The organism is Rapidithrix thailandica (assembly GCF_039710355.1).
GTDB classification, from domain to species: Bacteria; Bacteroidota; Bacteroidia; order Cytophagales; family Flammeovirgaceae; genus Rapidithrix; species Rapidithrix thailandica.
In genome coordinates this window covers 346,027-403,697 of record NZ_JBDKWZ010000002.1, presented here as the reverse complement: position 1 = coordinate 403,697, position 57,671 = coordinate 346,027, and the positions used below count along the sequence as shown (strand labels likewise).

The window sequence follows — 57,671 nt, the reverse complement described above, 5'->3', positions numbered from 1 at the left end:
TCACAGCAACCTTTGAAGACGGTACGGGAGCATTTACCGGATACATTACTGAAGGAAGCAACGAAATTATCATTCCCATTCCATATTACTACCCTGTAAGCAGTAATAACCAGGTCACGGAAGTACAATTGAAGACAATGAGGGTTTCGGCCAATTTGGATGATAATGTGATCGCGAGTCCTGCACTTTTGTACATGGATTTATCTCAAGAAAATAGCATCACAGTTACGGATCAAGTTAAGGAAAAAAAGCAATATGTGGTAAGAGGAGAAATCCGGAAAAGCAATGCGTGTCAGATAGAAGCGTTTTCGATTCCTTCACAAGGTTTATCCGGAGTCATCAATGAAGCAACTAAAACCATCTCTCTGGTAGCGGTGGGAGATATCGATCCTGCCTTGGCTGAGGTTACCTTATCGTATCATGCGAGTATTTCACCGGACCCTGCAAGTACCATTCTGAACTACAATACGGAACAACAACTGACGGTAACTGCCCACGATGGCCAGACAAAAAGTGTGTATACGGTGAAAAAACAAATCCCTGAAAAACTGCCTTATGGCATTCGCATGGGTAGTGCAAAGCTCATGTTTGCCAAACAGTTAAAAGCCGACTTGGGCATCACTACGGATAATATGACCGGAGGAATGGCGGTGGCCGGGGAGTATGTTGTCTTGAACACCCGGAATGAAAACAGTATTTACATCAATGCTAAAACGGGAGAAAAGATCGGAGAAATTGACTTGGGTGCGATCAAAGGTTCTCTTTCCAATTTTTATAATACGGCGGACGATGAAGGAAATGTATTGATCTGTAATTTATCACCCAATGACGGTGCATTCAAGGTCTGGAAACTGGCTTCCGTTGACGGAACTCCGGAACTGATGATCGAGTGGAACGGGGGAGAGGCCATTGGTCGAAAGTTGTCTGTCAACGGAAGTATTACCGGAGATGCAATCATCACGGCTCCGTTGTTAGGGACTGCCAATCAACGTATTGCCCGCTGGACAGTTGTAGGTGGGACTCTGACATCTCAGACGCCTGAAATTATTACTATGAGTGGCCTGACCAAAGGGTGGACCATCAATGCAGATGTCGTGTCTACTTCTGCCTCCGATGTCTCCAGCGATTATTTTGTGGCCTCTTATTCGGACAACACCTTTGCCTGGGTCAATGGAACAACCAACACTGTGAGCAATAAGTTGGAAGCAATCAGTGCTAACTATATCCCAAATGCAGTGGACTATGCAGAATTTAACAATGCAAAATACACCACCCTGAATTGGGTGAACAGTTTCACTTGGGGAGCGGCAGATGCCGTCTGGTTATTGGATGTAAGTAGCAATGTGGGTTTTGAAGGGAACCTGGAAACAAAAACCTGTAATGCCGTAGTCTGGGAAAGTGCCAGGGATACCTATGGAGCCAAAGCCATTACACCGGTAGTGGCGAATGCAAACGGTACGGGCGATGTGGCGCTGAAGGTTTCCGAAGACGGCTATTTTATGTACCTCTATTTTATGTTTACTAATGGTTATGTGGTTGGATATCAATTCGATTGTATTGATATGTAAATAAATTTAAAAAACAACTGGCTTCTTTTTTCCGGAAGAGAGGCCGGTATTTATCACCATGATAATGATGAATTTCAGAACTAAATATACGATTGCCCTTTGGGCCTTATGCACTGCGCTTATCTTCAGTGTAAGTGCTTGTAACGACCGTGAAGAGGAACTGGAATGGGATTGGGACAAAGGAAAAGACAATGCGGAAAAGCCGAGGTTTATTTGGATCGATGCGGCTGCCAATTTTCCGGATTTTGCCAATAACAAAGAAAATATCCTGCGGGATTTACAATTGGCAAAAGATGCCGGGTTTACGGATGTGGTAGTGGATGTGCGCCCTACTACCGGGGATGTGTTGTTTACAACGGATGTAGTGAATCAGGTACAATGGCTGGGTGCTTGGCTACCAAGCGGTTATGCAAAAATTGAGCGTACCGCCACCTGGGATTATCTTCAGGCGTTTATTGATGCCGGGCATAGCTTGGGGTTAAAAATACATGCGGGGGTGAATACTTTTGTCGGGGGAAACACCACTAGCTTGGGGTCGGAGGGTATGCTTTTCCGGGAAGCGGATAAACGGCATTGGGCCACCCAATTACTGACCGAATCGGGCTTGGTAAACACGTTGGATAAAAATGCTAAAGAAGCTAAATTTTTCAATCCGGTAAATGAGAATGTCCAAAACTATTTGTGTGATATGTTGGACGATTTGGCAGCTTATGAGGGCTTGGACGGTGTTTTTTTAGACCGGGGCCGTTTTGACGATCTGGACAGTGACTTTTCGAATGAATCCAAAAAGAAGTTCGAAGCGTATTTGGGGTATTCTTTGCAAAATTTTCCGGCCGATGTGATGACTCCGGGTATGAAAGCGGGAGACCTGCCTGCGGAATTACCCGTCCATTTTAAAAAGTGGCTGGAGTTTCGTGCCAAAACCATCCATGACTTTATGGAAAAAGCCCGAAACCGGGTGAAAGCCAAGAATCCGGATCTCCAATTCGGTGTGTATGTAGGTGGCTGGTATTCCATCTATTATGGAGTGGGAGTGAATTGGGCAAGTCCACAGTACAATACGGCATCGACTTATCCTGCCTGGGCGACACCGGATTATAAAAATTATGGGTATGCCGATTTGATGGATATTATGCTCATTGGGGCGTATGCGCCTCCTACACGGGTGTACGGAACAAACGAATGGACGATACAAGGCTTTTGTTCAAAAGCAATGGAAAAAATCAAAGGGGATGCTTTGGTAGCCGGAGGACCTGATATTGGTAACGGAAAGTGGGCGACCACCAGCGATGAAGTGATTAACGAAGCAATTACGCTTTCAGTAGATGCCGCAATCAATGCCAGTGACGGCTATTTCCTTTTTGATATGATTCATTTAAAGAAAAAAAATCAATGGCAATATGTCAAGAAGGGCATTGAACAAGCAATTTCCTCAGATAATTAACAACGGAAATAAACAACAGCATACAAGTAGAACAATTTGAAAATGAACATTTTTTACAACATGAAGTATTTAAAACAGATTTTAATGATGCTATTGGCCGGTGGGCTATTAGTGGCATGCAAAGGCAACGAGAATACAAAAACAGAAGAAGGCACAAAGGCCAAGGATTTGGCTTCGCAAGAAAATACGCTTGACCAAAAGCACTTCCTGTATTTTGATGCAACAGCCAATTTTCATCGTTTTTCCTTTCGCGATTCGATTACTTATTACTTACAAAAAGCCAAAGATGCGGGGGTGACTGATGTTGTAGTGGATGTAAAGCCCATCACAGGGGAAGTATTATACCCAAGTAAAATAGCTCCGGTAATGACTGAATGGAAAGGCGAATACGAAAGCGGAAAAAAAGACACCTCTTGGGACATGCTTTCTGCTTTTATTAAAGAAGGGCATCAATTGGGATTGACCATTCATGCTTCTACCAATGTGTTTGTTGCCGGGCATAATTATTTTGACAGGGGAGTGGTGTATGAGGATGCATCCAAAGCTCATTGGCAAACACTGAGTTATTTACCCGAAGGGATGACTTTGATTACCGATCAAAAACAGAAGTATTCGGCAATGCTCAACCCGGCTTTACCGGAAGTGCAGGAGTACCAGTTGTCCATATTGAAAGAACTGGTGGAAATGTATCCTGACTTGGATGGTTTGGTCTTGGACAGAGTGCGGTACGATGGAATTCAAGCGGATTTTTCCCAGGCTTCCAAGGAGTTATTTGAGGAATATATCGAGCAAAAAGTGGAAAACTTTCCTGCGGATATTTTTTCTTATTCTTCCGGTGAGAAACCCAAACGAATTGAAGGGCCTTTGTTTAAAAAATGGTTGGAGTGGCGTGCTAAAGTAATTCATGACTTTATGTACAAAGCTAAAGAGGTGGTTACATCCGTAAACCCGGACTTGATCTATGGCGATTATACCGGTTCTTGGTATCCGACTTACTACGAGGTAGGGGTAAACTGGGCCAGCCGGGAGTACGACCCCTCCGGAGATTTTGAATGGGCAACGTCTGAATATAAAAACTATGGTTATTCTGAAGTTTTGGATGTATTTCTGACCGGAAATTACTTTTTTGAAGTAAACCGTAGCGAAGCTGAAAATATCAATACCCAAACCGTAGTACGCAACGAAGCCGGGCAGGGGTTAGGTAAAGAATACTGGTATACGGTAGAAGGTTCTGCCGAATTGGTCAATAAGATTGTCAGTGACAAAACCGATGTGTTTGCCGGAGTGTATGTTGAGCAATATAAAAAAGACCCGGAGCAGTTTGTAAAAGCCTTAAAAATGTGCCGGGCCAAGTCCAAAGGGGCAATGGTATTTGACATTGTGCATGTCATAAATTACGGTTGGTGGGATTACCTGAAAAGAGGCTTGAAAGAGTAGTTGCTTCGCTTGCTTTTCCGCGTTATCAAAATTCCCCGCATAAAGTAACAGTATGCATAAGGGTGGATGATACATTCAGCCCTGATAAAGAGGGAAAAAGGAGGAGTTTGATTGCATTCCTCCTCCCTCTTACAGGTGGAAGCAAATGGTAATTTTTTCCTATAGTAAAGTGAAAATGAAAACAGAAAAGAAAACAAAGACCCGCGCAAATGCCTTGGATGCTTTAAGAGGTATAGCCATTATCGGTATGGTATTTTCCGGGGTGTTTCCGCATGAAAATCTATGGCCGGCCTGGATGTTTCATGCCCAGGTAGGCCCTCCGGATTTTTCTTATCATCCTGAGATTCCCGGAATCACCTGGGTAGATTTGGTCTTTCCTTTCTTCCTTTTTTCAATGGGAGCAGCTTTCCCCCTTGCCTTGAGGAACAAACTGGGGCAAGCTGACAATAAGGAACTTTGGGGCAATATTTTGAAGCGGGGGGCTTTATTAGTGTTTTTTGCGATAGCATTGCGGCATACCAATCCGGGTTTTCTAAAAGCACCTCTCTGGATCAATTACTTAAGTGGGCTTGTGGCTTTCGGAAGCTTCTTTTTGATTTTTATGCGATGGCAAACGCTCAGTCGCTTACAAGGGTACCTATTGAAAGGGCTTGGTTTCTCCTTGATTTTCGCGGTTACTTTATTACACCACTATTATACGGGATTTGAAATTGGCTTGAACCGGCAGGACATCATTATTTTGGTATTGGCAAATATGGCGGTGTTTGGGGCTTTCATTTGGATCGTTACAGTGAAAAAACCGCTCCTCCGTTTAGGGGTACTTGCCTGCTTTGCCGCAATATGGCTGACCCGCGAGTTTTCGGGCAGTTTATCAGCCATGATTTATAATTTTCACCCTGCTGTGTCCTGGTTTTACCAGTTTGCTTTTCTAAAATATCTGAACATCGTCATTCCGGGAATGCTATTGGGCGATTTGATTGTTGCCTACCGGGAAAAAAGTTACACCTCAAGCAGTTCCTTGCAAAAACCTTATCTTTTATGGATATGTACAAGCCTGCTTTTGGTCAATCTTTTAGGACTTTTTACCAGGGAGATATTTTTAACGGTGATGGCGAATGTTGTTTTATGTTTTGCCGGAGGATGGATACTTACCAATGCCGGCTCCGGTAAAGAAGAGATGTTAAAGAAACTGTTTTATTGGGGGACCTTTTGGTTGTTCCTGGGTTTGTTGTTTGAGCCTATGGATGGCGGCATCAAAAAAGACCCTTCATCTTTTAGTTATTGGTTTATTACCAGCGGCTTGGCCTTTTTTACCTACTTGTTTTGCGAACTTATTTCTACCTATCGCTCTGAGAATGTTATTTGGAAAAGCATCGTAGGAGCCGGGCAAAACCCGATGGTGGCGTATGTAGCCGGTTCTTTTTGTATACTTCCCCTATTTTACTTTACCGGAATAAGCAAAGCCTTTGGTTCTCTGAAGGAAATAAGTATTTACTTCGGGCCTGTAAAATCGATTCTGGTCACGGCTTGTGTGGTAGCGTTGGCTTCTTTTACTGCCCGGAAAAAATGGTTTTGGAGAACTTGAAAACGGTCTGTTGGAGATCTTTGATTATGAATGCTGTCATGTGTGCGAAAAAGCACAGATGCTTAAACTTTAAAAGTAGATTATATGACCTTACACGAACTGGACATACTCATCATCTTGCTCTATCTGGCAAGTATAGTGTTTTTGGGTTTTTACATATCGAAAAAGGCTTCGCAAGATATGGAGTCTTATTTCTTGGGAGGAAACAAACTCAAGTGGTATTACTTGGGTTTGAGTAATGCTTCCGGAATGTTCGACATTTCAGGAGCCATGTGGACGGTCAGTATTTTGTTTGTCTATGGGTTAAAAAGTGCCTGGATTCCGTGGCTGTGGCCTGTTTGGAATCAAGTGTTTGTGTTTGTTTTCCTGGCCATATGGATGAGGCGTTCCAATGTGATGACCGGAGCCCAATGGATTACCTTCCGCTTTGGCGAAGGAAAAGGAGCCCGGCTCTCCCATATCATTATAGTCGTATTTGCCGTCATTAGTGTAATAGGTTTTATCGCTTATTTCTTTGAGGGGATCGGAAAGTTCTGTACATCGGTTTTACCTTGGGATCTTTCCTTGCAACTCGGGCCCTGGTTATTGTCTTCCGAACGGGTATATGCCTTATTGATCTGTTTTGCCACGGCTATTTATACGGTAAAAGGGGGGATGTACAGTGTGGTAGCTACGGAAGTGATGCAATTCGTGATCATGACGGTGTCTTGTATGGTGATCGGTTATATTGGTTATACCTCCGTTACCGGAGATCAAATTAGCGCTGTGGTTCCCGAAGGCTGGAAAGACCTGTTTTTTGGTTGGAACCTGAATTTGGATTGGAGTCAAACACCGATTCCCAATGTCAATCAGAAAATTGCAACGGACGGTTTTGAGTTATTTGGGTTGCTGTTTATGATGATGTTGTTCAAAGGCATCTTTGCTTCCTTGGCAGGGCCGGTTCCCAGCTATGATATGCAACGGGTATTATCTACCCGCACACCTTCCGAAGCTGCAAAAATGAGCGTCATCAGTATTTTAGTACTGTACATGCCCCGTTATTTGATGGTGGCGGCTTTTGCCGTTCTTGCCTTGGTGTATATGGGACCTGAGCTAGGACAAATGGGTGGGGAAATTGATTTTGAAATGGTTTTGCCCAAAGCCATCAGCAAATTTGTACCCATTGGCTTTCAAGGCTTATTGCTCGCAGGACTTTTGTCTGCTTTCATGGGCACCTTTTCCGCATTTATCAATGCCGCTCCTGCTTATATCGTCAATGATATTTATAAAAAATATGTCAACCCGGATGCTTCCGACAAAAAGTATATCCGCTTGAGTATCCTTTCTTCTATTTTATTAGTAGTGATAGGCATTACCTTCGGGTTTTATGCCGCTTCGTTAAATGAACTAACCCTTTGGATTACTTCGGCACTGTATGGAGGCTATGCGGCTGCGAATATGTTGAAGTGGATTTGGTGGCGTTTTTCAGGGTTTGGTTATTTTTATGGAATGTTGTTTGGGTTGATCGCCTCTTCCGCAAAACTGTTCTTTTTCCCTGAATTTGTGGATATTTATGTTTTTCCCGTAATTTTAGTTTTTTCATTGGCCGGATGCATTTTAGGTACTTTCCTCTCTCCGCTGGAAAACCGGGAGGCGGTCAAGCAATTTTATAAACAAACCAAACCTTGGGGTTTTTGGGGACCGATCAAAAGAGAAGTTATGCGGGAGAATCCCGGTTTTGTACCTAACCATGATTTCAAACGGGATAGCTTTAACATCGTCATTGGTGTTCTCTGGCAAATGTCTCAAGTTGTCATTCCCATCTATTTTATGATTCATGAAAACGGCAAACTATTGCTCTGGGGAGCGGTGTTTCTGGTGACCAGCGGTTTGTTGAAAAAATACTGGTGGGATCAGCTGAACAAAGAAAAGGACATAATTTCCGATTCCTCTATTTCCAATGAAAAATCCTTGTTAGCCAATCCGGAATTAGACCGGTAAATCAGGTATCTGCATCGGGGAATGCGTCAATCCAGGAGTGTGGTCTTACAAGCTTCCCCTTTGCAGTATCTTTAGTTTTCGTATGTAGACAAACAAATTTCAAATAAAATGATAAAGAAAATTTTTATGTCCGTGGCCGTGCTTGCTTGTACGTTGGGTAGCATAGAGATGAAGGCACAAACAGCAGTGGACAGCGCTTACAACAATGGGTATTATCAATTGCGGATGGAATATTTTGATGAGGTCCCTTCCCGGAAAAAAGAAATTGTATTTCTTGGAAACAGCATCACGGAAGCGGGAGATTGGCTGGATATCCTTCCTAAAAAAAGAGTGGCCAACCGCGGGATTTCCGGAGATATCAGCTTTGGCGTGTTGGCCCGCTTGGACAAAATATTGGAGAACAAACCTGCTAAGATTTTTCTGTTGATAGGCGTGAACGATTTAAAAAGAGAAATTCCCAAAGAACTCATTATTCAAAACTATCGAAAGATCGTAAACCGCGTCAGGACATATTCCCCAAAAACCCGGCTTTTTCTTCAAAGTGTACTTCCGGTCAATGAGGAAAAGCTCATAGAGCCTTTCAAAAAAGTGAAGATGGAAGATATTGTTTACCTGAATGAAGCCCTACAGGAAATTGCCAAGGAAAACCAAATCGAATATATCAATTTATGGGAAGTGCTTGGCAACAAAGAAGGGCAATTGATAGAGAGGTTCACTCCTGACGGTATCCACTTAAAACCGATTGCCTATATCAAATGGGTGGACTATTTGAAAAAGAAAAAATACTTATAACGACTAACTGTGTATGAGGATGATACGAATACAATACGGATTACTGTTAAGCTTGCTTTTTGCCGCTAATATTTTGCAAGCCCAGTCGAATGCACAAGTGGATAGTAGTTATGTCAACTGGTACTATAACCAGCGGATGGAGCTGTACAATCAATTGCCGGTACAGAAATACGATATGGTTTTTTTAGGTAACAGTATTACCGAAAGAGGAGAGTGGCAAGAGTTGATTTCCGGCAAAGTGATCGCTAACCGGGGCATTGGAGGGGATAATACGTTTGGTGTATTGGCCCGCTTGGATAATGTGATAGCTCTTCAACCGAAAAAAATCTTTTTACTGATAGGGATCAATGACCTGGGGCGAGGTTTGCCCATGGAGGTGATTTTTGAAAATTATACCCAAATCATTCACCGTCTGAAAAAAGCTTTGCCCAAAACAAGGATATACGTGCAAAGTATTTTGCCTTTGAACGATACTCTTCTGAAGTATGATTATTTGAAAAATAAAAATGCATTGGTAAATCAATTGAATGAAAAACTACAACAATTGGCGGTGGAAGAGCAATTGGTCTATATCAATTTACACGAAGAATTTGCCGATGAGAACGGGGCCTTAAAACAGGCCTGGACCCTGGATGGCATTCACTTGAAACCTGTAGTATACACCTACTGGGTGAGTTACTTACAACGGAAAAAGTATTTGTGAAACGGAAAACAGAGGAACGATTATGAAAATTACCGGAACATTTCTCGATGAAATCAGTCACGATATTCCCCATCAGAATTGGGGTAGAAAAGAATGGGATAAGGATTTTGCCCATATGAAAGCCATAGGCATCGATACGGTTATTTTAATTCGCAGTGGCTATCGAAGGTTTATTACATACCCTTCCGACTACCTGATGAACAAATTTGGCTGTTATACTCCTCCGGTAGATTGGGTAGAGCTGTTTTTACAACTTGCCGATAAATATGGCTTTAGCTTTTATTTTGGCTTATACGACAGCGGTATCTATTGGGATACCGGGGATATGAGTCATGAAATTGACGCCAACCGCTATGTAATTGATGAAGTGTGGGAGAAGTACGGGTACTACAAAAGTTTTAAAGGTTGGTACCTGAGCATGGAAATCAGCCGGGGAACGAAAGGTGCAGTAGAAGCTTTCAGGACTTTGGGAATGCAGTGCAAAGAGAAAGGCACAAACTTGCCTACCTTAATTTCTCCTTGGATTGACGGAAAGAAAGCAGTATTGGCTGCTTCTTCCCAATTAAAAAAGGAAGAGGTTGTTTCCTTGACAGAACATGAAAAAGAGTGGGACGAAATTTTTGACGGGGTCAAAGGAGCCGTGGATGCCGTTGCCTTTCAGGACGGCCATATCGATTACCATGAACTGGAAAGTTTTTTTACGGTCAATAAACAATTGGCGGATAAATACGGCATGGAATGCTGGACCAATGCAGAATCCTTTGACCGGGATATGCCTATAAAATTTTTGCCTATAAAATTTGAAAAATTAAAACTAAAATTGGAAGCGGCAGCCAAGGCCGGATACGATAAAGCGATCACCTTTGAGTTTTCACATTTCATGAGCCCTCAATCGGCCTATCTTCAGGCAGGGCATCTATTCAACCGCTATAAAGAATACTTGAATCAACTAACAACCTTAAAATAGGGATAAGCATGAAGGAATATAGTTATTTGTATAAGCAGGAGTTGTTGGAAAATGTCATCCCATTTTGGATGAACCATTCGAAAGACGAAGAGTGTGGAGGGTATTTCACCTGCTTGGACCGCTCAGGGAAGGTGTTTGACCGGGATAAATTTATTTGGCTGCAAGGTCGGGAAGTGTGGATGTTTTCAAGTTTGTATCACCAAGTAGAAAACAAAAAAGAGTGGAAGGAAATGGCCATACACGGAGCGGAATTTTTGTCCGAATACGGAAGGGACCAAGATGGAAGTTTTTACTTTTCCCTGACCCGGGATGGAAAACCCTTGATCCAACCCTATAATATATTTTCGGACTGTTTTGCCGCAATGGGTTTGGGAGCCTTATACAAAATTCACCCGGAACCCAAATACGCCCAAATTGCCAGAGATACATTTTACAATATTCTGAAAAGAAAAAATAACCCTAAAGGTAAATATTTGAAAAACGTTGCCGGTACACGGGCACTAAAAAGCTTTGCATTACCGATGATTTTGAGTAACCTTTCGCTGGAATTGGAACACATCATTGGCAACGAGGTGGTGGATGCATTGGCCCAAAAATTAGTGAGGGAAATTATTGACGATTTCTATCATGAAGAGTGGGGTGTATTGCTTGAAAATGTCAATATGGATGGCCGTTTTAACGATTCGTTTGAGGGACGTTTGATCAACCCGGGGCATGGCTTGGAAGCAATGTGGTTTTTGATGGATCTTGCCGAAAGGTTAGGGGATGAAAATATTGTAAAGAAAGCAGTGGCCATAGCGTTGAATACCCTTGAAAAAGGTTGGGACCAAAAATATGGCGGGATTTTTTATTTTATGGATGTATTGGGCCATCCTACCCAACAGTTGGAGTGGGATCAAAAATTATGGTGGGTACACCTGGAGGCACTGGTTTGTATGGCCAAAGCGTATAGATTGACAGGAAATAAGGAGTGTGCCAACTGGTTTCGTAAAATACATTTGTATACTTGGGAAAAATTTAGAGATTCCGAATATGGGGAATGGTTTGGCTATTTGAACAGGAGAGGGGAAGTGTTATTACCCAATAAAGGAGGCAAGTGGAAGGGATGTTTTCATGTCCCCAGAGGGCTGTATCAAATATGGAAATGTTTAGCAGTTCCTGCTGATGTTTCGGTCGAGTCTGTAATTAAGTAAAATTCCTTTTGAAATCTAGAAATATGAAAACACTAACGTTATTATTCTTAGCAATTTGTGGGGTTACAGTAAGTTTACAGGCTCAAAAAAGCAAACCCACTACACTTACTTATGCAATAAAAGACTCGGATACCTTGTGGATGCACCATTACGAACCTGAGGGCGAGTCCAATGGTTCTTCGGTCATGTTCATTCATGGAGGAGGATTCACCGGGGGAGACCCTAAACACCAATACCCTTTTGCCGAAGGCTTACAGGACAGGGGCTACCGGGTTTTTGTGATCTCTTATCGCTTGTATTTAAAAGGAAAAAGCTTTGGCTGTCATACGGAAACGCCTGAAAAAATCAAAGCCATCTACACCGCTGTGGAAGATGCTGCTGATGCCGCTCGCTATATTTATGATCATGCCAAAGAGTTAGAAGTGAATACGGACAAGTTTTTTATAGCCGGAAGCAGTGCCGGAGCCGAAACGGTTTTACAATTTATTTTTAACCCTTTTGTGCACAAAGACCCGGAGCGTTTTTCGTTTTTTGAAAAATTCCGCTTTGCCGGTGCTATGATATTTGCCGGAGCGCATGTAGACCTTAATTACATTACGGCTGAAAATTGGATGCCCTTATTATTATTTCATGGGACCAATGACCAGTTAGTACCTTACGGAACAGCCGCCCACCACTATTGTAAAGCGTATAACAAAGGATGGTTAATGCTCTTTGGCTCCGAACCGATTTACCAAAAAGGCTTGAAGCTGAATAAACCGGTGGCCTTGCACGCTTACGAAGGAAGAGGGCATGAGGTGGCCAATTTTATGTTCAGGGAATTTGAGACAATGGATAACTTTATGAAATCAGCGCTTGATTCTTCAAAGAATTTATTGAAAAAAGTAGTCATTCCCAAGTTGCAATAAGAGCAGGTTTAAATTTCACCTTTTGGGTTGAAAACTCCCATTTCAGGAACCTCAGTGTATCATTTTTTTTGATCCTGTACCCCGGTGGCCGGCATCCCGGTGGCCGGCACCCCGGTCAAGTAGTTCCACTATTCTCCGGTATGCCGGACCACCGAAGTGTCGGACCAAAAAATGATCTTCTGAGAACCCTAAACTGAAAACTTTCATCATCAAAAAAGAATTTTAAACATGCTCTAAGTAGAGTTCTCCGTTTACGGACAAATCGTAAAAGCTATGCAAAGGATGAAGCTCTTCATATTTGTATTGATAGTTTTTCAGTCAGTCAGGGCTTTGGGACAAAATGATGAAAAAGTCAATAAGTCTTTATGTGAATCTCATTTAGACACACTAACGAATATAGAAGTATACCTTACTGCAGAAAAAATTCCAGAGCCAAATGGAGGAATGACAAATCTTTATAAAATGATATCCAAAACGCTTATTTTCCCTCGACAGAAATTTGAAAGAATGGGAATAGAGCCAAGTAAAATAATTGTGGGTTTTATAGTTAATGAAGAGGGAAGAATAATTGGAAAAAGAATAATACAAAATATTGAAGGAACAAATGTAGCTGTACAAATACTTAAAATTATAACTGATTTTGAATGGAAATCAGGATTTTGTGATAACAAACCTGTTCCAGTTATGATGATACTACCTATTCAAGTTTGCTTAAGATAAACAAGTAAAAAGCAACCACAACAAATAATAAAAACAATGTTGGGCTTGGTTAGACTGTAAAACTTTTCATAACTTAAAATTATCGTGCCCGGTGGACACTTTTTTGCTGTTCAATCAGCACAGTTATTATCTTAGCGTTATGTTTAATTAGTATACAGTAACCATTAATTTAAACCTACCTGTATTTTCAACTCTTTTAGTGATTACCCTTGTAATTATTGCCGTAACATTCGCTTTTTTTAAATTAAAAAGTAATAAAAAGCAGGCTAAGAGTCTTGTTTCTGAGTACAATGCTCACAACAATTTTATGACCCAGCAAACAAGCAAGGAAAAGGCTATAGAGTTGATTGATATCCTAATGAAACAAATGAATTTAAATGAGTATTCAGAAGAACAAAAAAGGTTGATTAAAGAGCTAAGTTACAAATTAGCTGACCCTTACACACAAATAGTAAAGAACTACAAGAATGAATCTGCTCTCGATAATGGTTTTGAGAATTTTAGCGACCTCTATAGAGGCACCTTAAAGACTCATAAGAAGGACATGGATATTGCCTCAATATATGGATTAGTTGGATTGGAACTTTTGACAAAGCTGGATTTTGATATAAAAAAAATAAATAAACCCAGTCTGGAAATCAAGATAGATAAAGACATTAGTAGTCTAAATAGAATTTTACTGAGTGAATTAAAAAACTAAACATAATAAAAGCCAGATAGCCATGTCTGCCCTCGTGGGACCACCACGGTATTTAGTCAAGCCGTTAACAATAAGACAAAATACAAAAAATGGAAAAACCAGAGGCTGAAAAACCCGGAATTTTTAGAATATGTTTTAAAGCTAAATGGAGATATTGAACTCACAGATGTGAAACAAATTGCGCTTTTTTGAATATGAAATGCCTCTCTTCAGGTGTAAAAAAATCAAAGATAGAATTAGCGAAAATCTTAAAGTATTTAGTAATTGATAAAGGCCTCCTATTCATTGTACATAAAGAAATTCATGAATTAGCTGAAATAATCATTGATTTAAATTCAGGTAAATTTAATGGCGGACGGTCGTATAAATACTTCTTTGAAATAAGTCCGTGGAGGAATTTTATTCCTATTGAAAGTAATCAAAAAAACTGCAAATGTTAAATTAACATTCGAAGCTAAGCATTTTGAGAGGTACAAAGGATTTGAAAAAATGGGACTAACCTTTCATAAAGCTTTAAATGCGTATGGTTTCAAAACAAATTAATGAGGGTTATTATACTAAAATTGAAAATATTATTGGTGAAGAATTAGATTATAGAGGAATGGAATAAAAAACTACCACCAACAAGGTGTAATTGTCCATATCTTGCGACTGCTTCGTCACGGCAATTCCACGAATCATTAATGCGCATTAACATGAAGGTTCAAATACTCATATTATTTTTAGCTATATCCGAAATTACCTTTGGTCAAATTGGTAATGAAAAAGACTTGATAGTAAAGAATAATGTAAAATCATCTTTAGAAAGACATTGTTTCCTGAATACAAATGGTAGCTGCACTACGATTTATGAAAAATTTGATAAAAATGGAAATTCCATAGAGTGGAATATGGGACGACTTGGGATTATCTATCGAAATGTTTTTGATGAAAATGACAATAAAATCATGATGCTTTGGGTGGGTAAATCGGATACTACACAAATAGATACAATTCAGTATAAATATGACAAGCATAATGAATTAATACAACAAGGCATTACAGAATTTGAAAATACTTATGATAAAACTGGTCACTTGATCAAAATAGTGACCCAGTCAAAAAATATTGAACGAAACATAGTTAAAACAACGATAACAAGAACTTGGACAATATTTGGCAAAATAGATACGGAAACGAACAGCACCGAAATATTGGAAGTCGCAAAAAAGACAAAGTGCGACAAATTCAGTAAGGCAAGAGTTGACTACCAATATGACCGGAATCAAAATTTAACCATGGCAACTTATTTTCAAGCAGACACAATCTCAAAAACAATTTCCTACAAATACGATTCAACTAACAGATTGATAGAAAAAATTGAAGATGACCCGGAACGTGCCGATAGAGTAAACAAAATGGGTTTTGGGAATAGAGATGAAATAAAATTATTCAAAACAACAATTCAATATAACCCAAAAGGACAAATTGATGAATTGTACACTTATTTTAGTGACCCATGTATGGGCTTGGACAATCATTTTCTATATAAACACTATTATAAAAGCAACGGACTTTTGGATTATGCTGATGTTTATGAGAATGGAAAATTGGTTTTTACGATAAAATATGCGTACGAATACTATAAATAAAACCTTTCACCAACGCTCTGTATACCGAAAGGTATACTCCATACACAGAACGTCAGCAGTTATAAAAACGGCTCGCTACCATTTGTTCCAGATTGAAAACTACCGCTTTTCAAGCCAACACTACGCATGATCTATACCGTTAACAACAAGAGACAAAACACAAAAAATAAAAGAAACAGAGGTTGAAAAAATCCGGAATTTTTAGAATAAGTTTTAAAGTCAAATGGAGTCACAGATGTGAAACAAAGTGCGTTTTTTTGAATTTGAAATGCCTCTTTACACAATTGGATTGACCATAACTGCACATCAAATACATCCTTTCAACATCATAAAAGAAAGATATTTCCCATTAGACATGGGGAATGATTTAACTATTTCCTGTTGCTTAGCAACGTATAACCGCAGTTACAGCGGATTCGGAGGTAGTCGAATCCACTCCGAATTGCTAACTTCAGTAGTTCATCTTAAAATTAAGTAACTTTACCGCGTAACTGAAGTTATACAAGACCATCACCATAATATATGAATCAAAAAGTCATTGCAAAACCTAAAGGAGCAATTCTATTTACATTATTTTTTTGTTTAATAGTTATTTTTGGCCTGTCAATCTTATTTTATACAAAATCTGATACAAGAGTATTTGTATTATTATTCATTTCTTTTATACTTTATGGAATTTATGATCTGGTTAAAAGATTCACTTACCTAAAAGTAGAAAAAGACTATATAAAGTATGGGCTTAACGCAAGATACAGTTACAGCCAAATAAGAAGCGTCAAGTTATATGACTTAAAAGATTACAGGTTTTTATTCTTCCCTATGAGAGAAGAGTGTTTAACAGTTGTTTTCGAAGATGGAAAAAAAATCAAATTAGAAGATAACTACTATAAAAATTTATGGAAAATACGTTGGGTACTAGAGAATAAAATTATTAAAAATAATAACTCATTTAATTTTCATTTTAATACTGATTTCGATTGTGATCAAATAACAAATAAAACTACTAAGATTTCTACCTTTGTTAAACTAACACCTTATTTGTTATATTTTTTCTTATTATCACTGATTACCAATATACCTCTCATCTATTATGACATATATACGAATGGACCATTTGTAGTAGTAAGTGTTTTGGGCTTAATGGCTTTACTATTATTCTCTGGAAAAAGTTATTATATGGAAAGTTGTGACAATGGTATTTTTATTAAAAATTTAGTTTTCAAACATGTCAAGGTAAAAATCCCTCTGAATCAAATAGAATATATCAGACTAAAAAAAGTCGGAGGAGGAAGAAATAAGGCTATATTTTTAGTGATACACATGAACTACCATAAAGACTATCAATTTGCCATTGATTTTATAAATTTTGACAGAACTGAAAATATAATGAATCAGGTTAAAAAATTAAATATTAATTTCCACGATCTGAGATAATAAAAAAATATACATGAAGTAACAATGTATAACCACAATTTTGAGTGGGTTCAGATATAGTCGAATACACTCGAAATTGCTCACTTGGCTAATTTGAGCCGAAAAACACTAACATTCATCCCGTAACTGAAGGTTATACAAGGCCATCAGACTGTCTCAAAATTAAGATTGATGCTTTATCTTGAAGTATGGAATATCTACAAGGAGAAGACCGGGGGCAGTTAACTTTATATACCACTTGTTAAGAGTTTTTAACCTAAAGGATGAATTTTATACATGCTCTAAGTAGAGTTTTCCGTTAACGGACAAATCGCAAAAAGCTATGCAAACCCGGTAGTCAGGTTGTATAGCTTTTTGCTTTGTGAATGCTGCACCAAAAATCCTTATATTTGGGAATAAACCCAGAGTTATGAATACGAGCGAATCTTTAAAGGAATTTTACGAAAGGGTTTTCATAAAGGAAACCCATTACCGTGATAAAACCAGAAACGGAGAGCATTTTAATGTGTACCGGAGAAATGATGTTTCGTGCAAACAACATTCGCCTTATAACAGAAGGGATTTTTATAAGATCTCCTTGATTCTTGGGTCCGGCACATTGTATTATGCCGATAAAGGGATTTCCATTCCAGGTAAGGCTTTGTTATTCTCCAACCCTAATATCCCTTATGCCTGGGAGGCCAGTTCTCCCAACCAGTCGGGGTATTTTTGCTTGTTTTCGGAGGGGTTTACCGGTACGGAACGAATGAGTGAAAGCCTTGAAAATTCGCCCCTGTTTAAGGTCGGAGGAAATCCCCTGTACTTTATCAATGAATGGCAAAAGGAAAGGATAAGCAGCCTTTTTGAAAATATTATCAAAGAAGTCGATTCCGGTTATAAATACAAATACGACCTGATCCGCAATTACTTGTATTTGATCATGCATGAGGCATTGAAAATGCAGCCTGCCGATACGTATTTCAAACATACCAATGCTTCGTCACGGGTTGCTTCCCTGTTTTTAGATCTTTTAGAAAGACAATTCCCTGTATCGTTTGAGCGCAATTTACGATTAAAAACCGCAAGCGACTATGCCTTGCACCTGTCGATCCATACCAATCATTTAAACAAAGCGGTGAAAGAAATCACCGGAAAAACGACTACCGAACATATTGCTTCCAAAATGCTACTTGAAGCAAAAACCCTGTTAAAACATACCAATTGGAATATTACCGAAATCGCTTATTGTTTAGGCTTCGAAAACCCTACTTACTTTAATAACTTTTTTAAAAAGCATACCTCCGCAACACCTAGTACTTTCCGGGAAGAATTATTGTCCTAATCGCTGTTTTAAGAAAGTTTTACATTTTTCGATTGAATAGTAGAAGTTATGGTTTGAATATAAAAAGTCTGAAGCGGGTTTTCTCCCTACCTTTGAATATATGAAAACCAAGTATCGCAAAGCTGGTATTCAACCACAATAAAGGAAATCAAAACATATAAAGGGTAAACTTTACACAGGTTGTATTGTATAGAGGAATGAGCTTTCTTTCCAAAAGAAGCAAAGGTTTTTTGCGAATATGGGGCAAAGCTACCAATGCTGTAATTGTGAAAAAGGTACTTGAGTAGAGTTTTGAAATGTTTCAATCTTTCAATCAAAAATAAACAAAAATGGACAGAAGAAATTTTGTAACCAAAGGCTTGTCTGCGGCTGCTGTTGCGGGTTTGCCCCTGAGTGTGAGTGCCCAGGCGGCAAATGATAATGCACCGGTGAAAAGGAGATTTGAAGGAAAAGTAATAATCATCACCGGAGCGACCTCTGGCATTGGCAAAGCGGCTGCCCTGGCTTTCGCCCAAGAGGGAGGAATGGTTGGATTTTGTGGAAGACGTGAAGAATTAGGTAAAGAAGTGGAAAAAGAAATCAAACAACAGGGAGGAGAGGGTATCTATATAAAAGCGGACGTTACCCAACCGGAAGAAATGGCCTCTTTTGTAGACAAAGTTGTAAAGCGGTATGGAAAATTGGATGTGGCTTTCAACAATGCCGGTGAAGTGATGTTTGGCAAGTTGCATGAGATCACCCTGGAACAGTGGGAGTGGATTCACAATACCAATGTTCGTGGTGTCTTTTTGGCGATGAAGTATCAGCTTCCTCATTTGTTGAAAAACGGAGGGGGAAATATCGTACTGACGGCCTCTATGCACAGTGTGTCCACCCGGCCGGGGGCGGCTGCCTATGCCTCCAGTAAACGGGCGCTTTTGGGTTTGGCCCAAACGGCCGCGATGGATTATGGCCAGGAAGGTATCCGGATCAATGTGCTGTCTCCGGGGATTACCGATACCCCGATGTTCAGGAGGTCCACCGGGGATTCCAAAGAAAAAGTGGAAAATGCAAAAGCCTTGGTAGACGGGTTAAAGCGCATTGCTACGGCAGAAGAAATGGCCGAAGCCGCATTGTTTTTAGCATCCAATGATTGTCCTTACATTACTGGTACTTCACTACTTGTAGATGGAGGAATGATGTCCGGTCTTTAAGTATTAAATATATGATTTTTAAATCCTTAGATAGGATTAGTTAAACTCATAGGTCAATACCCTTAAAGGAAAGGTTCACCGCTCTGTATTCTTATTTGAGGTAGGATAATACTGTAATAAATGAATGGGTGTCGGATGGTTTTTAAGATCGAGGTATATTGCACTTGTACTTTCCCGTTGGAGAAGTTAAATCCGGAAGTAACCGGTACTTTCCTTTCATGTGAATTACTACCTTTGTAGCCGGAGAAAATCACTGATATCACATTGAAAAAGATTTTATTGATAGAGGATGATCCGGTGTTGAACCGCAACATCAAGGAGGCGCTAACAGCGGAGCAAATGGAGGTGGAATCGGTTTTTGACGGATTGCTTGCCGAACGTTTGTTGAAAAGAGAAATGTTTGATTGCCTGGTGCTGGATATTAACTTACCGGGAAAAAACGGCTTTGATCTCTGTAAGGCCTTCCGGGAATACAATGCATCCACACCTGTGTTGATGTTGACGGCTTTTGACGAGTTGGAAGACAAAGTCAAAGGCTTTGAATGCGGGGCTGATGATTACCTGACCAAGCCTTTCTATATCCGGGAGTTGATCCTGCGGGTACATTCTTTACTCAAAAGGAGTGCAACCAGACAGCAGCCTGAAAAGCGGGAGTCTACTTTGGCCGTATCGGACCTTGTGGTGCATTTGGGGCATAAAAAAGTAAGCCGGCAAGGGGTGGATATCCCCTTGACTCCCCGGGAGTATCAAATCCTGGTTAAACTGTTGCAAGCAGGTGGGGAGTTGGTGTCTAAAAAAGACTTGATCCGAACCATCTGGGGAAGTGTAGTGGATGCCAACACCAACACGGTAGAAGTGTATATTAACTTTCTCAGAAATAAAATTGACAAACCTTTCGGAAAGGAGTCTATCAAAACAAAAATCGGGTTTGGGTATTATTTTGAAAGCCAATGAGTATCCGGACAAAAATCTTGATTTACTTTTCCACTACGGTGATTGCCTTGACAGCCGGGGCTTTGTTTTTTATTTATACCCTGTTTGCCGAATACCGTGAGGAACAATTCCAACAACGGCAAAAAGAAAAGATCAGCTCTACCCTTCAACTTTTAAGCGAAATCAAGGGCCTGGACGAAACCCTCTTTGTCGCATTGGATAAATCCACCATTCACGATTTTTATAATGAAAAACTCATCATTTTTGACCATGAGAAAAACTTGATCTACAAAAGTGTTGACGATTTGTCAATCGATAAAATGAGGGCCATCCTGAACAAACTTTCCACCGATCAGCACTGGATCGAAACCAAAGAGGAACTTTACGATGTGGTAGGCCTGGCCATCAGCAACCGTGGCAAGCTTTTTTACGGCATCAGCAAAGCCTATGACGAATTCGGTTATGCCAAGTTAAATTACCTGCGCTCTATTCTGATCATCACTTTTTCTACGATTTCTCTGATCGTGGTGTTGGTCTCTTTCTACCTGTCTCAAAGAATTTCGGGGCCTCTTACCGAAATCGCCCGGAGAATTAATCAGTATGACTTGGACAAGGACAATGTCCCCTTGCAAACGAACGAAAGCAGCAAAGAAATCATGGTGTTGGCACATCGCTTTAACGAGTTAATGCAAAAAATAAAAGAGGCATTTGCCTTTCAAAAACATGCCATCCACCATATTTCGCACGAGTTGAAAACGCCTATTTCCGTGTTGGTATCCAATTTTGAAAAGATTGAACAGGAAACAGACCCTCGCGTGCTCAAACAGATGCTTGCCCACCAAAAAGAAGATACCAAAAGCCTCAGCGAGATTATTCATGCTTTGCTGGAAATATCCAAAGCCGAATCGGGGAATCGACTTCATAGAGCGCCCGTCCGGGTGGACGAGTTGATTTTTGACTTGTCCGCAGAGCTTTCGCAGTTGTTTCCGGCTCATCATTTTTCAGTAGACTATGCGGAAATCAGTGAAGACGAACACAAGTTCACAGTATTGGCCAATGAGCGGCTGTTGAAATCCGCCTTGACCAATTTAATGCACAATTGCCAGCAATACAGTACGGACCACCAAGCGAAAATCAACATCATTCCTTCGGGCGATCAGCTGAAAGTAGAGTTTATCAACCGGGGAAAAACCATCCGCGAACAGGAACGGCAATATTTATTTCAACACTTTTTTCGTGGGGCCAACAGCCAAGGCAAGCGAGGATTTGGCCTGGGCTTGGTCTTTATCTATAAAATCATTTCCCTGCATGGGGGAACAGTGACCTATACCACACCCGGTACCGACACCAACCTCTTCACGGTGGCTTTGCCCTTAAGCTAAATTTTATCCGTTTTAAGGTCTTTTTAAGCTGCTTTAAAAGTTCTTTGGGCCATTAATATTTATCATTAAGGCAAGCCAATGAACCTACAAAAGTACCTGGGTTTCTTGTTGATAGGCTTTACTACCTGTCAACTGGCCTTCGGGCAAGACACCTTACAACTGAACCGCCAACAATGTGAAGCATTGTTCCTGAAGGAGAACCTCCTGTTGATCGCAGAAAAGCTGAATATCAATCAAGCGGAGGCGACTTTACGACAAGCCAGACTTTGGCCCAACCCGACTCTTACCATTGACCAGGTGAATGCCTGGGCCACTCCGGCACAACTACAAGGAGCGGAAGGACTACCTCCCCTGGTAGGTAGGTTCGGACGCAACCAACAAATCGGAGTGGAAATCGAACAGTTGCTTCTGACGGCCGGAAAGCGGAAAAAAATGATGGCAGTAGAGCAAGTTTCCGTAGATATGGCGGGCCAATATTTCGAAGAGTTGCTGCGCAACCTGAAAGTGGAGTTTCGAAAAGACCTTACTCAACTACAGTATTTGCAACAACTCAGAGAGGTGTACCGGAAACAACTTTCCTCTGTACAACAGCTGGTCAATGCCTATCGGAAACAAGTGGAGGAAGGTAATCTCAGCAAGGCGGAATGGCTCCGTCTGAAAGCCCTGGAGCTGGAAATTGTGCAAGAGATACACGGCCTTTCCAAAGAAATGAACAACATACAACACGAGTTGAAAGTGTTGATGAACCTGCCTCCAAGTTCTTGCCTGGTGCTGGACACCACAGGATACCTCCCGGAGTTTGCCAAAATAAAAAGGCTGGCTCCCGATTCGCTTTTGCAGGAAGCCACAACACACCGGCCCGATTTGAAAATAGCCCAATTGGAAAAGAAGTACTTCGATAAATGGCATACATACGAAAGAGCCCAACGCATTCCGGATATTACATTGAAGGCGGGGTACGACCGGGGCGGAAATTTTATGAAGGACTTTGTCGGTTTTGGTGTCGGAATAGACCTTCCCGTATTCAACCGGAACCAAGGAAATATCAAGCATGCCCGCATCGCCATGGAGCGGGCAGAAGTATTGGGCGCTCAAAAAGCACTTGAAATGGAATCGGGGCTTCTTCTGGCAAATCAGCATTTGCAAACCGCCATTGCCTTTTACGAAAGACTGGAGCCGGGTTTTGAAGCAGAGTTGGACAGGATGCTCAACCGGTTTACCAAAACCTTTAAAGACCGTGATATCAGTCAGTTGGAATACCTTGATTTTTTAGAAGCCTATCTCAATAATAAAAAAAATCTCCTCGAATCCTCCAAAGAGATCAATTTAAAACTTGAGGAACTTCAATACGAAGTCGGAACCGATATTCTCTAACCCAAAAAACCTGGCATACATGCAAACACAAACCCAACAGCAGTACTTGGCATTCATTTTCCTTCCATTACTCCTTATGCTTTCCCTCTATGCTTGTGATCAGCCGCAAGGAAAGGCACTGATCGAAAATCAAGCCGGGGACAACTATTGCCTGGAGGAAAACTTCAAAGAAAAAATCACACTTGATACGGCCCGGGTTCACCCCGTTACCGAAAAAATACCTTTGATAGGCAATGTGGAAAGTAATCCTGACAACGTCATTCATTTTATAAGCTTGGTGCAGGGCGTTATTGACAATGCGTATTTCTCCCTGGGCGACCGAGTCACAAAAGGGCAATTACTGGCAGAGTTACGCAGCCCTGAATTGAGTCAGCTTCAATCGGAGCGGCAATCCCTGGCAGCCCAGCTCAGGGTTGCGGAAAGACAGTTGAAATCGGTACAAGCCATGTACGAAGATGGTATTGCTTCGGAAAAAGACTTACTGGAGGCGCAGAGTGAAGTATCGATCAAAGAAGCCGAATTGAATAAGATTGATACGATTTTATCGCTATACAGCGCCAGTACGGAAAAAGGAGTCTTTCAAATAAAAGCTCCGGCCTCAGGTATTATCACCGGTAAACAGATGACAGCAGGGATGCAAATTACCTCCGGAGAAGGCCCTCTTTTCACCCTCTCCGATCTTCGTGAAGTATGGGTGCTGGTCAATATTTATGCGGGTAACGTGACCAAAGTGGAAGAGGGCTTGGAAGTCGAAATCAAAACGCTTTCCTATCCGGACGAGGTTTTTAAAGGCGAAATTGCCGTGCTTTCGCAGGTCTTTGACAGCGAAGAGCGGGTATTGAAAGCCCGGGTAGTAATTGATAACCCCTCTCTGAAACTGAAACCGGGAATGTTTGTCGATGTGATGGCTGTGAAAAGAAGCGAAAGCCGAGCCGTAGCCATTCCTACCAATGCATTGATTTTTGATGACAATCAGAACTTTGTCGTGCTGTTTCATGACGATTGTGATATAGAAGTCCGGAACATCGAAGTACTGAGTAAGAACAATGGAACCACTTATATCGCAGCGGGAATTCAAGCGCAAGAGCGGTTTATTTCCAAAAACCAATTACTTATTTACGAACAAATCAAAAACCTGCAAAACCGCTAGTCTTCCATGCAAAAACTGGTTCAAAGCATTGTGGCCTTCTCATTGAAGAATGCCGTTATCGTATTTTTTCTTACCGCAGTTTTAGTGGTGGCCGGGGTCATCAGTTACCTTCACACCCCGATTGAGGCCTTCCCCGATGTTACCAACACCCGGGTCAGAATCATCACCCAATGGCAAGGCCGCAGCGCCGAAGAAGTGGAAAAGTTTGTAACCTTACCCATTTCCAAGGTGATGAACACCATTCCCAAAAAAGCACAAGTGCGCTCCATCTCTCTGTTTGGCCTTTCGGTGGTCACGGTCATTTTTGATGACGGGGTAGAAGATTTTTATGCGCAACAATACGCTTCCAATCGTTTGCAGGCCGTTGAACTGCCAGCCGGAACGGATGCGGAAATTGAACCGCCCTATGGGGCCACCGGTGAGATTTACCGCTATGTGGTGAAAAGTGACCGCCCTCTCCGGGAGATTACGGCCCTGCACGATTGGGTGATCGAACGGGAGCTGGTTGCCGTACCGGGCGTAGCCAATGTCGTCAGTTTTGGCGGAGAGGAGAAAATCTATGAAATCAAAATCATCCCGGCCGAATTGACCAACTACGACCTGTCGCCCTTGGATGTGTTTGAGGCCGTATCCAAAAGCAACGTAAATGTGGGGGGAGACATCATTGAAGTGGGCAGCCAGGCCTATGTAGTGCGAGGTGTAGGCCTTCTGGAAAAAACGGAAGATATCGAAAATATCTTGATCAAAGTCAAAGGGACTACCCCGGTGCTGGTTAAACATGTAGCGGAAGTGCAGATTTCTGCCAAACCGCGCCTGGGACAAGTGGGCTTTCAGGAAGACGAAGATTTGGTCGAGGGAATTGTCATTATGCTCCGGGGAGAGAATCCCGGTGAGGTGATTCCGAAATTGAAAGAAAAAATAGCCGAGCTAAACGACCGGATACTGCCGAAAGATGTAAAAATTGAACCCTTTATCGACCGGACCGAGCTGGTAGAAGCTACGGTACATACCGTCACCAAAAATATTATTGAGGGGATCGTCCTGGTGTCGGTAATCGTGTTTATTTTCCTGTACGATTGGCGGACTACAGCCATTGTGGCTTCGGTTATTCCCCTTGCCTTTCTTTTTGCCATTGTAATGCTCCGGATCCAGGGGTTGCCGGCCAACCTGATTTCAATGGGGGCGATTGACTTTGGCTTGTTGTTGGAAGGGACCTTGGTCATCGTGGAAACAGTATTTGTAACAATGGAGAGAAAGGCGCATTTTCTGGGAATGGAGCGGTTTAATCGTATCAGCAAAACCGGCTTGATCAAAAAAAGTGCGGGCAGCGTAGGGAGCTACATCGTATTTGCCCAAATCATCCTGATTGTGGCCTTGGTACCCATCTTTTCTTTTCAAAAAGTAGAGGGAAAGATGTTCTCCCCGCTGGCCTACACATTGGGTTACGCCCTCTTGGGTTCTTTGCTGTTGAGCATCACCTATGTGCCGGCTTTGTGCAAAGTGCTTCTCACGAAAAATATCGTGGAAAAAGAAAATTTCATTTCCCGCTTTTTCCGGAAAAGCATGTTTCAACTCTTTCTGTGGAGCCATCAACGAAGAAAGGTCACCCTGTACGGATTCATCCTCATACTGGGCATTTGTTTAGGGAAATTTCTGATGTATGGCTCTGAATTTATTCCCAAGCTAAACGAAGGTGCCGTCTACGTAAGAGCAACCTTACCCAATAGCGTTAACCTGGAAGAAGCCGTACAGTTGGCCAAAGAAATGAAAGAGAAATTACGGGAAATAGAAGAAGTGAAGTTCGTTTTGAACCAAGCCGGCCGGCCGAATGACGGCACTGACCCTACGGGTTTTTTCAATATCGAATTCCACATACAGCTGTACCCGGAGCAAGATTGGGAACGAAAGATAGAAAAGAAAGAACTGCTGGCTGAAATGCGTAGTAAACTGGAGGTGTATCCGGGGATTATTTTCGGATTTAGTCAACCGATTCAGGATAACGTGGAAGAGTATGTAGCCGGAGTAAAAAGTGCTTTGGTTGTGAAAATATTCGGAGAGAACCTGTATGAGCTGGAAAAGTATGCCAATCAAGTGGCTGCAGCCATCAAAGATGTCCGGGGTATTGTGGATTTGAATATTTACCGGAACATAGGCCTTCCCGAGCTCCGGATTCAATTGCACGACCATAAGATGGCCCGCTACGGGGTAGCCGTTACTGATGCCCAAACGGTAGTGGAAATGGCCATCGGAGGCAGTGCCGTGACGACTTTTTATGAAAATGAACGCATGTTTGATGTGCGTATCCGCTTTAAAAAAGAATACCGGGACACCAAAGAAAAGATCGAAGAAATTCTGATCCCGGCCAAAGACGGCAAGCGGATTCCCTTAAAAGAAATTGCCACGATAGACTTCCGTACAGGCCCCGCCTTTATTTATCGCGAAGGCAGCAGCCGCTACATCGCAGTAGGCTTTGGCATCGAAGGCCGGGACCTAGGCAGCACCATTGCCGAAGCCAAAACCCAGGTAGCGCAAAAAGTACAATTGCCAGCGGCCAATAAAGTTACCTGGGCCGGGGAGTTTGAAAGTAAAGAAAGAGCCGGCAAACAGTTAGCGGTGATCGTTCCGGCCGTATTGGTGCTGATCTTATTCTTATTGTATTTTAACTTCGGAACGCTGAAAGATACCTTGATAGCGGCCAGCACCATTCCTTTTGCCTTTATCGGAGGATTTTTATCCCTGTGGGTAACCCAAACCGTCTTTGGCATCTCGGCAGGTATCGGGTTCATCATCCTTTTCGGAGTGAATACCATTAACAGTATTATCCTGATTGCCGTGATGCGGGACAACCTCCGGAAGCGAATGCCTTTGCACGAAGCTATTTCAAATGGAGTGTACCATCGCATTCGCTCCATTGTGATGATCGCCCTGATGGGTTCGATGGGCTTGTTGCCAGCGGCATTATCTACCGGAATGGGTTCGGAAATTCAAAAGCCCCTGGCCATTATGATTGTGGGCGGTTTGTTAGTCTGTATGGTCCTTTCCCTCACCGTACTGCCCCAAGTATTTTACTTGGTATATAAAAAGCAACAGCCAGACAAATAAACGGAGACTTGTAAAAGTAATACAAAGGGGCTGCAATGCCCCTTTGTTATTTACTGAAATGGGAGTGTATGACCCAAAGGATGTAATTTAAACATGCTCTTAGCGGCTAAACAAAATAACATATACTTTAAATGTAACCTTAGTTATCCTAAAGTTTAAAGGGGAACGGTTCCCCGCACTCTAAGAGTTTAGAAATACTAAAATCTTAGTAAAGTATTTTTTGAAAAATACGCAATTATTTGTATTATAACTGTGCATAATTTTTTTAATGTAAAAAAGATTAACCTTACTTTTCAACCGGCTCCAGTATTTTTTATCATCTTCAAGATAAGAGAGGCTCTTGTGAGGGATTATATCACATGGTAGGAGAAAGAAATGGGTCAACGAGTGGAAGTATAGTTTATACCTCTCTTAATTTTCGGGAAGCATTTTACTGATTTAGCAATATAACTAAAACAAGCAAAGCTTATGAAAATTAAAAGTACGCTATCATTCGTTGTCGCCTTCCTTTTGATGGGCTTTCTTACGGAAGCCTCCGCCCAGGACTACTATTGGTCATCCAATAGAAAAATTCTTTTACAGAAAGACAAAGAGGTAATTTTGGTAAAAGCCGGTGAGAATTCAAGTACCGAGCGTAAACTTACCCAAGGGAAAACAATAAAAGCACTGGAACGGGTGAACCGGCATTCGGTACTGGTTCGGTTGTCTGCGAATGACCCGTCCTCTTTGACAGAAATGACTTCCATTTCAGGTAACTACACTTTCTCTTTTAAAAGTAGTTCGGGAGACAAGATGATTCCCACCGGGGAGATCTTGTTCAAACCCAAAAAAGGTATCGGAATTGATAAAATCAATCAACTGGTAGGAGAAAAGCTAAAGGTCATCAAGGTGAAATACGGTTGTTATAAGGTGTTGATAGAGGATTACAGTACCTTGTTGAAAGTTGCCAATCAACTTTATGAGAGCGGACTTGTGGAATACAGCCACCCCAACTTTATCATGGAGATTACCAAACACCAGAACGACCCATTGTACCCGGATCAATATTATTTGAACAATACAGGACAGTTCGGAGGAACCGCAGGCATCGATATCAATGCCCCGCAAGCTTGGTCTATTTCAACGGGAATTCATACTATCAGGGTGGCAGTGATAGATGATGGGGTGGAAAATCATGTGGATATTAACGGACGAGTACTTCAGGGCTTTACACCGAGGGATGCAAATGGTTTGGGTGCTCCGGTGAACGGTTCGGCCCACGGGCAGGCTTGTGCCGGGATTATTGCGGCTTCACGGAGTAATAATGAAGGAATCGCGGGAATCGCTCCTTGTACGGATATCGTTCCCGTCAATATTTTCAACGGAGGGGAAACGACAGGAGATTTAGCCGATGCCATTGATTGGGCTTGGGATGAAGGACAAGCCGATGTACTCAGTAATTCTTGGGGCTTTAACTCTTCCACTGCCTACTTTGATAACATCGTACAAGCTATTGGTCGCGCCCGCACACAAGGGAGGGGAGGCGATGGGGCCATTGTGGTGTTTGCTTCCGGTAATTCCCATGGGGCTTTTAGCGGTGTTACCTTTCCGGCCAGTGCTCCGGGAGTGGTTACTGTAGGCGCTGTAGACAGAAGTGGCAACATCTGGGGCTACAGTAGCCGTGGATCGCAAATGGATCTGGTAGCCCCTTCGGGAAACACCAATTTGAATGGGGATGTGCGTACTACGGACAGGCCGGGTACAAACGGTTATGCAAATGGCAATTATACCACTGAATTTGGCGGGACTTCTGCCGCATGTCCACAAGTAGCCGGGGTAGCCGCTCTGATGTTGTCTGTCAATCCTGAATTAACGGAAGCACAAGTGGTCAGTATTTTACGAAATACGGCTACCAATATGGGGCCGTCCGGGTTTGATAATACCTATGGATATGGCAGGGTCAATGCCCGGTTGGCGGTTTCAAGCGCAGTGCCTAAAATTACCGGTCCTTCCTCTATTTGTACTTCGGGAAGTATGAGTGTGGTGGTACCAGCCGGAACGTCTGTTTCATGGTCGGTAAACCCTTCTAATGCACTGAACTTCTCGCAAGGCGGCGCAACGACTTCTTTTAGCCGAAACGGTTCGTATAGCGGAGGGGCAACGATTACAGCAACCCTTAACGGAGGCTGTGGAAGTAAGAGTATCAGCAAAAGTATTGGAGTGGGCAATCTTCTCCCCTTAGATTTGAGGCTTCGGGATTCAAATACAAACAATCCGGTTTATTTTATTTGCCGGGACCAACCTACCAATGTAAAAGCCAAACACGATAGTAGTGCCCCAGTAAGTAGTTGGCAATGGAATGTGAGTGGGGCTCATATCACTTATAATCCTTCTTCAAGTGATAATTCGTTGGTTACATTAAGACCCTATTCCAATAATGTCACGGTGAAAATCAGAGCACAAAACGGCTGTGGTTGGTCGGAATGGTCCGATGTAAGTCCGGATATAATTCCTTGTGGAATGTTTTTTACGGTTTATCCCAACCCTTCCGATACCGAGCTTTTCCTCTTGAAAAATAATGCCGAAGCATTTTTAGAGAAGGACTTTGAAAGGAGCAATGTAAACGGTGATTTGGGGCCGATTACCTTGGAATTGTATGACTTCAGTGGAAACAGGGTACGGCAATATGTATTCGGTCTAAAAGATTCAAGTCCGAAAATTGATGTCTCCGGATTCAAAAAGGGACTTTATATTTTAAAAATCATTTCCAAAAATGTAAATGAAACTCATCAAATTGTCATTGAGTAGAAATTTAATCTGAGAAGTGAATTAACCTTTTTCTTTTTCCTAAAAAATGTTTCAAAAAGTGCCTTGATGAGCCGATTTGGATTCCATGTTCGGTCAAAAACTATTAAGTGTAAACCACTTCTGAATTAAATATTTTTAAACAGGGTATTATGCCCTGTTTTTTATGTGAGAAGGGCTGTGAGCCTTTAGAGGGTTAACTAATGGTTTTGAAATGCCATACATAAAACCGGCAACCATTAACATATTCATGCCATGAAAAAGAGAAAACCCCGGTATCCGAAAAACCTTAGGAAGTTACCATTTTCCGTGAGGACTCTACCAGTCATCTAATATCCCCGGTGGCAGGGGGCTTTTCAGACTACTTTTACTTCAGAATCACTCATTAACTCAGTAGTCATGAAAACATTTACTATCCTTTTCGCCTTCATTTTCTCACTGTACGCCTCACATGTACAAGCCTGTACCATCACCGCTGCCGACAACAGCAGCTCGGAAAGTTTCGAGGTCTCCACGGCTTGTGGCTCCACCTCCATCAACGGGGGCATGAGCGTCACCCTCTATGAAAACGATGTGTTGAACTTTGACCAGGACATCAATATCTCCGGAGGCTTGGAGATTCAGATCGAAGGGAACAATGTTACCATTCATATTCCTCATAATTTGACCGTAAGCGGGGGACTGGACATCACCGGTTCCGGTTCGGCCAACATGCTTATCGATGGCAACCTGGTGATCAGCGGGGGATGGAAGAGTGAAGACGTGCCCATGGACATTTCCGGCAGCGGTACCACTACCATTTCCGGCACGATGAAAACCAATATGGATACGGATTGTTCCGGACCTTGTCCTACCTTTTCTCTTTCAGGACAATGCAAAGACCAAGGTTCTACGTACTGTGAAGACCATATAGACTGCGGTTCCGGTTGTTCCCAGCCTTTGCCCATCACCTTGTTGTATTTCCAGGCCGAAGCCCGAGATAGCCGGGTGTACTTCTCCTGGGCCACTGCTTCAGAATTGAACAATGACTACTTCACCATCGAAGTATCACAAGACGGAAAGGAGTTTTATGCGGTACAAGAAGTGGGCGGGGCCGGCACCAGTGAGCAAATGGAAACCTATCAAGAAGTGTTGCCCGCCCGCCCCTGGCCGGTAAGCTACTACCGCCTGAAGCAAACCGACTTTGACCAAAGCAGCACCTACTCCCCGGTGGTAGCGGTCAAATGGGAAGCTCCGGAAGAAGTATTGACGGTGTACCCCAACCCAGTGGAAGGAACGGAGTTGCACATCCAAGCCCTGGTAGGTGGCAAGGGAACCTTGACCGTCTTCGATGCCGTAGGGATGCCGGTGTACCGGAAAGTGTTTGCCCAAGAAGAAAGTGCCCGGGAGTTCAACAGCACCCTTGACCTAAGCAGGCTGGGCCGGGGCATGTACACCATCCGCATGGAAATCAACGGAACAGTGATTCTCAAAAAAGTCCTCTACTAAACCCTCAGCAAACAAGGAACAAAAACAGTTTTAAGATAAATGCTACTGATAGTGTGATTCAAAGTTTATTAACTGAAAAACCCTTGGGCTTCTGGCCCAAGGGTTTTTGATTTTTAAAATTAATACGGGTGGAATACTTTGTGTTTTTTTCTTGCAATTCCTGTTTGGCTATGTGCACAAAGGTATTTGCAAATTAAGAGGCTTTGCGAATAGCCTTTTAACCCGATTCCGATCCTACTGTGAAGGTTGAATATCAGCTTCATGGAATAGTTTAAAAGGTATATCCGGTTGTTGATAAATAGCTTCGGGGCACGCTCTGAGATAATCGTATCCTCCAACCCAGTGCGTTTTATCCAACGCATTGTGACAACTGATTTGTAATCGGATTTTTTCAACCTGATAATACAAAACCACATTGACCAACTCGTAAGCAGGAAATACTTGAGGCTCCTCTCCGGCATTGTACAAAGAACCATATCTTTCAACGACAAAATTTGCTCCCAGGCCAAAACCCCGTCCCTGAAAGCTATCGTTTTTGATGAGGTATTTGATCCAGATGTTTCCGGCATGTTTGGGGGCATTGGGTTTTTGCCGGCCCACTTCTGCTTTCTGGTTGTCACTTTTAGTGATTTTGGCATCGTTATACGAATAGTTGGCCACAATACTCCAATTCTCCAGGATGCGGCCTGTAATATCCAATTCAAAACCTTTGGCTTCTTCTTCTCCGAATAGTTCAGGTCATCCTGGAAATATTCTTGATGCAGACCAAAGAGTACTATTAACTTTCCGGTAGAAATTTGGTCTTGCAGGTAAAAGCCCGCATTCCATTAATCAAATTTCCGGAATTTTGTTGTCCACGTACTTGGTGCCCACGGATCGTAATACCATTATAAAAAGTGAATTGGTTGACTCCGCTGATATCTTTTACCACATCGTTCATCCGGAAAGCCGCCTGGTCCAAAGCTAGTTCTTTGGGAACATATCCCACGGACTGTGGTACCTTTTCCAAGGGAGTGGAGGTTTTGGTGGCAACAAAAGAAGTGCTGTTGACATAGCCGGTTTCTTTCCTGCCGATTACTTCTACGGTTTGTAATTCTTGGGTGTTTTCTTGTGAAATAAAATCATAATGAAGCTTTGCTCCTTGTTGTAAAGAGAAGTCCAGTTGCTGTTTTTCAAAACCGATTCCCGAAACGATAAGGGTGTAATTGCATTCTGAACCGTTCCCAAGGCAGATTGGGCTTGCGTCCGGAATCCGGGTAAAATAGTTAGTATGTAAAAAAGTAGTACTTTTTTTATTGTATGGGTAATGATTTTGATATTATTTAGAATTATTATAAATAGATGCGAGTCTCCACAGGGAGAAGCTCCTGATCAATCGCTATTGATAGGTAAAATACAATCACTAGAAGTAGTGGTTTGGGATTGTTTAAACCGGTGATTTGATGTTTTCGGAAGATGAATACACTATTTTACGTGCATAAAAATCCTTATAATAACAATTGGGCTAGTTACTATGTTATGTTAGCCGGGCACTTAGTTGATGGTGTCTATAAAGAAGGACTGGTCAGTTTTACCACAAAAATTAGTGAAGTGACAGTTTATAAATATCAAAAACTCAAAATTCCATCGGTACCGTTTAAACCTGTAAAAGGGAGTTTAAAACGTTAATGTAAGCACACCGTAAAATTCCGTTCTGGCATTACAAGAATTTGCGTTATCTTGCCGAAGTGAATTAAACTTTTTCTTTTTCCTAAAAAAAAGTTTCAAAAACGTCTCCTCTGTATTACTTTTTTCAACAATAGCTTTGGCTATTCTTTTCAATTAAGTACTTTGATGAGCCGATTTTGATTCCATGCTCGGTTAAAAACTATAAGTTTAAACCACTTCGCCAACTAAAGTGCCCTAAAGGAAAATTTTTAACCTTCCGTTTCATTAGTAGTTCAAAATCTGTATGATCATAGAAATTATTCAGCCTTGTGAAGAATTAAAAGGTTATATCGAACATTTTTGGGTGGGTCGCTGGGAGGGCTGTGGTAAAGAACATTTTACCTATTATGCCACTGCGAATATCCAGACAGAATTGGTTTTTGCATATACGATACACCCGGTATATGGTCCTGAATTGGTATTTTCTTCTGTGCAAGGACATACTGACAGTTTTGGGCAATATCCGGTGAGTGGGGTTAATGAACTTTTTGGAGTATCCTTATATGCCCATGCTATCCCTTATCTTTTTGATATTTCTGCCTCTGAGTTGAATAACCAATTGGTGTACTTTGATGCTTTGTTGGAGGGGCAACCGGATCGAGGGGTTAATGAAAAAATGGCGATGGCCACTACGGTTCAACAACGGGTTGCGGTCCTCACCGATTATTTCAAGTTACAATTAAGGGATAAATACACCAAGGACCCTGTGATGTCCGGTGCCATTCAATATATCAAACAACATAAGGGTATGGTAAACATCCGTGAGTTGGCTTCGGAATTTTGTCTTTCTCAAAAGCAGTTTGAAAGAAGATTTAAGAGTTTTACTTCCTTTACTCCCAAGCTGTATTCCCGGGTAACGCGCTTTGATGCGGCTTTTATGGCTTGTTTGTCTAACGGCTCCCTTGCCGAAGTTGCTTACACTCACGGTTATTATGATCAGGCGCACTTTATTCACGAGTTTAAAAAGTTTTCAGGTTTTAGCCCTCAAAAATACTTTTCCCTGGCAGATTATTAAGAATGTCTGTTTTTTACAATTTCGGTTTGGCGTTCTCCATTACTTTAGCAAAGTAAATAAGCCTATCTTCAAACCGAATGAAAAGTAAGAGTGAATTGCCCCATCCGGAACCTCAGGGAAAAGTGATTCCGGTGTTACCTTGTCCCGATATTCATAAACAGACCGCTTTTTTTGAGCAGTTGGGATTTACCCTTTTAGGCAAGTACAGGTCTCCCAATGCTTATGCAATCCTGCGGTTTGGCAATATTGAATTGCATTTTTATGGAAATAAGAAACTGGTGCCGGCCCAAAACCCTTCGATGTGTTATATAAAGATAAAGGATGTGGATGAGCTGTATCATTCTTTTGTGAGCGCGATCAAATGTCATACAGGAAAGGTACCCCGTTCCGGCATTCCAAGGATTTCGAAGATCCGTGATTTGAAAGAAGACCGGAGGTTTACATTGACCGATACGGGAGGAAATACATATTACATTGGCACCCCCGTAAAAGTGAAAGAAGGGAATTTCTTCCGTACTTTGGCAAGTGAAAAGTTTGCCAAGCAATTCTCCCTGTTGTATGATTTGGTTTATTCCAAAGAAGATTTTTTGCTTGCCGCCAGCAGGCTTTCTTTCTTTTTGGAAAGTAAAGACTTATTGTCCGATTTGGACAAAGCAAAGTTTTTGTTGGTGATGCTTGACATACAAAAACAACTGGAATTACCGGTGGATGATACGGAGCTTCAAACAGTCATTGAAAATCAAAAGGAGGGAGGACGTGATTGGGAAAAGGTTCGAAAAAAGTATGAAGAAATACTAAGTGGTGAATAGTTGGAAGTGCTGTTTTTTGATATGCACTTTGTTATTGCTGTTGCTCTATACCGTTATGAGTTTTTTTAGAAATATAAATTTTATGAAAGCCTCCCAAAACCCAAGGTTTTCATCGAAAGTTAGTATCTTTCTCCATTCTCAATCACATACCACTATTCTTGTAATAACTATCTTTAAAGCAACCTTAAGCATAAACTGATGACCATTGAATTAATCCCTGAATTTCAACTTGACCCATCCTCAAAAACGCAAATTGCGAATTTACTGAAAGCCTGTTTTCCGGAAGAAGAATTTCACGGCAGAACCTATTTTAAACAATTGCCTCATTACCGGCTTGTTATGAAAGAAGGAGAGTTGATCGTTGGGCAATTAGGCTTGGATTACCGTGTGATGAGTCTGGGCGGGCAACCCATCAATGTATTAGGCGTGATCGATGTGACCATACTGCCGGAGTTACAAGGGCAAGGCCTTGGGACCAAACTGATGAAAGCACTGGGTGGAATGGTAAGTAAGTATACGGACAATGTGGATTTTATACTGCTTATCGCAGAAAAACATCAATTTTATGAAAACTGCGGATATACCTTGGTCAAACAAAAAGTAAAGTGGCTAACCATTGAAGAGCATATCAACTATGGACTTCAGGAAAATGAATTTGAGGATTGTATAATGATCAAACAGGTAGGCAAAAAAGAGTGGAAAGAAAACGCAGAATTGGATATGTTTGGCTACTGGTATTGATCAACATAGGTGGTGAAGCCTGAAAAAGTTAAGAAATGAAATGATTATTTGAGCATTGGGATGGGATTGAGCTAACTTTCTTACTAATTTTTGTGGTTAGTTATATGTTACTATATAATTACCTTGAATGCTTATGTACTTGAGTGTCAATCGCTCGATGAAATGTAAGATCAGATTGATAAAGATGGGTATGTAACTCCAGTAAAAAAATCAGCTTCAACATCTTTTTTAATCCATTTGCGATGTTTTACCTGTTTAAATTCATACCTCATCAAAGTAGTAAATATTGAAGTGAATTAACCTTTTTCTTTTTTTTTAAATGTTTCAAAAAGGCCTCCTCTGTGTTACTTTTTTCAACAATAGCTTTGGCTATTCTCTTCAAAAAGTGCCTTGATGAGCCAGTTTTTGATTCTATTTTCGGTCCAAAACCATACGTTTAAACCACTTCATTATGAACCTATAGAATTCTGTAATCAAGTTGAAGAAATTAAAAAATACAGACGGTTTTATAAAAAGAGTTTTTTACTGCTTTTTGTATGCTTTCTCGTCTTTCTTATCCTCAAAGAAGGGATAATCGTAAATTATACCAACCTTTAGTACGCAATTGGAAATCTGTTTTCAATAGACTTCGTTCATTCCAACCTTTCCGGCTATCCCGGAACTTGGTCTTTCCTCTTATCTGTAATTTTAAAATAGCAGAAAAGTTTTGGAAAAACAGACTCCAAACCCCCGTCTTCTCATTGAAATTAAACAAGTGGGTTTTGTAGTACAGATCTATAAAAGTACCTTTAAACTGACAAAGTACAAACGAATCATTCAAAACCGATCAACTAATTAACGAAAATGAGAAGATTATTGCTCTTATTATTCCTTGCACACCCTTTTTGGTGTCTTGCACAAGAGAAAGACCTGGTACAATATGCCAACCCCCTTATCGGAACCCATAAAATGGGACATACCTATCCGGGAGCTACCGTGCCTTTTGGGATGGTACAACTCAGCCCGGAAACGGATACCATTCCTTATGAGGTGGATGGACGGTATAACCCCACCGTGTATAAGTACTGTGCCGGGTATCAATACGATGATGCCACGATCGTGGGATTCAGCCATACGCATTTTAGTGGCACGGGTCATTCCGACTTGGGAGATTTTCTGCTAATGCCTACAGAAGGCAAATTGCAAATGAATCCCGGAACCGAAGATAATCCCGAAAGCGGTTTTCGCTCGGCTTTTTCTCATGAAAAAGAACAGGCAGCACCCAATTATTATCAGGTGTTTTTGGAAGATGACGGGATTAATGCCGAACTGACGACCAGCAACCGGGTGGGCTTCCATCAATATACCTTCCCCGAATCATCGGAAGCGCATATTATCTTGGACATGATGTATGGCATCTATAACTATCAAGATAAAAATGTCTGGACATTTATCCGGGTAGAGAACGATACATTGGTGACCGGTTTCCGGCAAACGCGCGGATGGGCCCGTACCCGCACCATGTATTTTGCCATGACTTTTTCCAAGCCTTTTAAAGAGTATGGAACCAAAGATTATTCAAAAAAGCAGGTATACAAGGGGTTTTGGCGGAAGTTTGATCCATCCAAAAACTTTCCCGAGATAGCCGGTGAACAACTCAGAATGCACTTTGATTTTGATACGGAAGAAGGGGAGAAGATCAAGATTAAATTTGCGCTGTCGCCTGTGAGCACAAACAATGCCTTGGAAAACCTGAATGCGGAAATTCCGCATTGGGATTTTGAAAAAGCTAAAAAAGAGGGGCAGCGATTATGGCAGAAAGAATTTGAAAAAATCAAGGTGGAAACAAGTAAGGCAGAAGACATGGTTAATTTTTATACAGCCATGTATCATACCTTTTTAGGGCCTACTACTTATATGGATGTAAACGGTCAGTACAAAGGTTTGGATCAGAACATCCATCAGGCAAAAGGCTTTACCAATTATACTACTTTTTCTCTCTGGGATACGTACCGGGCTTTGCACCCCTTCTTCAACATTATTCAGCCGAAACGCAATGCGGATATGGTGCAGTCGATGTTGGCCCATTACGATCAGAGTGTGCATAAAATGTTGCCGGTATGGTCGCATCATGCCAATGAGAATTGGTGTATGATCGGTTACCATAGCGTGTCCGTAATTGCGGATGCGGTGATAAAAGGAAATGCCGGATTTGATGCCAATAAAGCCCTGGAGGCATGTGTGGTTACGGCTAACTACCGGAAGTATGACGGCCTGGGTTATTATATAGACTTGGGCTATGTGCCGGAAGATAAGAACAGCTCTTCGGTATCCAAAACCCTGGAATATGCCTATGACGATTTTTGCATTGCTCAGATGGCTAAAAAGTTGGGAAGAGAGGATATTTTTCAGAAGTTTAGCAAACGTGCGGAAAACTGGAAAAACGTATACGATGCTTCCATCGGGTATATGCGGCCTAAACTGAGTGACGGTTCATTCCGGAAAGAATTTGATTTGTTGAGCACTCACGGACAGGGGTATATAGAGGGAAATGCCTGGAACTACAGCTTGTATGTGCCGCATGATCCTGCCACCATGATCGAGATGATGGGGGGTAAAAAGAAATTTGTCAAACACCTGGATTCACTTTTTACCATGGAATTGCCGGATGAGTTTTTTGCTCATACCGAAGACATCACCCGGGAGGGGATTATCGGAAATTATGTACACGGTAACGAACCGGCGCATCATGCAGCGTATTTATACAATTGGACAGACCAACCTTGGAAAACGCAAGAGCGCGTCAGAATGATTTTGAAAAAACAATATCAGGCAACTCCTGACGGCTTGGGAGGCAATGACGATTGCGGGCAAATGAGTGCCTGGTATATTTTCAGCTCGTTGGGTTTTTATCCGGTGGCTCCCGGTTCGGATCAATATGCCTTTGGAAGCCCGGCGGTGGAAAAGGCGTCCTTGCAGTTGGGAAATGGAAAAACCTTTGAAGTGGAAGCGATTCACCAAAATGATAAAAATGTCTATGTGAAAAAGATAGAATTGAACGGAAAAACTTTGAACCGGCATTATCTTACACATTCGGAAATTGCTAACGGTGGAAAACTGACCTTTTATATGAGTGCCCGGCCAAAGAAATAAGTAGTGTATTGAATGGCATATTTTCCGAATCAGAAAATCAGATTTGATACATAAAAAGACTAAAAGAAGCGTTGAGGTAGCTTGTCCCAAGGCTTCTTTTTGATACAACAATGTCGTACCGCATTTAGCCATTGTGAGCGGTAGTTTTATTCTAACCATAAGTTTCCGGTGGAATATGTTTTTGCCTGTCCACTAATAATAACCCGGTCACCTCTGTCTTCACAATATAGTGTACCGATTCGCTCTGATACTTGTTGGGCATAAAGTTCTTTTTTGTTGAGTCTTTTTGCCCAAAATGGAATTAAGGAACAATGTGCAGAACCGGTTACCGGATCTTCTAAAATTGATGCTTGTGGCGTGAAAAATCTTGAAACGAAATCACAGGTATCTCCAATTGCTGTTACAATTACTCCTCCGGGGTCAAGATTTATTTGATCGAAAAGTTGTCGGTCAATTTTTATATTTTTTATTTGCTCTTCCGTATCGTAAACCAGTACATAATCTCTTGCTTTTAAAACCTCCCTAGGTTGAATGTTTAAAGATTGGCTAATAATTTCCGGTAACTCTGAAACGGCCGGCATTCTCGAAGGAAAATTCATAGAATACAGATCCTTCTCAACAGAAATTACTAAATCTCCACTCAAGGTATCGAATATTATTTCATCCTTAGGGTAGTTTAGAATAAATTTTAAACAATGAGCAGAGGCAAGAGTTGCGTGACCGCATAAATCCATTTCAATTTCGGGAGTAAACCATCTTAAATGTATTCTATTGCCGTTATCAACAAAAAAAGCAGTTTCAGCCACCGCATTTTCTTTTGCTATTTTTAATAGAATTTCGTCTGGCAACCATTTTTTCAATGGTACAACACAGGCTGGATTTCCACCAAATATTTTATCGGTAAATGCATCGATTTGATATAATGGTAATTTCATTAAATAAATTTTTTATCTAGTTTATCCGAATAATATGCACTGGCTTTTCATATTCTTGAATGCCTTTATCACGACTTGTGGTTGCAATAACATTCAATAAAAAGTTCATTGCTTCTTTATAGTGCTTCACATTATATAAAGCGATAGCTTTAAAAACTTTATAGTCATTATTGGAAGGGAATTCTTGTATTGCTCTGTCAATAAGAGCTATGGATTTTTCATGTTTGGGTCTGGTTTCAACTCCCCATTCCATAATATCGCAAAGCTAAGCAGAGTGGTAGTAAATTTAAGCATTATTTGGGTAGTCATTAATTAATTTTTTCTGATTCGGATAGTTTTTTTGACTTCTTAACTCTATTGCTTTGTTTAATTTTTTGTCCTTTTTTTCAGGATTCTAATTACCGCTAATGTAGATAAAAGAAGCGTTGAGGTAGCTTGTCCCAACGCTTCTTTTTGATACAACAATGTCGTACCCCATTTAGCCATTGTTGTTGTTATTATTGTTGTTATTGTTATTATTATTGTTGTTGTTATTACTATTCCAAGAGGTAATACTGGTATGGGCATGGACGATTCCCAAGTCTGTTTGTTCAAAGTCGACCTTACTGTCATTTAAGTATTTGTCCCTATTGATATGAGCAATTTTCTTTTCGCTAAAAAACAGAATATCCTCTTCGGGGCCCTGAGGAGCGGCATAGGTTTTCAACGGAGCATTTTTTACGATGAGTTTTATTTCACCATTGGCATAAATCAAGTGGGGCTTGGATGCCCGGAAATCTATGAAGTGCTGGACAATCGTCTGACTTAAGTTATTTTTCTCCTCCGGATTGTCAAAACCTAGCATTGTCAGAAACCTGTCTAGGTTGTTAGCCAAGCGAATTATTTGTTTGGGACCTTGTATTCCTATCATTTGTCAATATTTTACTCATTCCAAAAAAATTCAATGTTTTGAAAAGGCAGGTTTATCGCCTGAATATGATAAAATGCATTTTGTTTCTGTTTTTGATAGTGATAATCTCTTAAAGTCAAAGTGGTAAAAAAGATATTATTCGGAACATTCTCTATAAAATACTCCTGACTGGAGCGTAAGAGCTTGCCCAAATTGAATTCAAAGTATTCTGATCCGAGAACCGTACTTTCTTTCAGCAGGTTGTAGAATATCTGATGGGTGAAGAGGTGTTCTTGTTTGGTGCGCTTTTCATCTCCATATACAACTTTGGTATCCCGGAGCATTTGAATATAGAAAGTGTTCCTTATTTTCTCTTTGCAATTGACTTCGAAAATGGATTTTTTGATATGGATGCGGATACTGTCTTCCGGACATAGGTTATAAAATTCTCTTTTAACTTTTAATATTTGAGAGGCTAAGGGGTAGATATCGCCATCCAAATCAAAGAAAAAAGCATCTTCAGCATAAAGACTTTCTAAAATAGTGTCTCCTTCAATAATTGATTTCAAATGGTTGTTAGCTTCCGTAAGCTCTGTAGGCACCTCAAAGGAAATCTTCTTTTCCGGTTTGGCGGAAAGTTTATGAGGGTGCATCCGGAATGTATAGTCTTCCAGAAGTAATTTTTGATGCTCGGTATTTTTTGCCGGAGGATAGGCAATGGGATTGTCCTTATAAATCTCTTTTTGCAATAGACAAGTATATGACTTACCACTTCTCGATTCATTTTTCACAAAGGGGCAACCGGTATGGCATATATGCAGGTATTCACACTTTTGACAGTCTTCATGCAGCTCCTGTTCTTGATGGACTTTGGCGATCTTTTGTTTACCGGCATTCAAAATATCCTCCACCGAGTCGTGAAAGATGTTTCCGTAAAAGAAAGGTTCTACCCCTTGGCCTCTCACACAGGAATATATATTTCCATCCGCTTGCAGCAGAAAAAAGCGTTCACCGCAATTGAACGCATTGGTACAATAGGAAGGGGTGAATTCATCAAACCAATTTCTTTTAAATCCATACTCCAACTCGGTACCGGTGAAACTTTCCTTCATTTTATGATAGAAGGCTACTTGGCCTTCGTGCGAAATGGGGGTAGTATCTAACAAATTGTCGTTAAACTTATCGTCATTCAAGGCTGAGTTAAAGCCAAACATGAAATTAAATTGATTCATGTCGAACTTTAATTCATTATGAATATACCAAATGTCCTGAATCAGCTCATCGCATTTATCGAAATGCTCTTGGTATAAAGTTGCTGATATTTTTTTACCGTGAGGGTATTGGCCCAAGAGCTTGAGGTTATTGAGGGTTTTTGCTAAAGTAGACTGGTCTTTTTTCGTGGTTCTGTATTTTTCATGAAGCGACAAGGGAAGGTCAATACTTGCACTGATGGATACTTTGTGTTCAAGCATCAAGCCGTGAAGTTTGTCAAAATTATACAGATTGGTTTTGATATGGGGATTCACCTTCTTAAAACCATTGGCGGTTAAATGATCAAAGTGATTCAAATAATGCTGTTCAATGAGTTTATACAGTGCTTTGAGCGTGGTTTGCCGGAGGGTAGTTACTTCTCCTCCATGAAGAGAAACATTAAACGGTAAAACGTCTGCCTTTAGAAACTTTTTCAGCGCAAAATCCAAGGCTTCAACGGCTTTGTGTTCTTCTTTGACCAAAGATTTTTGGTCTGTTTGACTGCCTAAGTAACAGTACTTGCATCCCAGGTTGCAAAACATTGTCGGAACATAGAGCAGATGCACCATTTTTTTGAATGGGGCGCTGTTGTCGACTTCTTGTATGTCTTTTACTTTATTCAAAATGTTGCGTTTGATATTTACGGAGAGAGCTTTCGTTTTGTATTTTAATGATTGTTTTTGGCGATCTTTTTTGGATTCTTACTAATATTTTTTCGCTTACTTTACACAGTTTGTTGTATTGATGTTTTTTGATTTTGAAATCTTTACGGGCACCACTTGTAAATTGTACTGATTTGATGAAAAGGGGATGTTCTTTTCCATTTATAGACAATTGCAATTGTTTTTTTTTGCCATCAAACACCGCCTTTTTAATATTTGAAAAATAAATAATTTCATCTCCAATTAGCATAAACTGGTTTTCTAAGATAATGCCTTTTTTCAGGCCCTTATAATGGGATTTGACAAGCAGGACGATCACTAAAAAAATAACCCCCAAAAACCATTTGATGGTCATTAATCCAAGAGTAATTCCTAAAATTACAATTATGATCAGGGAGGAGGGAGCCTTCTTAAAAAATAGTGCTGACTTGGTATGTACATTATACTTGTACTGAACAATATCTGAATTCATTATTGATTAGATTGTATATATGGTTATAACGGTTAGCGTATGATTATGTTTGTCTGTATAAACCACAAATCTTTTTATTTCTTGCACCTCGATAGTATTAGCGTATGTTTAGAATTCGTATTTGGTAGCGAAACTTCCTAGTTTAGGGTTCTTAGAAAATTCTTTTTGATGGTTTGACTATTCGGAGAGTAGTGGAATGATTTGACTGGGTGTCAGCATTCCGGTGGCCGGCATTCCGGTGGCCGGCATTCCGGTGGCCGGCATTCCGGATCACTCAGAAATGATGAACTGAGGTTCCTAAACTAGGAATTTGCAGTCCAAAAGATGAAATTTAAACAGGCTCTTAGAAAAAAAACAATTTGACAATAAAAATGAACTTACAAAAAATACCTTACAACAGCCAGTTAAAGAAGTTAGCGTTTGAAAATTTTGAATTTGCGACCATACCTCTCGAGAGTTTTCCCGCTCCCTATTACAAAGACTACTCTCAACACCCTGATCCGGCTTACCGGAATTACAAATCCTATGATACTTTTGGTTTTCGCGATTTACTCTTAAATGAGCTTTCGGAAGTATTGGGTAGCGAAGTACTAAAACTCATCATCATTACTCCTAAAACGGACAGTGTGCCTTATGAGGCATTCGCTTTTCTTAAAAGTAAAGATATTGTGGCGTTGCATTTTAATAAATCAGGGAGCTTTCAAAAATGGATGGATATAGTGTTTGAAAACCAATTTGAAGGCCTCGCGGAAGACCGAAGAAAGGGGCTGTTTGAAAGACAACCGGAACTGAACCTCAATCCACAGTTTATGGTCACCTTTGGCAAAGGTGAATTTTCTCAAAAAACCGTGAATTCAGGGATGCTGATAGACGAAAGACCTTATGAAAAGACAGGGGAGTATTTGTACAAACGGGTTCCTAAAAAGTATAACGAAGCCAAAATAGCGAAAGAAAAGCAAAAGTATATTGAGAAATATTTGAATACGATGGGGGCCAGGCTGGAGCCGGAAAACTTAAAAAAAACGTTTCAGAACTTTTTGAGCAAACTAGGCTTGCAAGTAATTTCACCCAGGCAAAATGAGGCTGTTTACAAAGAGTTTGAAAACCTGTCGGAGTTCCCTTTCCCGGATGACTTACAAGTTCTTTTTGAATTGCACAATGGCATTCATAAGACTGGGTTTTTAACAGCCGAACAAGTTTTACAAGAGTGGAAGAACTGGAAGGTGATCTATGATGATTGGGTGCAGGAAGAATTGACAGGAAATAATTATCCCGATGGCAGAAAAACGATAGGAATGTATACAAACCCCTATTGGGTGCCTTTTTTAAGTACGGCCGGAGGCAATTTTGCCGCGATTGATTATGCTCCCGGAAGCAAAGGAAAATCCGGGCAAATTATCGCATTTGGTCCGGATGAAGACAAAATTCGGTGGTTGGCAGAAAATATGGAGGATTTTTTACAACAGTGTATCGATGGGAAAGATGTTTTAAATAATGGTTTTGATTAATGATTGCCAGTGGATTGTCTTACTATATTTTAATTACATGATGATGAAAGGGGGGCTTGGCTTCACTCATTTAAAATAGCATTGATTGAAGAACAGCAACCTTTACAGGAATCTGTAAAACAGGCGGTTCACTTTTGAAAACGAACCACTTTTACATACAAAAGGTGGTTCGTTTTATGCATAATTTCAGAGGTGTTGCACATTCTGTTAAGCGCAAGCTCTTTGTGACAGTAATACTTTCTTTTTTCCAAACTAGAAAAATCGAGAAATGAATAGCATACGGACTTTTTGATTTTGTAGACGAATCGACCGGAAAGAATAACCCAGGAAATATGAGTTTCGATGAATTCCGTATCACTTGTGAAGGTGGTGAGCAATGTATGGATTTGTTCCCTTGTCATCGTAAAATTGCATTAGGAATTGCTCTCAGAGGTTTGTAAATAAGCGCGGGTTTCCGCCAAAAACCGGTCGAGATAGTGATTGGTAGCGTATAAGACCAAGTGTTCCTCCTGATGCGGTTCAAATTGATGTTTAATTTGAGTGTATACGGTGAAATCAGCCTCATTGTATGCTCTTTTTTGACTCAACCACTCTTTTATCAGTGCTTCTTTTGAGATTCTAGGGTCTTATGCTTTTAGCACAATAGCGTTTTTCCCCTGTTTTCTGTAACCCCAAGCAGGGGAAGCGCCATAGGATAAAGTAGATACATTTTTAATTAAATCTTCTGATAGGGATCAGTTGAAAGAATGATCTTACTCACCCGCCTGAACAAGCAACCATGAGGTAGTAGACTCGGTTTCAAAAACAATGTATAGAATATAAAACCACCTTAAATGATAAAAGTCAATTGAGTGAGGAAAATTTCCTCATAGGAATAGGCAACAGAATCTTATTCTTTAGTAGTACGATTAATATTTGAATTCAGAAAATTGAAAGTGTTTTTTCAAAGAATATACGCTCTTTGGCTTTAAACAGAGTTAGCTTGGAGTGTATTTAATAGTTTCATTATTAGGTTTTTATATGCTTGGTGTTGATCTGAACGTTTTTATAAAGAAAGGATAAAGACCCATCCAAACATCTCCTAAAGTCCAATCAAACAACCCGTATATAAGAGGACTCATCAACCTTAAAAGGTTATTTCTACTATTCATTTTTTCAACATATAGTCATGAATTATGAATGAATTTGTGCCTGATTTCAGCACATTAAACTTCTTGTCAAATCCTCTCAAAGCTTATCATATTCTTCCGGAAAAACGTAAGTTAATATGTTGGACTTCTTTGCAAGCAATGAGTGATGGGAATCAAATATTGCTTGAGCGAACCGTCCGGCAGTTGCAAGTAAATCTCCTTGTCAAAGTAACCCAACTTCAAAATGCGACAAAGGCGCATGATTGGGACAGTGTATATCGGTTGGCAAAAGCGCTTAAATCTTCCTTGGACATTGTAGATGCGAACATTGTGCAAAATCTCTTTGATATCATTGTACAAAGGGCTTTTCTTAAAGCAAAAGTGGATTCTATCCCCCGCTTAGTACAAATGTGTACAACCTTATGTTATACTGTTCTTCATGAATTAGAGCAATCAGAACCTTCGTAAATTAAGGATAAACTGATCAAGGTGAAAAAAAACGCTGTAATGAAGTGTTTTAAAATAGAAAAAGCGGCTAACTACCGCTTTTTCCAATGAGTGAGCTTGTACTTGAACTCTCTTTAGAAGATTACGATCTTTACTCACCCAAATAATACTGAAGGGTAAAGTTGCAATCGCTTCTAAATTAAGATGGTGCCATTATTAATCTATCCGTATTTGTTTTGACGGTTTTAATTTAGCCTCTTCAACTTTTGGTATATGAATACTCAATATACCTTCGTGGTAGTCTGCTGTGATTTGATCACCGTTAACTATTTTTTCAGGTAGTGTAAAGGAGCGTCTGAAAGAGCTATAGCTGAACTCTCTTCTGGTATAATTGCCCTCTTTGTCTTTTTCTTCTTCTTTTTGTTCCTTCTCAGCTGAAATGACCAATATGTCATTTTTAAATTCAATCTTGAAGTCATTTTTATTCATCCCGGGAGCAGCTACTTCCAGGTCGAAGCCATTGGCTGTTTCTTTGACATTCACAGAAGGAAGCGTGTTCCTTTCAAAGGTGAATTCAGTGGGTTTTCCCATCCAACCTCTGTTGAAGAAGTCTTCAAAAACCGAAGGGAAATCAGGGAAAAAGCCACTACCACTTTTCATTAGAGTTCCCATAATAATTTAAGCTTTAAATGAACGAGTGATGATTGAAAATGTAATTATTATTAGATTGATAATCAATTAGATATATGGAAAATGCAAAGTAAAACTTTATTGTTTTTCGTTCTTTCTGTTCCGGGAAAGGATATAGTTTGAACTTTAGAGGAGTAACGGTTTTTTGATCTTGAAGGATAGTATTTTTTGATGTTTAAAATTAACCGGAAAAAGTATTTTTTAGGATGACAAATGTCATAAAGTGTACAATTGTTTTTCAGTTTTTTTATGATAAAAATTAAGTTTATGTAGAGACTTTATGGGCTAGCGAATAGCCAGTGTGTTTGTCAAAGGAATAGATTTTCCCACCATTCTTCCATTCATACCGTTACTTTTTCCTCCTATCAATAAATTTAGGGTTTGTATGCATTCGTTTCTTATCTTAAAAGAAATTTTTTTAGACGAACTATATTCTATAAAAAACAAATCATGCTTAATAAACTACCCTTTTTTCTCAGTATCCTACTACTGCCATTGCTTGTTGTAGCGCAAAGCAAACAGGTGGTTTTTACTTTGGACCCGGCCCTTACACCGGATGCGCAAACCATAATATTTAGTTATGAAGGGGACTTGTGGAAGGTGCCGGTGAATGGAGGAGAGGCTACCCGGCTCACGGCAATGGAAGGGGAAGAAACCCGGCCGAATGTCTCTCCGGATGGGAAATGGTTGGCTTTTACCGGAACACAATTCGGAAATAAAGATGTGTATATCATGCCTCTGGAAGGAGGGGAAATCCGGCAATTGACCTACCATGAGGCCGCTGATGAAGTGGACTCCTGGACATGGGACAGCCAACATATTTACTTTTCTTCTAGCCGTTACAATCAAACCAGTGGTTATAAAGTGAATTTAGAGGGCGGTACTCCGTTACGCCTGTTCAATCACTATTTTAATTTTGTTCAGAACGTGGTGGAAAGCCCAATCACAGGAGAGATTTTTTTTAACGAATCCTGGGAAAGTAAGATTTTTGCCCATCGCAAACGCTATAAGGGTGATTTTAATCCCGATATTAAATCGTATCATCCAAATTCAAAAGAGTTTAAAAAGTACACGGATTACCGGGGGAAAGACTTTGCCGCAACCTTGGACAAACAAGGAAACCTCTATTTTATATCGGATGAAGTCAATGGAGAATACAACTTGTATACCTTTTCAGGCAATACAAAAAAAGCCTTGACTAAATTTCCTACCTCAATTATGTGGCCTAAAGTAAGTGCAAACGGCGAAAAAGTGGTTTTTAGGAAAGATTATCAAATCTATGTGTACGATGTGGCAACGGGTAAAACTAGTTCTCCGACAATCCGGATTTTCAAAAACGTAGTACTGGGAAAAGAACAGGATTATAAAGTAGCCGGAAATATCAGAACATTTGATGTGTCGTCTGACAAGAAAAAAATTGCTTTTGTCTCAAGAGGAAGGTTGTTTGTTTCGGACATCAAAGGAAAGTTTGTGAAACAATTGACAACCTCTGCCGAAGAAGCGGTGAGAGAAGTCAAATGGCTCAACGACAACAAAACCCTTCTTTATTCACAGACGGACGGTGGGTATTACAATTGGTTTACAATCGCAGCGGATGGCTCAAAACCGGAAAAGCAAATTACCAAAGAAACCCAAAATAACCGTTTGATTTCTTTTAACAGTGATAAAACCCAAGGGGTCTATTTGAGTGGTAGGAATGAAGTCCGTTTGCTGGATTTGACTTCCATGAAAAGTACCACTCTGGTAAAAGACGAATTGTGGGGGTTTTATAATACGTATCCATTATTTTCTCCGGATGACAGATATGTGGTCTATAATGCAAAGCGGCATTTTGAGAATGATATTTTTGTGGTCAAGTTAGAGGATAAAAAAGTCATCAACCTGACGCACACCAAAGTTTCGGAAAATACTCCTTTCTGGTCTCCGGACGGTAAGTATTTGTATTTCTCTTCTGACAGACAGAACCCTAGCTATCCGTACGGAACCCGGAATAGTAATATTTACAAAATGGCTTTGGACAAGTTTGAAGCCCCGTTTAAGTCAGACAAGTTCGAAGAGTTATTTAAAGAGGAGGAAAAGAAAGAGGGGGAAAAAGCGGAGGAAAAAAACTCTAAGAAACAGAGTGCTGCTGAGAAAGAGGAGGGCAAAAATCAAGTAGCGGTCAGCATCAATTTGGATGGACTCATGGAGCGGTTGGAACAAATCGGTCCGGACTTTGGTCAACAAGACAGCCCCTTTGTTATCCAAAAAAGTGGGAAAACAATGGTGTTTTACCTCACGAATCATGACGAAGGAAACACTTATCTGTGGAAAACGACTTTGGAAGACTTTGAATCTCCGAAATCTGAAAAAGTAGGCAAATCCAAAATCAGAGGGTATGAATTGGTAAGTGCAGGTGATAAATACTACCTGTTGACAGGTGGCAATATTCATTCTTTTAGTCCGGAATCTGGCAAGCTGGATAAAATAGAGATACAACATACATTCCGCAAAAGGCTTTCACAGGAATTCGGTCAGTTGTATTACGAAGCTTGGGCTGGGGTGGAAACCAATTTTTATGATGAACAATTTCACGGGCAAGACTGGCAAAAATTACGCGACCAATATGCGGCCTATCTTCCACACCTGAGTAGTCGGGAGCACCTGAGGATGATTTTTAATGATATGTTGGGAGAGTTGAATACTTCGCATATGGGCTTTTATTCTTCTGGTAAAGAAGAAAAGTTGTATTTCGGCTCGCGGTCTATTGCTACCGGGGTACTGTTTGATGAAAATGATCCGTATGTAGTGAAGCGAATTGTTAAAAACAGTCCTGCGGATGTCACCGGGAAAGATATACAACCGGGAGACCGGTTGGTGGCGATTGATGGAGTGCCTGTGAATCCGGCCAGAAACCGTGAAATGTACCTGTCACATCCTTCATTAGACCCGGAAATTACTTTTACCTTTGAACGGAATGGTGTCCGGAAAGAAGTGAAATTACATACCACTACTTACTACTCCATCAAAAGTCTGTTGTACGATGAATGGCAAGACACCAATCAAGCGTATGTGGATGAGAAGTCCGGGAATCAAGTGGCGTATGTGCATATGAAAAATATGGGGCAGGATGAATTAGAAAAGTTTATGCATGATATGGTGGCAGAAGGAGGCTATAAAAACGGATTGATCCTGGACCTTCGCTTCAATACAGGAGGAAATGTGCATGACGATGTGTTGCGTTTTCTCAGCCAAAAGCCTTATTTGCAATGGAAATACAGAGAAGGTAAAATGACGCAACAATCCAACTTTGGCCCTTCCGCCAAGCCGATTGTCTTGTTGATCAATGAGCAATCCTTATCCGATGCAGAGATGACAGCCGCCGGGTTTAAAGAGCTTGGGTTGGGGAGTATCGTAGGAACGGAAACCTACCGTTGGATTATCTTTACCAGCGGCCAGTCATTGGTAGACGGTTCATTCTACCGCTTGCCTTCATGGGGTTGTTATACCTTGGATGGTAAAGATTTGGAGGTCGAAGGAGTAAAGCCTGATATTTATGTGGGTGAAAGTTTCAAGGATCGAATGGATCATCGTCAACCCCAATTGGATAAGGCGATCGAGGTGATCATGGATAAGATTTAATCTTATACACCTGCCTGATATACCTTGTCAGGCAGGTGTATTTTGGATTTAACTATTCATTATACACAAAGAAGCTACCCATTTCACAGGTGGCTTCTTTGTGTATAGATAAGTGTATTTTCTTACTTTAATTTAATTGAAAGCTCATCTAGCTGTTCGTTGTTAATGGCAGAAGGTGAGTCGATCATTACATCCCTACCGGAATTGTTTTTCGGGAAGGCAATAAAGTCTCTGATCGAATCGACTCCTCCAAACAAGGCACACAAACGGTCGAAGCCAAAGGCAATACCTCCATGTGGCGGTGCTCCGTATTCGAAGGCATCCAATAGGAAGCCGAATTGTTCTTTTGCTTCTTCCGGAGTAAACCCAAGGGCGTTGAACATTTTCTCTTGTTCTTCCCGGTTGTGGATACGGATGGAACCTCCACCTACTTCTACACCGTTAATTACCAGGTCATATGCGTTAGCCCGCACCTTTCCAGGCTCACTTTCCAAATGTGGAAGGTCTTCCGGTACCGCCGAAGTGAATGGGTGGTGCATGGCATACCAACGTTTGGTATCCCGGTCGTATTCTAACAAGGGGAAGTTCACTACCCAAAGTGGTTTGAACAGCTCCTTGTCTCTCAATCCTAACTGGCTTCCCATTTCCAAGCGTAGTTCGCACATTGCTTTGCGGGTTGCATCGGTTTCACCGGAGAGAACCAAGAGCAAATCGCCTGCTTGGGCACCACATTTTTCCGCCCATGCTTTTAAGTCCTCTTGAGAGTAAAATTTATCTACAGACGACTTGAAAGTACCGTCCTCGTTGCATTTTACATACACCAATCCTTTGGCACCGATTTGAGGGCGTTTCACCCAGTTGGTCAGGCCATCCAATTGCTTACGGGTATAGTTGGCACAGCCAGATGCACAAATGGCAACGACTAATTCAGCATCGTCAAATACTTTAAAGCCCTTGTTTTGAGCTACATCATTAAGCTCGACAAACTTCATTTCAAAGCGAATATCCGGTTTGTCAGAACCATAGTATTTCATGGCATCAGCATATTCCATTCGAGGGAAGTCCGCCAGCTCAATATTTTTTACTTGCTTGAACAAGTATTTTGTCAAACCTTCAAAAGTATGTAAAATATCCTTTTGAGATACAAAAGACATTTCACAGTCAATTTGAGTGAACTCCGGCTGTCGGTCTGCCCGTAAGTCTTCATCCCGGAAGCATTTGACAATTTGATAGTAACGGTCAAAACCAGAAACCATCAACAGTTGCTTAAAGGTTTGTGGCGACTGAGGCAATGCATAAAACTGACCGGGATTCATCCGGGAAGGCACCAAAAAGTCTCTGGCTCCCTCAGGAGTGGATTTGATCAGTACAGGAGTTTCCACTTCCAGGAATTTCTCCCCGTCCAGGTAGTCGCGAGTAGCTTTGGATACCTGATGGCGGATTTCCAGGTTTTTTCTTACTACATTTCTTCTCAAGTCCAAATAGCGGTATTTCATCCGCAAATCGTCCCCTCCATCCGTTTCGTCTTCTATGATAAAAGGAGGTACTTTTGCCGGGTTTAATACCTCAAGTTGCCCCACTTTGATTTCAATATCTCCGGTAGGGATTTTAGGGTTTTTCGACACTCTTTCAATGACCTGACCGCTTGCCTGGATGACAAACTCACGGCCCAAAGATTCACTGGTTTCCACAATTTCTTTGGCAGAATTGCTTTCTTCGACCACCAATTGAGTGATACCGTAGCGGTCGCGTACGTCAATCCAGATGAGTCCCCCTTTATTTCTGATGCGTTGTACCCAACCACTAATGGTAGCTTCTTGCCCCACATGGTCGATCCGAAGTTCTCCGCAAGTATGAGTTCTTAACATTTTTGATTTAATTTTTCATTTTTGACGATGAGGCACAAAAATACAGATTTATACGGTTTATCCCATTTTCAGAACCCAGTTATTAGAAAGGAACTTCACAGGCCGAACGTTTATTTCTCCTATTTGATGATATCTGAAACCCCGATTCCCCGTTCACCAAACCCAGTATTTTTTCAACCAACGTCATTTTTGAGGGCAAATATGAGTTGATTGAGGGAACAATTCCGTTTGTTGAAAATTCTTTAGTAGTCCATAGTCCCCATTTATCTTAGCCAAAGATTATTCTTCTCAACTCATTGTATTCTGCTGAAACAGCGCTGTTCAGTGCATTGATAAGATAGGTTGGCGGTTGTTGAATCAATCTGATTTTAGGTAACACCTGGGATGGGTATTGACTCTCTTTGCCAATGGTGAACAAGCATTGTGGTAAAACATTATAGTCTTTAAAAGTTTATGAATAAGAAATGCTTTCAACCGGCCGTCATAATTTTTGTATTGGGATGGTTTGGGTTTTCCTGCTCTCAGAATGAAGAAGTAGGATTAGAAATTGTTGATAATCCCTTGGAACTCTGGGTAATCGACACCTTTTCAGTAAATGCCTCAACGTTTTTATATGATTCTTTGCCAAGTTCCGCTTCGGAAACGCTGCTGGCGGGGAGTTATCATGACGCGGTTTTAGGAGACGTGAAAACCAAGAGCTTTTTCCAAGTGGGGCTGAGTGGCGAAATGGATACGGAAAACACACTTTTTGATTCGCTCTTTCTGGTTCTTAAATATACAGGGTATCAGTACGGAAATTTGGAGAGCACTTCATCTCTTCAGGTTCACAGGGTTTTGGAAAATCTGGATGACGGTGAATCTGATAGGTATTATCAGTTTTCATCTATCGCCTATGAGCCCGAACCGTTAGCAAGTTTTTCTCTCAAAAAAGAACCGGAAGAAGGGGATTCCATTGCCATTAAACTGCCTGAAAGCTTGGGGGAAGAGCTTTTTGAAAAAATTAAAGACGAGGCAGATACGCTGAGTGCTCAAAGTGACTTTCTGGAGTATTTTAAAGGCTTGGTTTTGGTGTCGGAAAGCAAGGAAGGTAAAGTGGTGGCTTTTGCCTTGGGTGATGCCGCTTTACACATGCACTATCATAAAATATCCGATACGGACGAACCTGATACATATGTTTTTCCGGTGGTGAATTCCAGCCTTCAGTTTAATCAATTTCAAGCGAACCGGAGTAATACCATACTTACCAACCTGGAGCCTATGGTTGACCTCTCTGCGGAAGATACGGATGGAAATACCTTTATACAACCAGGTGTAGGTTTGGTTACCAGAATACGGTTTCCCTCGATTCGTGAATTTAAAAGTTTGGGAAATAACTACTTGATTAACCTGGCAAAGCTGCGAATCAACGTTGAAGCCGGGACGTATAATGAGCACTCATTGCCTGAAGAATTAGTGCTATATCAATTTGATAAATACACTCCATGGGGTGGGGTATTGTACGAGAATTTTTTAGAAGAACAGGCACAAGTGGCTTCCTTGCAGCTGGATTTGGAAGCCCATCAAAACACCTATTATGAATTCACGATCACCGACTATTTGGATTCTCTTATGTCGCTGCCTGACAACCTGGGGAACGGTTTGCTCTTGGGTTTACCTTTTCCGGAAGAAGTTACCACCCTTGACCGGGTGATTGTTGGTCCGAATCAAGGGCAAAACCAAAGCATACAACTATTACTTTATGTAACTATTATCCATAATTAATTTATTCCAAATGAAACAAAAGTTGTTAATCTGGGCGATGCTCCCATTGATGATGTTAAATGCCTGTGGTGAAGGAGATGATGAAACGCTGGAGTATGGGAATTGGAAAGAATTGTCGGATTTTGAAGGGGTGGTTCGAAGTGGAGCGGTGAGTTTTGTGATGAACGGAAAAGCGTATGTGGGAACCGGGTTTGACGGTACGGACCGTTTGCAGGACTTTTGGGAGTACGATCACCAAAAAGGATATTGGACGCAGAAAGCCGATTTCCCTGGCACTGCCCGGAATGAAGCGGTAGGTTTTTCCGTAGGGAATCAAGGGTATATCGGTTTGGGCTATGACGGTGAGGAAGAAAGAGGGGATTTTTGGAAATACGATCCCGGGTCAAATACCTGGTCTTCCGTGGTGGGTTTCGGAGGCTCGGCCCGGCATGGAGCTTTTAGCTTTACCCTGAATGGTATTGCCTATGTAGGGGCCGGGTTTGATGGAAATGATTTGCGGGATTTTTGGAAGTACGATCATGAAAATGATCACTGGATACAAGTAGCCAGTGTAGGTGGTTCCAAACGGGTGAATCCTTTTGCTTTTGTGGTGGATGGACGAGGGTATGTAGGAGGGGGGAGGCACAACGGACTTTATGAGAATGATCTTTGGGAATACAACCCGGAAGACAATACTTGGACGGAGAAAAACAAATTGAATGATGAGGATACTGGGGATGCTTCTTTGGCCAGGGAAAACCCGGTATGTTTCACTTTAGACGGAAAAGTGTATGTATGCACCGGATATAACGGAGGGTACCTGGCGGACACTTGGGAGTACGATCCTTTGTTGGATACCTGGACAAGTATGCCGGATTTTGAAGGGGTAGCACGCAGTACCGCAGTCGGTTTCGTATTGGACAATCAAGCTTTTCTGGCTACAGGAAATAACGGTACCAGTTACCGTTTTGATGACTTATGGAAATTTGACCCTACAGCAATTTATGATGAAGAGGATTAACTTTCCGGTATTGGGCTTGGCGGTAGTAAGCATGTTTGGGCTTGCCGTTATATACTTTTGTGCATTGCAAATTGCGACTAACTTGGATAGGGAAAAAGAAACCATTGAAGGAAAAGAATACGGCATTTCGGTATTTTCTTCCCCGGCGGGTTGGGGGTACAATATTACTTCCGAAGGAAAATTGTTGATCCATCAACCCTATATTCCCGGGATCAAGGGAGAACAAGGGTTTCCGGATGAGTCTTCTGCAAAAGCTTGTGCCAGGCTAGTGGTTCAAAAACTGTTGGAGGGTAAAAAACCGGGAGTTCAACCTCAAGATTTGGTTCAATGGGGAATACCTATCGATTGAGATACAATAAACCCATTGTACCCTGTTTATTTTAAGGATATTTCTTCAATACCAAAAGAAGGACATTAACCGATGTCCTTCTTTTCTTTTTGTACAGAAAGAGTACTTCAATTTTTTTTTAAAATTATTTTCTGCACAAACTTAAGTACCGGGATAAAAGCTCTCAGGCACTACACAAAAAAGGAAGGCGTTGATATCTTAAACAGATGTGTAATTATAGTTCTGAACTTTTATCCGATATTATGAAAACCAGCATTTCAGAAGTAACTGTAAAAACCTTGAATAAAAGCATGTTGTCAATTTGTAAAGAGTTTTACGGACCTTATGAAAAATCCGTAGAGTATATCCGGGAGGTTCAGGATTATTTGACAGATGCTAATATTTCCTTTCAGCCATTCAAAATATTGGGTGTTTACTTTGACAATCCCTCCGAAAAAAAACCGGAGGAACTGAGAAGCTACCAGGGAGTGCTGGTCGATACGGAGGTAGAAGTTCAACCGCCCTTTTTTATGTATGATCTCACGGGTCAGTATTTACATACCAAGGTGGTGGGAAACCCTCAGGAAATAGTCAATATAGCATACCAGTCCATTTTTCAATATGTAGAAGAACATAAAATTGTGCCGGACTCTCCTTTTGCCAACCAGATTATGTCAATGGAAGGAGACGAGTTTTCGGTAGAGCTATTGGTTCGTTTGCGAGAATAAGGACCTAGGGATTTTTTTGTATGATGTTTACTTTCTCCATGCCAAAACCTTCAGGTTTTGGCATTTTTTATTAGTAAATATTACCTTCTGTCCACTCATTTTCCTTAGATTTGAATGTCAAATAGAAGGCTTCATGATATTCAAAAAACTACTTTTTACCGGCTTATTCACATTCCTTTGTTCCTACTTGGTGGCCCAAATGGCAACCGTGAAGGGAGTGGTGACTGACTCTCAGGGAAATGTGATTGAATTAGCTACAATTATCCCCAAAAATGCGAATAAGGGAGTGGTGTCAAATATTGATGGCCGCTTTTCCATTCAAATTCCGGCTAACCAGGTGGTTACTTTGCTTTTTCATCATGGAAATTATTATGAAAAGTCTCTCTCTCTGCAACTGAGTCCGGGAGAGCTACATGAAGTAAGCATTGCGTTAATTGAAAAAACTACGCTTTTAAAAGATGTAGAGATCGTAGAGAAACTTGAAAAAAACAGAGATGAAGCCGGAACGGTGGAATTAGATCCCGCCTCTGTCAAAGAAGTGCCAACCCCTTTTATGGATTTCAACCAGGCCTTGATTACCGGAGGAGGTTTGGGAATTGCCGGGAATAATGAAATGTCCGGCACGTATTCGGTAAGGGGTGGAAATTTTGATGAAAACCTGGTTTATGTCAATGATATTCAAATTTACCGGCCCTTGCTAGTAAAATCCGGCCAACAGGAAGGGTTGAGTTTTGTGAATCCGGAAATGGTTGACAATATTTATTTTTCTTCGGGAGGGTGGCAATCCAAATACGGGGACAAACTATCTTCCGTATTGAATGTTGCCTATAAAACGCCCAAGGAATTTGAAGGGGCTGCCACCTTGAGCTTGCTGGGAGGAAGCTTGAACCTGGGAGGTACGGCTTTGAACAAAAAGATGACCTATGTGGCCAGTGTCCGCCACAAAGCCAGTCAGTATTTACTTAGCTCCATGGACGTGGATGGTGAATATTTGCCTAAGTTTACGGATATTCAAACCTATTTGAACTTTGACCTCAGTAATAAAGGTCGCCCTGCTAACACCACCACATTAGGAGTTTTGGCATCGTATGCAGTCAATGACTATGAAGTAACGCCCCATTCCCGCACCACTAAGTTTGGTACCTTCCAACAGGCTTTGCGATTGAACGTAGCCTATATTGGGAACGA

General features: G+C 41.1%; 44 protein-coding genes and 1 pseudogene (2 of these 45 only partly in view). 35 read left to right on the top strand and 10 right to left on the bottom strand.

The genetic code is table 11. The annotated features are described in order from the left end of the window. The 23 genes from AAG747_RS05110 to AAG747_RS05000 all read left to right on the top strand — a co-directional run. Nucleotides 1-1,568 carry the 3' portion of a DUF5018 domain-containing protein gene (locus AAG747_RS05110; protein ID WP_346820060.1) on the top strand. It extends 112 nt beyond the left edge of the window, so 1,568 of the gene's 1,680 nt are visible here — the last part of the coding sequence; its start codon lies off the left edge, out of view; the stop codon is at nt 1,566-1,568. A gap of 64 nt (nt 1,569-1,632) precedes the next feature. Beyond that, nucleotides 1,633-3,012 carry an alpha amylase family protein gene (locus tag AAG747_RS05105; protein WP_346820059.1) on the top strand — a complete coding sequence of 460 codons (1,380 nt, stop codon included), beginning with the start codon at nt 1,633-1,635 and terminating at the stop codon, nt 3,010-3,012. 60 nt (nt 3,013-3,072) lie between these two features. Beyond that, nucleotides 3,073-4,449, top strand: coding sequence for an alpha amylase family protein (locus AAG747_RS05100; protein ID WP_346820058.1), 1,377 nt, complete (start codon nt 3,073-3,075; stop codon nt 4,447-4,449). Between the two features lie 175 nt (nt 4,450-4,624). Beyond that, nucleotides 4,625-6,034 (top strand): DUF5009 domain-containing protein, encoded by a 1,410-nt coding sequence (locus AAG747_RS05095; RefSeq protein WP_346820057.1) that lies wholly within the window; start codon nt 4,625-4,627, stop codon nt 6,032-6,034. An 84-nt stretch (nt 6,035-6,118) separates the two neighbouring features. After that, nucleotides 6,119-8,014: a sodium:solute symporter family protein gene (locus AAG747_RS05090; protein ID WP_346820056.1), complete on the top strand. Its 1,896-nt coding sequence runs from the start codon at nt 6,119-6,121 to the stop codon at nt 8,012-8,014. Nucleotides 8,015-8,122: 108 nt separating this feature from the next. Beyond that, entirely contained in the window at nt 8,123-8,806 is a 684-nt protein-coding gene (locus AAG747_RS05085) for a GDSL-type esterase/lipase family protein (RefSeq protein WP_346820055.1), read from the top strand. Between the two features lie 19 nt (nt 8,807-8,825). After that, a complete protein-coding gene (locus AAG747_RS05080; RefSeq protein WP_346820054.1) occupies nt 8,826-9,509 on the top strand; it encodes a GDSL-type esterase/lipase family protein in 684 nt (227 codons plus the stop codon). 22 nt (nt 9,510-9,531) lie between these two features. After that, the gene (locus tag AAG747_RS05075) at nt 9,532-10,476 is read left to right on the top strand and encodes a DUF4434 domain-containing protein (protein ID WP_346820053.1); all 945 of its coding nucleotides are present in this window, start codon (nt 9,532-9,534) and stop codon (nt 10,474-10,476) included. A gap of 8 nt (nt 10,477-10,484) precedes the next feature. Continuing rightward, nucleotides 10,485-11,669: a n-acyl-d-glucosamine 2-epimerase gene (locus tag AAG747_RS05070; protein WP_346820052.1), complete on the top strand. Its 1,185-nt coding sequence runs from the start codon at nt 10,485-10,487 to the stop codon at nt 11,667-11,669. Nucleotides 11,670-11,692: 23 nt separating this feature from the next. Beyond that, nucleotides 11,693-12,577: an alpha/beta hydrolase gene (locus tag AAG747_RS05065; RefSeq protein WP_346820051.1), complete on the top strand. Its 885-nt coding sequence runs from the start codon at nt 11,693-11,695 to the stop codon at nt 12,575-12,577. A gap of 282 nt (nt 12,578-12,859) precedes the next feature. Further along, nucleotides 12,860-13,297, top strand: coding sequence for a hypothetical protein (locus AAG747_RS05060; protein ID WP_346820050.1), 438 nt, complete (start codon nt 12,860-12,862; stop codon nt 13,295-13,297). Nucleotides 13,298-13,496: 199 nt separating this feature from the next. Then, the gene (locus AAG747_RS05055) at nt 13,497-13,997 is read left to right on the top strand and encodes a hypothetical protein (RefSeq protein WP_346820049.1); all 501 of its coding nucleotides are present in this window, start codon (nt 13,497-13,499) and stop codon (nt 13,995-13,997) included. A gap of 695 nt (nt 13,998-14,692) precedes the next feature. Then, complete coding sequence (locus tag AAG747_RS05050) at nt 14,693-15,628, top strand: hypothetical protein (RefSeq protein WP_346820048.1); 936 nt, start codon at nt 14,693-14,695, stop codon at nt 15,626-15,628. A gap of 522 nt (nt 15,629-16,150) precedes the next feature. Continuing rightward, nucleotides 16,151-17,062 carry a hypothetical protein gene (locus tag AAG747_RS05045; RefSeq protein ID WP_346820047.1) on the top strand — a complete coding sequence of 304 codons (912 nt, stop codon included), beginning with the start codon at nt 16,151-16,153 and terminating at the stop codon, nt 17,060-17,062. A 409-nt stretch (nt 17,063-17,471) separates the two neighbouring features. Further along, nucleotides 17,472-18,383: an AraC family transcriptional regulator gene (locus tag AAG747_RS05040; RefSeq protein ID WP_346820046.1), complete on the top strand. Its 912-nt coding sequence runs from the start codon at nt 17,472-17,474 to the stop codon at nt 18,381-18,383. 329 nt (nt 18,384-18,712) lie between these two features. Beyond that, the gene (locus AAG747_RS05035; protein ID WP_346820045.1) at nt 18,713-19,576 is read left to right on the top strand and encodes an SDR family NAD(P)-dependent oxidoreductase; all 864 of its coding nucleotides are present in this window, start codon (nt 18,713-18,715) and stop codon (nt 19,574-19,576) included. 264 nt (nt 19,577-19,840) lie between these two features. Further along, nucleotides 19,841-20,530: a response regulator transcription factor gene (locus tag AAG747_RS05030; protein ID WP_346820044.1), complete on the top strand. Its 690-nt coding sequence runs from the start codon at nt 19,841-19,843 to the stop codon at nt 20,528-20,530. Then, nucleotides 20,527-21,891, top strand: a complete 1,365-nt coding sequence (locus tag AAG747_RS05025) for a HAMP domain-containing sensor histidine kinase (RefSeq protein ID WP_346820043.1) — start codon at nt 20,527-20,529, stop codon at nt 21,889-21,891. Before AAG747_RS05030 ends, AAG747_RS05025 begins: the two co-directional genes overlap by 4 nt. A 78-nt stretch (nt 21,892-21,969) precedes the next feature. Continuing rightward, nucleotides 21,970-23,265: a TolC family protein gene (locus tag AAG747_RS05020; RefSeq protein ID WP_346820042.1), complete on the top strand. Its 1,296-nt coding sequence runs from the start codon at nt 21,970-21,972 to the stop codon at nt 23,263-23,265. Nucleotides 23,266-23,284: 19 nt separating this feature from the next. Beyond that, nucleotides 23,285-24,415 carry an efflux RND transporter periplasmic adaptor subunit gene (locus AAG747_RS05015; protein WP_346820041.1) on the top strand — a complete coding sequence of 377 codons (1,131 nt, stop codon included), beginning with the start codon at nt 23,285-23,287 and terminating at the stop codon, nt 24,413-24,415. Nucleotides 24,416-24,421: 6 nt separating this feature from the next. Then, nucleotides 24,422-27,517 (top strand): efflux RND transporter permease subunit, encoded by a 3,096-nt coding sequence (locus tag AAG747_RS05010; protein ID WP_346820040.1) that lies wholly within the window; start codon nt 24,422-24,424, stop codon nt 27,515-27,517. 468 nt (nt 27,518-27,985) lie between these two features. Beyond that, nucleotides 27,986-30,304, top strand: coding sequence for a S8 family peptidase (locus tag AAG747_RS05005; RefSeq protein ID WP_346820039.1), 2,319 nt, complete (start codon nt 27,986-27,988; stop codon nt 30,302-30,304). A gap of 396 nt (nt 30,305-30,700) precedes the next feature. Continuing rightward, nucleotides 30,701-31,789, top strand: a complete 1,089-nt coding sequence (locus AAG747_RS05000) for a T9SS type A sorting domain-containing protein (RefSeq protein ID WP_346820038.1) — start codon at nt 30,701-30,703, stop codon at nt 31,787-31,789. 234 nt (nt 31,790-32,023) lie between these two features. Here the strand turns inward: AAG747_RS05000 and AAG747_RS04995 are convergent. Together AAG747_RS04995 and AAG747_RS04990 are read right to left on the bottom strand one after the other, a co-directional pair. Beyond that, nucleotides 32,024-32,503: pseudogene (locus AAG747_RS04995) on the bottom strand (TonB-dependent receptor domain-containing protein); the annotation flags it as partial. A 64-nt stretch (nt 32,504-32,567) separates the two neighbouring features. Then, a complete protein-coding gene (locus AAG747_RS04990; RefSeq protein ID WP_346820037.1) occupies nt 32,568-32,798 on the bottom strand; it encodes a TonB-dependent receptor plug domain-containing protein in 231 nt (76 codons plus the stop codon). 942 nt (nt 32,799-33,740) lie between these two features. On the opposite strand from AAG747_RS04990, the gene AAG747_RS04985 reads away from it, so the two are divergent. The 4 genes from AAG747_RS04985 to AAG747_RS04970 all read left to right on the top strand — a co-directional run bounded on the left by AAG747_RS04985 (nt 33,741) and on the right by AAG747_RS04970 (nt 39,193). Further along, nucleotides 33,741-34,511, top strand: coding sequence for a helix-turn-helix domain-containing protein (locus AAG747_RS04985; RefSeq protein WP_346820036.1), 771 nt, complete (start codon nt 33,741-33,743; stop codon nt 34,509-34,511). Between the two features lie 77 nt (nt 34,512-34,588). Then, entirely contained in the window at nt 34,589-35,320 is a 732-nt protein-coding gene (locus AAG747_RS04980) for a VOC family protein (protein ID WP_346820035.1), read from the top strand. A 198-nt stretch (nt 35,321-35,518) separates the two neighbouring features. After that, nucleotides 35,519-36,061 carry a GNAT family N-acetyltransferase gene (locus AAG747_RS04975; RefSeq protein ID WP_346820034.1) on the top strand — a complete coding sequence of 181 codons (543 nt, stop codon included), beginning with the start codon at nt 35,519-35,521 and terminating at the stop codon, nt 36,059-36,061. An 843-nt stretch (nt 36,062-36,904) separates the two neighbouring features. After that, nucleotides 36,905-39,193 (top strand): GH92 family glycosyl hydrolase, encoded by a 2,289-nt coding sequence (locus AAG747_RS04970; protein ID WP_346820033.1) that lies wholly within the window; start codon nt 36,905-36,907, stop codon nt 39,191-39,193. A 146-nt stretch (nt 39,194-39,339) separates the two neighbouring features. Here the strand turns inward: AAG747_RS04970 and AAG747_RS04965 are convergent, their stop codons facing one another. From AAG747_RS04965 to AAG747_RS04945, 5 genes are all read right to left on the bottom strand, one after another. Then, nucleotides 39,340-40,128, bottom strand: coding sequence for a PhzF family phenazine biosynthesis protein (locus AAG747_RS04965; protein ID WP_346820032.1), 789 nt, complete (start codon nt 40,126-40,128; stop codon nt 39,340-39,342). A gap of 16 nt (nt 40,129-40,144) precedes the next feature. Continuing rightward, entirely contained in the window at nt 40,145-40,381 is a 237-nt protein-coding gene (locus AAG747_RS04960) for a hypothetical protein (protein WP_346820031.1), read from the bottom strand. A 225-nt stretch (nt 40,382-40,606) separates the two neighbouring features. Next, complete coding sequence (locus tag AAG747_RS04955) at nt 40,607-41,038, bottom strand: hypothetical protein (protein ID WP_346820030.1); 432 nt, start codon at nt 41,036-41,038, stop codon at nt 40,607-40,609. An 11-nt stretch (nt 41,039-41,049) separates the two neighbouring features. Beyond that, entirely contained in the window at nt 41,050-42,891 is a 1,842-nt protein-coding gene (locus AAG747_RS04950; RefSeq protein WP_346820029.1) for a radical SAM protein, read from the bottom strand. Next, nucleotides 42,884-43,402: a hypothetical protein gene (locus AAG747_RS04945; RefSeq protein ID WP_346820028.1), complete on the bottom strand. Its 519-nt coding sequence runs from the start codon at nt 43,400-43,402 to the stop codon at nt 42,884-42,886. The genes AAG747_RS04950 and AAG747_RS04945 overlap by 8 nt, the downstream gene beginning before the upstream one ends. Nucleotides 43,403-43,773: 371 nt before the next feature. Between AAG747_RS04945 and AAG747_RS04940 the strand changes: the two genes are divergently transcribed. Further along, nucleotides 43,774-44,910: an SMI1/KNR4 family protein gene (locus tag AAG747_RS04940; RefSeq protein WP_346820027.1), complete on the top strand. Its 1,137-nt coding sequence runs from the start codon at nt 43,774-43,776 to the stop codon at nt 44,908-44,910. A 413-nt stretch (nt 44,911-45,323) separates the two neighbouring features. Here the strand turns inward: AAG747_RS04940 and AAG747_RS04935 are convergent, their stop codons facing one another. Continuing rightward, nucleotides 45,324-45,497 carry a hypothetical protein gene (locus AAG747_RS04935; protein ID WP_346820026.1) on the bottom strand — a complete coding sequence of 58 codons (174 nt, stop codon included), beginning with the start codon at nt 45,495-45,497 and terminating at the stop codon, nt 45,324-45,326. Between the two features lie 588 nt (nt 45,498-46,085). Here AAG747_RS04935 and AAG747_RS04930 point away from each other — a divergent pair. Further along, nucleotides 46,086-46,508, top strand: coding sequence for a hypothetical protein (locus AAG747_RS04930; protein ID WP_346820025.1), 423 nt, complete (start codon nt 46,086-46,088; stop codon nt 46,506-46,508). A 195-nt stretch (nt 46,509-46,703) separates the two neighbouring features. Here the strand turns inward: AAG747_RS04930 and AAG747_RS04925 are convergent, their stop codons facing one another. After that, a complete protein-coding gene (locus AAG747_RS04925; protein WP_346820024.1) occupies nt 46,704-47,159 on the bottom strand; it encodes an Hsp20/alpha crystallin family protein in 456 nt (151 codons plus the stop codon). A gap of 468 nt (nt 47,160-47,627) precedes the next feature. Between AAG747_RS04925 and AAG747_RS04920 the strand changes: the two genes are divergently transcribed. Continuing rightward, nucleotides 47,628-50,798 (top strand): S41 family peptidase, encoded by a 3,171-nt coding sequence (locus AAG747_RS04920; protein ID WP_346820023.1) that lies wholly within the window; start codon nt 47,628-47,630, stop codon nt 50,796-50,798. Nucleotides 50,799-50,920: 122 nt separating this feature from the next. Here AAG747_RS04920 and aspS read toward each other — a convergent pair whose 3' ends face one another. After that, nucleotides 50,921-52,666, bottom strand: coding sequence for an aspartate--tRNA ligase (gene aspS / locus AAG747_RS04915; RefSeq protein WP_346820022.1), 1,746 nt, complete (start codon nt 52,664-52,666; stop codon nt 50,921-50,923). Between the two features lie 453 nt (nt 52,667-53,119). On the opposite strand from aspS, the gene AAG747_RS04910 reads away from it, so the two are divergent. From AAG747_RS04910 to AAG747_RS04890, 5 genes are all read left to right on the top strand, one after another. Next, nucleotides 53,120-54,427 carry a DUF4270 family protein gene (locus AAG747_RS04910; RefSeq protein WP_346820021.1) on the top strand — a complete coding sequence of 436 codons (1,308 nt, stop codon included), beginning with the start codon at nt 53,120-53,122 and terminating at the stop codon, nt 54,425-54,427. Nucleotides 54,428-54,437: 10 nt separating this feature from the next. Beyond that, entirely contained in the window at nt 54,438-55,427 is a 990-nt protein-coding gene (locus AAG747_RS04905) for a Kelch repeat-containing protein (RefSeq protein ID WP_346820020.1), read from the top strand. Continuing rightward, a complete protein-coding gene (locus AAG747_RS04900; protein WP_346820019.1) occupies nt 55,411-55,776 on the top strand; it encodes a DUF4907 domain-containing protein in 366 nt (121 codons plus the stop codon). The genes AAG747_RS04905 and AAG747_RS04900 overlap by 17 nt, the downstream gene beginning before the upstream one ends. A 242-nt stretch (nt 55,777-56,018) precedes the next feature. Further along, on the top strand, nt 56,019-56,483 hold the full coding sequence (locus AAG747_RS04895) for a GyrI-like domain-containing protein (protein ID WP_346820018.1): 465 nt from the start codon (nt 56,019-56,021) through the stop codon (nt 56,481-56,483). A gap of 133 nt (nt 56,484-56,616) precedes the next feature. Continuing rightward, nucleotides 56,617-57,671: the 5' end (the start) of a TonB-dependent receptor gene (locus tag AAG747_RS04890; RefSeq protein WP_346820017.1), read on the top strand. It continues 1,348 nt past the right edge of the window; 1,055 of the gene's 2,403 nt are visible here — the first part of the coding sequence; it begins with the start codon at nt 56,617-56,619; the stop codon falls past the right edge of the window.

Bases quoted from the DNA above. Each gene is read 5' to 3' on its own strand.
- AAG747_RS05015 (WP_346820041.1), top strand. From the start codon at position 23,285: ATGCAAACACAAACCCAACAGCAGTACTTGGCATTCATTTTCCTTCCA.
- AAG747_RS05035 (WP_346820045.1), top strand. From the start codon at position 18,713: ATGGACAGAAGAAATTTTGTAACCAAAGGCTTGTCTGCGGCTGCTGTT.
- AAG747_RS04970 (WP_346820033.1), top strand. From the start codon at position 36,905: ATGAGAAGATTATTGCTCTTATTATTCCTTGCACACCCTTTTTGGTGT.
- AAG747_RS04965 (WP_346820032.1), bottom strand. From the start codon at position 40,128: ATGAAATTACCATTATATCAAATCGATGCATTTACCGATAAAATATTT.
- AAG747_RS04975 (WP_346820034.1), top strand. From the start codon at position 35,519: ATGACCATTGAATTAATCCCTGAATTTCAACTTGACCCATCCTCAAAA.
- AAG747_RS05010 (WP_346820040.1), top strand. From the start codon at position 24,422: ATGCAAAAACTGGTTCAAAGCATTGTGGCCTTCTCATTGAAGAATGCC.
- AAG747_RS05070 (WP_346820052.1), top strand. From the start codon at position 10,485: ATGAAGGAATATAGTTATTTGTATAAGCAGGAGTTGTTGGAAAATGTC.
- AAG747_RS04985 (WP_346820036.1), top strand. From the start codon at position 33,741: ATGATCATAGAAATTATTCAGCCTTGTGAAGAATTAAAAGGTTATATC.
- AAG747_RS04960 (WP_346820031.1), bottom strand. From the start codon at position 40,381: ATGGAATGGGGAGTTGAAACCAGACCCAAACATGAAAAATCCATAGCT.
- AAG747_RS04980 (WP_346820035.1), top strand. From the start codon at position 34,589: ATGAAAAGTAAGAGTGAATTGCCCCATCCGGAACCTCAGGGAAAAGTG.
- AAG747_RS04900 (WP_346820019.1), top strand. From the start codon at position 55,411: ATGATGAAGAGGATTAACTTTCCGGTATTGGGCTTGGCGGTAGTAAGC.
- AAG747_RS04940 (WP_346820027.1), top strand. From the start codon at position 43,774: ATGAACTTACAAAAAATACCTTACAACAGCCAGTTAAAGAAGTTAGCG.
- AAG747_RS05100 (WP_346820058.1), top strand. From the start codon at position 3,073: ATGAAGTATTTAAAACAGATTTTAATGATGCTATTGGCCGGTGGGCTA.
- AAG747_RS04930 (WP_346820025.1), top strand. From the start codon at position 46,086: ATGAATGAATTTGTGCCTGATTTCAGCACATTAAACTTCTTGTCAAAT.
- AAG747_RS05085 (WP_346820055.1), top strand. From the start codon at position 8,123: ATGATAAAGAAAATTTTTATGTCCGTGGCCGTGCTTGCTTGTACGTTG.
- AAG747_RS05005 (WP_346820039.1), top strand. From the start codon at position 27,986: ATGAAAATTAAAAGTACGCTATCATTCGTTGTCGCCTTCCTTTTGATG.
- AAG747_RS05045 (WP_346820047.1), top strand. From the start codon at position 16,151: ATGAATCAAAAAGTCATTGCAAAACCTAAAGGAGCAATTCTATTTACA.
- AAG747_RS05075 (WP_346820053.1), top strand. From the start codon at position 9,532: ATGAAAATTACCGGAACATTTCTCGATGAAATCAGTCACGATATTCCC.
- AAG747_RS04895 (WP_346820018.1), top strand. From the start codon at position 56,019: ATGAAAACCAGCATTTCAGAAGTAACTGTAAAAACCTTGAATAAAAGC.
- AAG747_RS04955 (WP_346820030.1), bottom strand. From the start codon at position 41,038: ATGATAGGAATACAAGGTCCCAAACAAATAATTCGCTTGGCTAACAAC.
- AAG747_RS05040 (WP_346820046.1), top strand. From the start codon at position 17,472: ATGAATACGAGCGAATCTTTAAAGGAATTTTACGAAAGGGTTTTCATA.
- aspS (WP_346820022.1), bottom strand. From the start codon at position 52,666: ATGTTAAGAACTCATACTTGCGGAGAACTTCGGATCGACCATGTGGGG.
- AAG747_RS05025 (WP_346820043.1), top strand. From the start codon at position 20,527: ATGAGTATCCGGACAAAAATCTTGATTTACTTTTCCACTACGGTGATT.
- AAG747_RS05095 (WP_346820057.1), top strand. From the start codon at position 4,625: ATGAAAACAGAAAAGAAAACAAAGACCCGCGCAAATGCCTTGGATGCT.
- AAG747_RS04905 (WP_346820020.1), top strand. From the start codon at position 54,438: ATGAAACAAAAGTTGTTAATCTGGGCGATGCTCCCATTGATGATGTTA.
- AAG747_RS05065 (WP_346820051.1), top strand. From the start codon at position 11,693: ATGAAAACACTAACGTTATTATTCTTAGCAATTTGTGGGGTTACAGTA.
- AAG747_RS04945 (WP_346820028.1), bottom strand. From the start codon at position 43,402: ATGAATTCAGATATTGTTCAGTACAAGTATAATGTACATACCAAGTCA.
- AAG747_RS04925 (WP_346820024.1), bottom strand. From the start codon at position 47,159: ATGGGAACTCTAATGAAAAGTGGTAGTGGCTTTTTCCCTGATTTCCCT.
- AAG747_RS05050 (WP_346820048.1), top strand. From the start codon at position 14,693: ATGAAGGTTCAAATACTCATATTATTTTTAGCTATATCCGAAATTACC.
- AAG747_RS05105 (WP_346820059.1), top strand. From the start codon at position 1,633: ATGATGAATTTCAGAACTAAATATACGATTGCCCTTTGGGCCTTATGC.
- AAG747_RS05080 (WP_346820054.1), top strand. From the start codon at position 8,826: ATGATACGAATACAATACGGATTACTGTTAAGCTTGCTTTTTGCCGCT.
- AAG747_RS05000 (WP_346820038.1), top strand. From the start codon at position 30,701: ATGAAAACATTTACTATCCTTTTCGCCTTCATTTTCTCACTGTACGCC.
- AAG747_RS04920 (WP_346820023.1), top strand. From the start codon at position 47,628: ATGCTTAATAAACTACCCTTTTTTCTCAGTATCCTACTACTGCCATTG.
- AAG747_RS04910 (WP_346820021.1), top strand. From the start codon at position 53,120: ATGAATAAGAAATGCTTTCAACCGGCCGTCATAATTTTTGTATTGGGA.
- AAG747_RS05060 (WP_346820050.1), top strand. From the start codon at position 12,860: ATGAAGCTCTTCATATTTGTATTGATAGTTTTTCAGTCAGTCAGGGCT.
- AAG747_RS05020 (WP_346820042.1), top strand. From the start codon at position 21,970: ATGAACCTACAAAAGTACCTGGGTTTCTTGTTGATAGGCTTTACTACC.
- AAG747_RS05090 (WP_346820056.1), top strand. From the start codon at position 6,119: ATGACCTTACACGAACTGGACATACTCATCATCTTGCTCTATCTGGCA.